The organism is Kitasatospora sp. NPDC004272, from assembly GCF_053603035.1.
Genome location: NZ_JBSGET010000032.1, coordinates 1 through 57671 on the forward strand (window position 1 = coordinate 1; position 57671 = coordinate 57671).

The 57671-nt window shown below is 71.1% G+C and carries 50 protein-coding genes, 4 tRNA genes and 2 pseudogenes (1 of these 56 running past the window's edge); 25 read left to right on the forward strand and 31 right to left on the reverse strand.

Annotated elements, in window-relative coordinates; all coding sequences use genetic code 11:
* The first annotated feature begins 17 nt into the window (after positions 1-17).
* Both ACWEO5_RS12800 and ACWEO5_RS12805 read left to right on the forward strand, forming a co-directional pair.
* On the forward strand, positions 18-152 hold the full coding sequence (locus ACWEO5_RS12800) for a hypothetical protein (RefSeq protein ID WP_452162480.1): 135 nt from the start codon (positions 18-20) through the stop codon (positions 150-152).
* Positions 149-1246 carry an LLM class flavin-dependent oxidoreductase gene (locus ACWEO5_RS12805; RefSeq protein ID WP_452162431.1) on the forward strand — a complete coding sequence of 366 codons (1098 nt, stop codon included), beginning with the start codon at positions 149-151 and terminating at the stop codon, positions 1244-1246. Before ACWEO5_RS12800 ends, ACWEO5_RS12805 begins: the two co-directional genes overlap by 4 nt.
* On the opposite strand, the gene ACWEO5_RS12810 is transcribed toward ACWEO5_RS12805, so the two are convergent.
* The 3 genes from ACWEO5_RS12810 to ACWEO5_RS12820 form a co-directional block, all read right to left on the reverse strand.
* Complete coding sequence (locus tag ACWEO5_RS12810; RefSeq protein WP_452162432.1) at positions 1230-2210, reverse strand: phosphotransferase family protein; 981 nt, start codon at positions 2208-2210, stop codon at positions 1230-1232. The two genes, ACWEO5_RS12805 and ACWEO5_RS12810, sit on opposite strands and share 17 nt — an antisense overlap.
* 35 nt (positions 2211-2245) lie before the next feature.
* Positions 2246-4129, reverse strand: coding sequence for a putative bifunctional diguanylate cyclase/phosphodiesterase (locus ACWEO5_RS12815; RefSeq protein ID WP_452162433.1), 1884 nt, complete (start codon positions 4127-4129; stop codon positions 2246-2248).
* Positions 4130-4508: 379 nt separating this feature from the next.
* The gene (locus ACWEO5_RS12820) at positions 4509-4934 is read right to left on the reverse strand and encodes an OsmC family protein (protein ID WP_452162434.1); all 426 of its coding nucleotides are present in this window, start codon (positions 4932-4934) and stop codon (positions 4509-4511) included.
* A 332-nt stretch (positions 4935-5266) separates the two neighbouring features.
* Between ACWEO5_RS12820 and ACWEO5_RS12825 the strand changes: the two genes are divergently transcribed.
* The 3 genes from ACWEO5_RS12825 to ACWEO5_RS12835 all read left to right on the forward strand — a co-directional run bounded on the left by ACWEO5_RS12825 (position 5267) and on the right by ACWEO5_RS12835 (position 6764).
* Positions 5267-5593, forward strand: coding sequence for a chorismate mutase (locus ACWEO5_RS12825; protein ID WP_452162435.1), 327 nt, complete (start codon positions 5267-5269; stop codon positions 5591-5593).
* A gap of 118 nt (positions 5594-5711) precedes the next feature.
* A complete protein-coding gene (gene lepB / locus ACWEO5_RS12830; protein WP_452162436.1) occupies positions 5712-6398 on the forward strand; it encodes a signal peptidase I in 687 nt (228 codons plus the stop codon).
* 66 nt (positions 6399-6464) lie between these two features.
* A complete protein-coding gene (locus tag ACWEO5_RS12835; protein ID WP_452162437.1) occupies positions 6465-6764 on the forward strand; it encodes a YciI family protein in 300 nt (99 codons plus the stop codon).
* A 30-nt stretch (positions 6765-6794) separates the two neighbouring features.
* On the opposite strand, the gene ACWEO5_RS12840 is transcribed toward ACWEO5_RS12835, so the two are convergent.
* From ACWEO5_RS12840 to nirD, 7 genes are all read right to left on the reverse strand, one after another.
* The gene (locus ACWEO5_RS12840; RefSeq protein WP_452162438.1) at positions 6795-7205 is read right to left on the reverse strand and encodes a hypothetical protein; all 411 of its coding nucleotides are present in this window, start codon (positions 7203-7205) and stop codon (positions 6795-6797) included.
* A gap of 102 nt (positions 7206-7307) precedes the next feature.
* Positions 7308-8291 carry an EamA family transporter gene (locus ACWEO5_RS12845; RefSeq protein WP_452162439.1) on the reverse strand — a complete coding sequence of 328 codons (984 nt, stop codon included), beginning with the start codon at positions 8289-8291 and terminating at the stop codon, positions 7308-7310.
* Between the two features lie 55 nt (positions 8292-8346).
* Complete coding sequence (locus ACWEO5_RS12850; RefSeq protein WP_452162440.1) at positions 8347-10602, reverse strand: transglycosylase domain-containing protein; 2256 nt, start codon at positions 10600-10602, stop codon at positions 8347-8349.
* 244 nt (positions 10603-10846) lie between these two features.
* Positions 10847-10920: transfer RNA gene (locus ACWEO5_RS12855), tRNA-Lys, on the reverse strand.
* Between the two features lie 148 nt (positions 10921-11068).
* Positions 11069-11142, reverse strand: a tRNA-Lys gene (locus ACWEO5_RS12860).
* Between the two features lie 73 nt (positions 11143-11215).
* Positions 11216-11974: a bestrophin-like domain gene (locus ACWEO5_RS12865; protein WP_452162441.1), complete on the reverse strand. Its 759-nt coding sequence runs from the start codon at positions 11972-11974 to the stop codon at positions 11216-11218.
* Positions 11975-12089: 115 nt separating this feature from the next.
* Positions 12090-12452: a nitrite reductase small subunit NirD gene (gene nirD, locus ACWEO5_RS12870; protein ID WP_452162442.1), complete on the reverse strand. Its 363-nt coding sequence runs from the start codon at positions 12450-12452 to the stop codon at positions 12090-12092.
* Positions 12453-13000: 548 nt separating this feature from the next.
* Here nirD and ACWEO5_RS12875 point away from each other — a divergent pair.
* Together ACWEO5_RS12875 and ACWEO5_RS12880 are read left to right on the forward strand one after the other, a co-directional pair.
* A complete protein-coding gene (locus ACWEO5_RS12875; RefSeq protein WP_452162443.1) occupies positions 13001-14170 on the forward strand; it encodes a low temperature requirement protein A in 1170 nt (389 codons plus the stop codon).
* Between the two features lie 2 nt (positions 14171-14172).
* Entirely contained in the window at positions 14173-14808 is a 636-nt protein-coding gene (locus ACWEO5_RS12880) for a pentapeptide repeat-containing protein (protein WP_452162444.1), read from the forward strand.
* Positions 14809-14980: 172 nt separating this feature from the next.
* Here the strand turns inward: ACWEO5_RS12880 and ACWEO5_RS12885 are convergent, their stop codons facing one another.
* Entirely contained in the window at positions 14981-15823 is an 843-nt protein-coding gene (locus ACWEO5_RS12885; RefSeq protein ID WP_452162445.1) for a helix-turn-helix domain-containing protein, read from the reverse strand.
* A 287-nt stretch (positions 15824-16110) separates the two neighbouring features.
* Between ACWEO5_RS12885 and ACWEO5_RS12890 the strand changes: the two genes are divergently transcribed.
* The 4 genes from ACWEO5_RS12890 to ACWEO5_RS12905 all read left to right on the forward strand — a co-directional run bounded on the left by ACWEO5_RS12890 (position 16111) and on the right by ACWEO5_RS12905 (position 19153).
* Positions 16111-16266 (forward strand): hypothetical protein, encoded by a 156-nt coding sequence (locus tag ACWEO5_RS12890; protein ID WP_452162446.1) that lies wholly within the window; start codon positions 16111-16113, stop codon positions 16264-16266.
* Positions 16267-16296: 30 nt separating this feature from the next.
* Positions 16297-16635, forward strand: a complete 339-nt coding sequence (locus tag ACWEO5_RS12895; RefSeq protein ID WP_452162447.1) for a hypothetical protein — start codon at positions 16297-16299, stop codon at positions 16633-16635.
* A complete protein-coding gene (locus tag ACWEO5_RS12900) occupies positions 16632-16919 on the forward strand; it encodes a hypothetical protein (protein ID WP_452162448.1) in 288 nt (95 codons plus the stop codon). Before ACWEO5_RS12895 ends, ACWEO5_RS12900 begins: the two co-directional genes overlap by 4 nt.
* A gap of 176 nt (positions 16920-17095) precedes the next feature.
* Positions 17096-19153, forward strand: coding sequence for a phosphocholine-specific phospholipase C (locus tag ACWEO5_RS12905; RefSeq protein ID WP_452162449.1), 2058 nt, complete (start codon positions 17096-17098; stop codon positions 19151-19153).
* A gap of 22 nt (positions 19154-19175) precedes the next feature.
* On the opposite strand, the gene pflA is transcribed toward ACWEO5_RS12905, so the two are convergent.
* The 3 genes from pflA to adhE are packed head-to-tail and all read right to left on the reverse strand — an operon-like array spanning position 19176 to position 24964.
* Positions 19176-19946, reverse strand: a complete 771-nt coding sequence (gene pflA / locus ACWEO5_RS12910) for a pyruvate formate-lyase-activating protein (RefSeq protein ID WP_452162450.1) — start codon at positions 19944-19946, stop codon at positions 19176-19178.
* Positions 19947-19984: 38 nt separating this feature from the next.
* Entirely contained in the window at positions 19985-22261 is a 2277-nt protein-coding gene (pflB, locus tag ACWEO5_RS12915; protein ID WP_452162451.1) for a formate C-acetyltransferase, read from the reverse strand.
* Between the two features lie 15 nt (positions 22262-22276).
* Entirely contained in the window at positions 22277-24964 is a 2688-nt protein-coding gene (adhE, locus tag ACWEO5_RS12920) for a bifunctional acetaldehyde-CoA/alcohol dehydrogenase (protein WP_452162452.1), read from the reverse strand.
* 253 nt (positions 24965-25217) lie between these two features.
* Between adhE and ACWEO5_RS12925 the strand changes: the two genes are divergently transcribed.
* Entirely contained in the window at positions 25218-25403 is a 186-nt protein-coding gene (locus ACWEO5_RS12925) for a hypothetical protein (RefSeq protein WP_452162453.1), read from the forward strand.
* Between the two features lie 83 nt (positions 25404-25486).
* The gene (locus ACWEO5_RS12930; protein WP_452162454.1) at positions 25487-25696 is read left to right on the forward strand and encodes a hypothetical protein; all 210 of its coding nucleotides are present in this window, start codon (positions 25487-25489) and stop codon (positions 25694-25696) included.
* A 173-nt stretch (positions 25697-25869) separates the two neighbouring features.
* Here ACWEO5_RS12930 and ACWEO5_RS12935 read toward each other — a convergent pair whose 3' ends face one another.
* Entirely contained in the window at positions 25870-29124 is a 3255-nt protein-coding gene (locus tag ACWEO5_RS12935; RefSeq protein ID WP_452162455.1) for a S41 family peptidase, read from the reverse strand.
* Positions 29125-29384: 260 nt separating this feature from the next.
* On the opposite strand from ACWEO5_RS12935, the gene ACWEO5_RS12940 reads away from it, so the two are divergent.
* Both ACWEO5_RS12940 and ACWEO5_RS12945 read left to right on the forward strand, forming a co-directional pair.
* Entirely contained in the window at positions 29385-31067 is a 1683-nt protein-coding gene (locus tag ACWEO5_RS12940) for a chitinase (protein WP_452162456.1), read from the forward strand.
* Positions 31068-31454: 387 nt separating this feature from the next.
* Positions 31455-31835, forward strand: coding sequence for a VOC family protein (locus ACWEO5_RS12945; protein WP_452162457.1), 381 nt, complete (start codon positions 31455-31457; stop codon positions 31833-31835).
* 52 nt (positions 31836-31887) lie between these two features.
* Here the strand turns inward: ACWEO5_RS12945 and ACWEO5_RS12950 are convergent.
* Positions 31888-31961 (reverse strand) — tRNA-Lys (locus ACWEO5_RS12950).
* Between the two features lie 113 nt (positions 31962-32074).
* Between ACWEO5_RS12950 and ACWEO5_RS12955 the strand changes: the two genes are divergently transcribed.
* Both ACWEO5_RS12955 and pgi read left to right on the forward strand, forming a co-directional pair.
* On the forward strand, positions 32075-33655 hold the full coding sequence (locus ACWEO5_RS12955) for a Na+/H+ antiporter (protein ID WP_452162458.1): 1581 nt from the start codon (positions 32075-32077) through the stop codon (positions 33653-33655).
* 175 nt (positions 33656-33830) lie between these two features.
* Positions 33831-35492, forward strand: a complete 1662-nt coding sequence (pgi, locus tag ACWEO5_RS12960) for a glucose-6-phosphate isomerase (protein WP_344558614.1) — start codon at positions 33831-33833, stop codon at positions 35490-35492.
* A gap of 221 nt (positions 35493-35713) precedes the next feature.
* Here the strand turns inward: pgi and ACWEO5_RS12965 are convergent, their stop codons facing one another.
* Positions 35714-36331 (reverse strand): GntR family transcriptional regulator, encoded by a 618-nt coding sequence (locus tag ACWEO5_RS12965; protein WP_452162459.1) that lies wholly within the window; start codon positions 36329-36331, stop codon positions 35714-35716.
* 57 nt (positions 36332-36388) lie between these two features.
* Here ACWEO5_RS12965 and ACWEO5_RS12970 point away from each other — a divergent pair, with 57 nt between their 5' ends.
* The 3 genes from ACWEO5_RS12970 to ACWEO5_RS12980 are packed head-to-tail and all read left to right on the forward strand — an operon-like array spanning position 36389 to position 39221.
* Entirely contained in the window at positions 36389-37183 is a 795-nt protein-coding gene (locus tag ACWEO5_RS12970; RefSeq protein WP_452162460.1) for a (Fe-S)-binding protein, read from the forward strand.
* A complete protein-coding gene (locus ACWEO5_RS12975; protein ID WP_344558608.1) occupies positions 37180-38598 on the forward strand; it encodes a LutB/LldF family L-lactate oxidation iron-sulfur protein in 1419 nt (472 codons plus the stop codon). Before ACWEO5_RS12970 ends, ACWEO5_RS12975 begins: the two co-directional genes overlap by 4 nt.
* Positions 38595-39221 carry a LutC/YkgG family protein gene (locus ACWEO5_RS12980; RefSeq protein ID WP_452162461.1) on the forward strand — a complete coding sequence of 209 codons (627 nt, stop codon included), beginning with the start codon at positions 38595-38597 and terminating at the stop codon, positions 39219-39221. The genes ACWEO5_RS12975 and ACWEO5_RS12980 overlap by 4 nt, the downstream gene beginning before the upstream one ends.
* Positions 39222-39224: 3 nt before the next feature.
* On the opposite strand, the gene ACWEO5_RS12985 is transcribed toward ACWEO5_RS12980, so the two are convergent.
* Positions 39225-39467, reverse strand: a complete 243-nt coding sequence (locus ACWEO5_RS12985) for a hypothetical protein (protein WP_452162462.1) — start codon at positions 39465-39467, stop codon at positions 39225-39227.
* Positions 39468-39582: 115 nt separating this feature from the next.
* The gene (locus tag ACWEO5_RS12990) at positions 39583-40758 is read right to left on the reverse strand and encodes an IS30 family transposase (RefSeq protein WP_452162481.1); all 1176 of its coding nucleotides are present in this window, start codon (positions 40756-40758) and stop codon (positions 39583-39585) included.
* Between the two features lie 322 nt (positions 40759-41080).
* Between ACWEO5_RS12990 and ACWEO5_RS12995 the strand changes: the two are divergent.
* The 5 genes and pseudogenes from ACWEO5_RS12995 to ACWEO5_RS13015 form a co-directional block, all read left to right on the forward strand.
* Positions 41081-41616: pseudogene (locus ACWEO5_RS12995) on the forward strand (transposase); the annotation flags it as partial.
* A gap of 2 nt (positions 41617-41618) precedes the next feature.
* Positions 41619-42401, forward strand: coding sequence for a DUF932 domain-containing protein (locus ACWEO5_RS13000; RefSeq protein WP_452162463.1), 783 nt, complete (start codon positions 41619-41621; stop codon positions 42399-42401).
* Positions 42371-43015: a hypothetical protein gene (locus ACWEO5_RS13005; protein ID WP_452162464.1), complete on the forward strand. Its 645-nt coding sequence runs from the start codon at positions 42371-42373 to the stop codon at positions 43013-43015. The genes ACWEO5_RS13000 and ACWEO5_RS13005 overlap by 31 nt, the downstream gene beginning before the upstream one ends.
* A gap of 110 nt (positions 43016-43125) precedes the next feature.
* Positions 43126-43260 (forward strand): hypothetical protein, encoded by a 135-nt coding sequence (locus tag ACWEO5_RS13010; RefSeq protein ID WP_452162465.1) that lies wholly within the window; start codon positions 43126-43128, stop codon positions 43258-43260.
* Positions 43261-43736: 476 nt separating this feature from the next.
* Entirely contained in the window at positions 43737-43919 is a 183-nt protein-coding gene (locus tag ACWEO5_RS13015) for a hypothetical protein (RefSeq protein ID WP_452162466.1), read from the forward strand.
* Positions 43920-43998: 79 nt separating this feature from the next.
* Here the strand turns inward: ACWEO5_RS13015 and ACWEO5_RS13020 are convergent, their stop codons facing one another.
* The 12 genes and pseudogenes from ACWEO5_RS13020 to ACWEO5_RS13075 form a co-directional block, all read right to left on the reverse strand.
* Positions 43999-44667, reverse strand: a complete 669-nt coding sequence (locus ACWEO5_RS13020; RefSeq protein ID WP_452162467.1) for a hypothetical protein — start codon at positions 44665-44667, stop codon at positions 43999-44001.
* Between the two features lie 60 nt (positions 44668-44727).
* Complete coding sequence (locus ACWEO5_RS13025; RefSeq protein WP_452162468.1) at positions 44728-46260, reverse strand: N-6 DNA methylase; 1533 nt, start codon at positions 46258-46260, stop codon at positions 44728-44730.
* Positions 46257-47753, reverse strand: a complete 1497-nt coding sequence (locus ACWEO5_RS13030; RefSeq protein ID WP_452162469.1) for a restriction endonuclease subunit S — start codon at positions 47751-47753, stop codon at positions 46257-46259. Before ACWEO5_RS13030 ends, ACWEO5_RS13025 begins: the two co-directional genes overlap by 4 nt.
* Positions 47750-51238 carry a type I restriction endonuclease subunit R gene (locus ACWEO5_RS13035; protein WP_452162470.1) on the reverse strand — a complete coding sequence of 1163 codons (3489 nt, stop codon included), beginning with the start codon at positions 51236-51238 and terminating at the stop codon, positions 47750-47752. The genes ACWEO5_RS13030 and ACWEO5_RS13035 overlap by 4 nt, the downstream gene beginning before the upstream one ends.
* Before the next feature lie 221 nt (positions 51239-51459).
* Positions 51460-52020 (reverse strand): ATP-binding protein, encoded by a 561-nt coding sequence (locus ACWEO5_RS13040; RefSeq protein ID WP_452162471.1) that lies wholly within the window; start codon positions 52018-52020, stop codon positions 51460-51462.
* 101 nt (positions 52021-52121) lie between these two features.
* Positions 52122-52544 (reverse strand): annotated as a pseudogene (locus ACWEO5_RS13045) (class I SAM-dependent methyltransferase); the annotation flags it as partial.
* A gap of 43 nt (positions 52545-52587) precedes the next feature.
* A protein-coding gene (locus ACWEO5_RS13050; protein ID WP_452162482.1) for an IS3 family transposase occupies positions 52588-53804 on the reverse strand; the annotation gives its coding sequence in 2 pieces (ribosomal slippage) (positions 52588-53498 and positions 53498-53804; 1218 coding nt in all).
* A 204-nt stretch (positions 53805-54008) separates the two neighbouring features.
* Positions 54009-54082: transfer RNA gene (locus ACWEO5_RS13055), tRNA-Lys, on the reverse strand.
* Positions 54083-54156: 74 nt separating this feature from the next.
* On the reverse strand, positions 54157-54699 hold the full coding sequence (locus ACWEO5_RS13060) for a bifunctional DNA primase/polymerase (RefSeq protein WP_452162472.1): 543 nt from the start codon (positions 54697-54699) through the stop codon (positions 54157-54159).
* 151 nt (positions 54700-54850) lie between these two features.
* The gene (locus tag ACWEO5_RS13065) at positions 54851-55249 is read right to left on the reverse strand and encodes a hypothetical protein (protein WP_344558600.1); all 399 of its coding nucleotides are present in this window, start codon (positions 55247-55249) and stop codon (positions 54851-54853) included.
* Between the two features lie 302 nt (positions 55250-55551).
* Entirely contained in the window at positions 55552-56940 is a 1389-nt protein-coding gene (locus ACWEO5_RS13070) for an AAA family ATPase (protein ID WP_452162473.1), read from the reverse strand.
* Positions 56941-56947: 7 nt separating this feature from the next.
* Positions 56948-57671: the 3' end of a hypothetical protein gene (locus ACWEO5_RS13075; protein WP_452162474.1), read on the reverse strand. The gene runs 875 nt beyond the window's last position; the window shows 724 of its 1599 coding nt (coding positions 876-1599); its start codon lies off the right edge, out of view; its stop codon occupies positions 56948-56950.

A 57671-nucleotide genomic window follows, 5' to 3' on the forward strand; every position in this document is an offset into this window, starting at 1 on the left:
GGGGTGAGATCGTCGAGGTGCGCGGCACCGACGGCGAACCGCCGTACCTGGTCCGCTTCGAACGGGCGGCGGGAACAGGTCGGGCGGCGCGGGGGTTGTGCTCCCACGAACGCCCGGCACCCGGCCGGGCAGCAGGAGGACGCACCGCATGAGCACCGCACCGGAGCCGACCGCCCCCGAAACCGTCCCGGGCAGCGCCCCCGACGCCGTCCGCGGCCGGGCCGCGGGCCGCGCCCCCGCCCCGCTGTCCATCCTGGACCTGGCCACCGTCGGCGCCGGCCACACCGCGGGCGAGGCGCTCGCCGCCACCACCGAGCTGGCCCGGGCCGCCGAGGGCTGGGGCTACCACCGGTTCTGGGTGGCCGAGCACCACGGCATGCCCGGCGTCGCCTCCTCGGTGCCCGCCGTCCTGCTCGCCCACCTCGGCGCGCACACCACGACGCTGCGCCTCGGCTCCGGCGGCGTGATGCTGCCCAACCACGCCCCGCTGGCGATCGCCGAGCAGTTCGGCCTGCTGGAGGCGCTGCACCCGGGCCGGATCGACCTGGGCCTGGGCCGCGCCCCCGGCACCGACCAGGGCACCGCCCGGGCACTGCGCCGCGGCCTGGCCGACGGCGCCGAGGACTTCCCGCGCCAGCTCGCCGAACTGCGGCACTTCCTGGACGGCGACTTCCCGCCCGGCCACCCGTACGCCCGGCTGGAGGCGGTGCCCCGCTCGGCCTCCCGCCCGCCGCTGTGGCTGCTCGGCTCCTCCGGCTTCAGCGCCCAGCTGGCCGCCCGGCTCGGCTACCCGTTCGCGTTCGCGCACCACTTCAGCGCCGCCAACACCGTCCCCGCGCTCGACCTGTACCGGGAGGGCTTCACCCCGTCCGAGGTGCTGGAGGAGCCGTACGCGCTGATCGGGGTCAGCGCGGTGGCGGCCGAGAGCCGGGAGCGGGCGCTGTGGCTGGCCCGGTCAGCGGCCCTGGGCATGCTGCGGCTGCGGCAGGGCCGCCCCGGGCCGATCCCGACGCCGGAGGAGGCCGCCGCGCACGCCTACACGCCCGCCGAGGAGGACTTCCTGGAGTCCTGGCTGGCGAACGTGGTGCTCGGCACCCCGGCGGAGGTCGCCGAGGGCCTGGAGGCGCTGCGGCGGCGCACCGGGGCGGACGAGCTGATGGTCACCTCGCACATCCACGGGCACGAGAACCGGCTGGCGTCCTACGGCCTGATCGCCGAGGCGTACGGCCTCACGGCCGCGGGCTGAGCGCGTCCAGGACGGCGAGCTGCTCGGTGACCCGCTCGGCGGACCAGGTCCGCACCCAGTCGGCGAAGTCGCCGGTGTAGGCCCGGGGTGCGGACTCGATCCGCATGATCAGCGCCAGGTAGGTCCGGTACAGCGCGAGCCGGGCCCGCCCGGCGTCGTCCACCGCGAAGGCCGGGTCGACCGAGCGGTAGCCGGAGACGAAGTCCTCGTCCAGCTCGGCCGCGCCGAGCGGGTCCAGGCCGACCAGCTCGGCCAGCGGGTCGCCGAAGAAGGCCCGCTCGCCGTCGATCACCCCGGTCAGCTCCCAGGCGCCGTCCGGGCCGGGGGTGAGCAGCAGGTTGCCCTCCCAGGCGTCGAAGTGCACCAGGGCGGGGCGGCGGACCTCCGCCAGGGCGGCCGCGAAGCGCTCCGGCAGGGCGCGCAACTCCTCGACGGGGGCGGGCAGTTCGACGCCGTAGCGGTCGGCGTCGGCGAGCAGCGCGCCGAACATCGCGGCGAACGCGGCGGGCCAGTCGCCGGCCGACAGGCCCGGCTCGGCCTGCGGGTAGCCGTAGCGCTCCCCGGTGGCCCGGGCCACCCCGGCGGCCCAGGCGCCCAGCGAGCGGCGCAGCCGGGCCCGGTCGGCGTCGGTGAGCTGCTCGCGCAGGCTGTCCCAGGTGGTGCCCTCCACGTAGCTGAGCAGCAGCCACTCGCGGGTCCCGGCGTCCCCGTCCGGGTCGTGGTGCAGCACCTGCGGCACGGTCAGCCCGGCGTCCGCGGCCAGCGCGTGGAACAGCCGCTCGGTGCCCAGCAGTCCGCGCTCGTGCGCCAGGCCGGGCGTGCCGGGCGGCGGCGCGCACTTGAGCACCAGCCGCCGCCCGTCGGTGAGTTCGAGCATCCGGGCGGCGTTGTACAGGCCGCCCGACATCGAGACCTCGGAGACCACCTTCACCCCGTCGCCGAGCACCGCGCCCACGCGTTCCATCAGTCCTGATCCCCTCCGCACCGGAAAGCCCGCGCCTACCGGCGCGGTTGATCACGGAGTATCGCGGCGATCACCTCGGGGCCGCCAGGGCGGGCGTAGTACCAGCCCTGGGCGGTGTCGCAGCCGGTCTGCCGGAGCCGTTCGGCCTGGGCGGCGTTCTCGATGCCCTCGGCGGTCACGGTCAGGCCCAGGGCGTGCGCCAACTGCACCATCGCGCCGACGATCTGCTCGTCGGCGGCCCGGCGGCGGCCGTCCGCGCCCGGCGCGGACTCGCGGAACGCCTCGATGAAGGTGGCGTCCAGCTTGAGCGCGTGCACCGGCAGCCGGGACAGGTAGGCCAGGTTGGAGTAGCCGGTGCCGAAGTCGTCGATAGCGATCCGCACGCCCGTGTCGGCGAGCGCCTGCAGGGCCTGCAGCGGGCGGCCGCCGGGGCCGAGCAGCGCGCTCTCGGTGATCTCCAGCTGGAGCAGGTGGGCGGGCAGCCCGGTGCGGGCCAGCACGTCCGCGACGTCGGCGACCACGTCGGAGTCCCAGATCTGCCGGGGCGCCAGGTTCACGCTGACCAGCACCGGCTGCCCGGGGAACTCCGCCAGCCACTGCCGGGCCTGCCGGCAGGACTCCTCCAGCACCCACTTGCCCAGCTGGACGATCGCCCCGGACTCCTCGGCGAGCGGGATGAACCGGTTCGGCGGCAGCAGCCCGTACCGGGGGTGCCGCCAGCGCACCAGCGCCTCCGCGCCGCGCACCGCGCCGTCGGCCAGGCCGACCAGCGGCTGGTACTCGACGACGAACTCGCCGCGCTCCACGGCCGGGCGCAGCGCGGTGGCCAGCTCGTGCCGGGCCAGCTGGTCGGCGCCCCGGTCGCGGTCGTACAGCGTCCAGCGGGCGCGGCCGTCGGACTTCGACCAGTACAGCGTGGAGTCGGCGTCGCGGACCAGGTCGGTGGGCGTGGAGCCGCGCACCGGGCGCTCCACCACGCCGATCGACGCGGTGACGGTCAGCCGGTGCCCGGCGACCTCGAAGGGCCGCTCCAGGGCGGCCATCAGGGCGGCGGCCAGCCGGGTTAGCTCCTGGTGCCCGGCGCTGCCGGTGACCAGCACGGCGAACTCGTCGCCGCCCAGCCGGGCCACCAACTGCCGCTGCTCGCGGGCGAAGCCGTGCTCCAGCCGGGCGGCGACGGCCACCAGCAGCTGGTCGCCGACGTGGTGGCCGAGGGTCTCGTTGATGGCCGCGAAGCCGTCCAGGTCGACGTAGCACAGCCCGATCCGGTGCTCGCCGGCCGGCGGCACCGGGCCGTCCGGCCCGGCCGGTTTGAACGCGGCCTCCAGCCGCTCGTAGAACAGCGTCCGGTTGGGCAGCCGGGTCAGCGGGTCGTGGGTGGCCTGGTAGACCAGCCGGTCGCCGAGCTGGCGCCGCTCGGTGACGTCCTCGACCATGACCATCGTGTAGTAGGGGTCGCCGGAGCCGTCGCGGATCAGCGAGACGGTGACCCGGCCCCAGACCTCCCGCCCGCCGCGGTGCTTGAGCCGCTTCTCGGCCCGCATCCGGTCGCGCTCGCCGCGCACCAGCTCGCGGTAGCGGCGGCGGGACGGCTCCTCCGGGTCGATGATCTGGTGGATGTGCATGCCCGGGAGCTCGGCGGGCTCGCGGCCCAGCATCGCCGCGAACGCCGGGTTGCCCTCGATCACCAGGTCGTCGCGGTCGATCAGCGCCATGCCGATCCCGGCGTCGGAGAACGCGGCCCGGAACCGGGACTCGCTGGCCCGCAGGGCGACGGCCAGCCGTTCGGCCTCGGTGTCCGGCGGGGCGCCGCAGACGGCGCACGGGGCGGGGTCGGCGGGTCCGGTTCCCGGGCGCGGCGCTTCGGGCCGCCCACCCCGATGGTGGTGTGCGTCGGCCCCGAGGTTCCGGCCCGGCACGGCACGCTCCCGTCCGCTGCTGCCACTGGTCGCACCGGCCGCCCCTCACGGACGGCGACCGGCCAGGCGGTCCCGCGCCCGCTCGGCGGCCCCGGCCGGTGGCCGGGGAGCAGTCGGCGGCCTCGGGCCACGTCCGCCGATCATAGGCCGCCGGTGTAACTGTCCGCGACCGCCGCCAGGGTGATTGGTGAGGGTGATCCCGATATGCCCGTTACATTCGGTGGGAATTCGCCCGGAAGTTGACCGAAGGGTGGGACGGGAGCCCGGCACGGACGACGAAGCCCCCGGCGGACGCCGTGCGGGCGTCCACCGGGGGAGTGCGCCGCCCCGCACGCAAGGTGACCGACCGTGCGCGCAGGGCTGATGGGCCGACCGGGCGTCAGGCCAGGCTCGCCGACAGCGTGATGGTGGTGCCGGACAGCGCCTGGCTCACCGGGCAGTTCGCCTTCGCGTCCTCGGCGGCCTTCACGAAACCGGCCTCGTCCAGGCCCGGCACCGTCCCGACCACGGTCAGGTGGATGCCGGTGATGCCGGTGCCCGGCTGGAAGGTCACGTCGGCCTTGGTCTCCAGCTTGGTGGGCGGGGTGCCGGCGCCGGACAGGCCGTGCGAGAGCGCCATCGAGAAGCAGGACGAGTGGGCGGCCGCGATCAGCTCCTCCGGGCTGGTCTTGCCGTTCGCCGCCTCGGCCCGGGACGGCCAGGACACCGGGAACTCGCCGACGCCCGAGGAGTCGAGGGTCACCAGGCCCTTGCCGTCGAGCAGGTTGCCCTCCCACTCGGTGTGCGCGGTGCGGGTCGTCGCCACGATCAGGTACCTCCCATGAGAAGCGGACAGCGGTCGAACTGCTGTACCGAAGACCGGACTTCCGGCCCCGGCCCGCCCAGCCTACGGCCCGCGGCGCGCCCCGGTGGGCGAACGCCGCGCGGAGCGCCGCGCTCCGCCCGGGCCGGCCGGGACACTCGTCCGGACACCCGTCCGAACGCCGCCCCGCCCGCCGTCCCACGGCCGTCCCACGCGCCGTCCCACATGCCGGAACGGGCCGGTAATCAGGGCGGACGCGGCCTGCCCGCCCTGTTAGATTGGCCGTTCGCCACGCCCGAGCGACCACCCGTAATCCCGCATCGGAGCCATCCCACATGACGGACCAGCCCACTCCCTCCCCGGCGGGGATCGACGAGGCCGTGCGGGCCGAGCTGACCCGCCTGCGCGAGTCCATCGACAACATCGACGCCGCCGTCGTCCACATGCTCGCCGAGCGCTTCAAGGCCACCCAGCAGGTCGGCCGGCTCAAGGCCGAGCACCAGCTGCCGCCCGCCGACCCGGCCCGCGAGCGCCGCCAGATCGACCGCCTGCGCGAACTCGCCATCAGCGCCCACCTCGACCCGGTGTTCGCCGAGAAGTTCCTCAACTTCATCATCGCCGAGGTGATCAGGCACCACGAGGCCATCGCCAAGGAGGCCTGATCCGCCCGCCCGCCCGGGGGGGCCCGGCCGCCCGGGGCGTCTGCTCCGGGTAAGGACCGGATTTCGCGCTGCCCCCCGCTCGGGTTAGCGTGCTGTCCTTGCCAAGGAGGCGGTGTCGGTGTCGGTGGCGGTGACCGAGGAACCCACCCAGGAACGACGTCCGCGCAGGCGGCGGCCCTGGTACGTGGAACTGCCCGTGATGATCACGATCGGCCTGCTCATCGCCGTGCTGATCAAGACCTGCCTGTTCCAGATGTTCTCCATCCCGTCCGGCTCGATGGAGAACACCCTGCAGGTCGGCGACCGGGTCGCGGTCAACAAGCTCGCCACCCTCACCGGTTGGGAGCCGGAACCCGGCGAACCCGTGGTGTTCAAGGACCCGGGCGGCTGGCTGCCGCCCGCCCCGCAGAGCGGCAACGCCTTCACCCGCACCGTCCACTCCGGCCTCAGCGCCGTCGGCCTGCTGCCCCCCGGCGACGACTACCTGGTCAAGCGGGTCATCGCGGTCGGCGGCCAGACCGTCGCCTGCCACGGCAGCACGCTCACCGTCGACGGCGCGACCGTCGCCGAGCCCTACCTGCACCCCGGCGACGACTCCTGCGCCGGCATCGACTTCGGCCCGCTCACCGTCCCCGCCGACCACGTCTGGGTCGAGGGCGACCACCGCAGCGACTCCGCCGACTCCCGCTACCACCGGGACGGACCCGACGGCGGCGCGGTCCCCGTCGCCGACCTGGTCGGACCCGCCAGCGCCGTGGTCTGGCCGCTCGACCACTTCACCTGGTTCGGCTGGAGCGGGCGCTGAGCCGACGGCCCGGCCGGGCCGCGACGCGGCGGCCGCACCGCGCGACCCGCCGCGTACGATGACCGGGTGTTCATCCTCGAACTGACCTACACCGCCCCGCTGGAGCGCGTCGAAGCGCTGCTGCCCGCCCACCTGGCCTGGCTGGAGCAGCACTACGCGGCCGGCACCTTCCTCGCCTCCGGCCGCAAGGTGCCCCGGGACGGCGGGGTGATCCTCGCGGTGGCCGCCGACCGCGCCGCCGTCGAGGCGGTCGCCGCCGGCGACCCGTTCGTCCCGGGAGGCGTCGCCGACTACCGGATCACCGAGTTCGTCGCCACCACCGTGGCCCCCGCCCTCGCCGCCCACCGCGAGACCCTGCCCTCCTGAGGCCGGTCCCGGGCGGGCGGCGCCGCCCGGTCACTCCGGCTGCACCACCTGCAGGGCCCAGCCGATCGAGTCGTCGGAGGCGTCGACGTACACCGAGAAGGAGCCGGTGACCACGCCCGGCGCCATGGTCACGGACCCCACGCCGACGGTGTCCACCGGGCAGTCCACGGTGAACGCGGCGACCTCGGCCTGCTGGGACTCCATCGTCACCCGCACCGTGCCGCCGCCCTCGCAGGCCACCGTCAGCACGGTCGGCAGGCTCGTCCACGCCCCGCCCGACACCAGGCCGCCGTCCCCGACCCGGCCGTCCACCCAGACCAGGCCGTCCGGTCCGGGGTAGGGCAGCGAGACGCCGTCGGTCGCCGCGGCCGGCCCCGCGCCGAGACCGGTCACCGCGCACACTGCCAGGGCCGCCGCCCCCAGGGTCCTCGCACACCTCATGGCTGTTCCTCCCGTGGTCGCTGTCGGTACCCGACCCATCCTGACCGGGTCCGCCGGGAGGCACCTGAGTACGGGTACTCAACCGGCCGTCCGCCCGACCGGCTACCCCCGGCCCGCCGACTGGGCCGCGAACGCGCCCGCCAGGACGAGCGCGCCGCCGGCCAGTTGCGGGGCGCCGAGGTGCTCGCCGAGCAGGAACCAGGCGAGCACGGTGGCGACCACCGCCTCCAGGTTGGCGACCACGCCCGCGACCGGCGGGGAGAGGTGCCGGACGGCCACCACGCCGGTCAGGTAGGCCAGGACGGTGGCCACCAGCACCATCCACAGGGCGGGGACGAGCGCGGGCAGCCGGTGGCCGTCCATGGTGACGGAGCCGCCGAGCAGCGACCAGTCCGCCTCCCAGGGCCGGGCGAACGCGGTGAGCAGGACCGCGCCGACCAGCAGGCCGTGCGCGGACAGCGCCAGCGGGGCGAGCGGGCGCTCGCCGCGGCGGCCGGCGTCGGCGAGCACGAAGTAGCCGACCTGGCAGCAGGCCGCGCCCAGCGCGAACAGCACGCCCGGGGCGTCGAAGGACAGGCCGTTCCAGACCTCGACCACGCAGGCCAGCCCGGCCACCGCCACGGCCGCCCCGGCCGTCGCCCGCCGGGAGACCGGCCGCCGCTGGACCAGCCGGACGTAGGCGATCAGCAGCGGCGGGCCCAGGTACTCGATCAGGAGGGCGACCCCGACCGGGATCCGCGAGATCGCCGCGAAGTAGCACGCCTGCACGCCCGCCACCGCCAGCAGGCCGAAGCCGAGCAGCACCCCGGGCCGCTGCCGCACCGCGTCCCGGTGCCGCCAGGCCACCGGCAGCAGCACCAGCGCGGCCCCGGCGACCCGCAGCCACACGGTGTGGGCGGGGGAGAGCCCGGCCTCGATCAGCGGCTTGGCGGCCGTGCCCGACCCCCCGAAGGCGACCGCCGACACCAGCGCCAGCCCCAGCCCGAGCGGAGCGGCCCGCCGACCGGCCGCGGCCGGTGCGGGAGCCGGTGCCGCTGCCGGCGGGGCGTCGACGGGAACGGCGGAGGGGTCCGGGCTGCTGCGCATCGCCGCATTGTGCCAGCCCGGACCCCTCCGCCGTAAGGCGCGAACCCGCGGTTCGCTACTGGTCGCCGAGCAGCCCCCCGGCCCCTCCGATGCCCGGCGCGGCACTGCCCGCCGGAGTGCGGCTGGCCCCGCCGCTGGGCCGGGCGGACGGGGTGCGCGAGGGCTGCCGCTCGTCCTCGCCGGTACCGGTGCCGGTGCTGGCGCTGCCGCTGGGCCGGGGGGTGGCCGAACGGGAGGGCCGGACGTCCTCGGCGGACGGGGACGGCGAGGCGCTGGCGCCGTCCGTCGGGGACGGGCTGTCGCTGGGCGACGCGGAGGGGCTCGGCGTGCTGGACGGGGTGCTCGCGGCCGGGGCCCGGGTCGGCCCGGCGAAGTCGCTGACCGGCTGCCCGGCCAGTGCCGCCTTCATGTACGCCGTCCAGATCTGCGCCGGGTACTTGCCGCCCGCCGCGCTGCCGGTGCCGCCGACGCCGTCCAGGCTGACCTGCTTGCCGGTGCTCGGCTCCTGCCCGAACAGGCCGACCACGGTGACCAGTTCGGGGGTGTACCCGGCGAACCAGACCGACCGGGACTCGTCCGTGGTGCCGGTCTTGCCCGCGGCCGGGCGGTTCAGCGCGGCGGCCCGGTAGCCGGTGCCGCCCTGGTCGTCGATGACGCCCTGGAGGATCGCGGTGGTGGACCGGGCGGCGTCCTTGGAGATCGCCTGGGTCGCCTTGTGCTCGGGCAGCGCGACCTGCTCGCCGCCCAGCTCCAGGCCCTTCACCAGCCACGGGGTGATCTGCTGCCCGTCGTTGTCCAGGGTGGCGTACACCCCGGCCAGGTCCAGCGCGCTCGGCGTGGACGTGCCCAGCGGGATCGAGGCGAGCGCCTTGAGGTCCGGCGTGTCCTCGGGCAGGCCGAGCGCCACCGCGGTGGCGCGGACCTTCTCCAGCCCGGTGTCCTGGGCGAGCTGCGCGAACACCGAGTTCACCGACCAGTCGGTGGCCTGCTGCAGGGTGATCTGCCCGTACGAGTGCTCGCCCTCGTTCGGCGGCGCGTACGGGGTGCCCTTCGCGCCGCGCACCGGCCGCCGGTTGGTGCCGTCGTACACGGTGCCGGCGGTGATCCGCTCGCCGGACTGGGTGCGCGCCCCGGAGTCCAGGGCGGCCGCCAGCGCGATCGCCTTGAAGGTGGAGCCCGCCTGGTAGTCGGTGCGGGTGGCGTTGTCGATCCAGTGCTTGGTGGCGTCCGAGCCGCCGTACAGCGCCAGCACCTGCCCGGTCTTCGGGTCCACCGACACCGCGCCGGCCTGCGCCGCCGCGTCGACCTTGCGGCTGTCCGGCTTGAGGTTGGCGGTCAGCTGGGCCTGCACCGCGTCCTGCAGCTGCTGCTGCTTCTTCGAGTCGACGGTCAGCGTGATGGTGTAGCCGCCCTGGGCGAGCTGCGCGTCCGAGACGATGCCCCGGTCGGTGAGGTACGAGGTCGCCGCGGCCACCAGGTACCCGGCCTGCCCGGACAGGCCGGGCGCGGACTTCGGCGCCAGCACCTCCGGGAAGGCGGTCTGCTGCCGCTCCTCGGCGCCCAGCCACTTCTTGGCGACCATGCCGTCCAGCACGTAGTTCCAGCGCGCCATCGCCCGCTGCTTGCCGGCCTCGCTCGCCGAGGACACGTCGAAGGCGCTCGGCGCGTTCAGCAGCGTCGCCAGGTAGGCGCCCTGCGCGGCGGTCAGCTGGCTCGCGTCCACCCCGAAGTACGCCTGCGCGGCGGCCTGGATGCCGTACGCGCCGCGCCCGTAGTACGAGGTGTTCAGGTAGGAGGAGAGGATCTCGTCCTTGCTCAGGGTCGCGTCGACCTTGATCGCGATGAAGACCTCCTTCACCTTCCGGCTGACCGTCTGCTTCTGGTTGAGGTAGGCGTTCTTCACGTACTGCTGGGTGATCGTCGAGCCGCCCTGGGTGCTGCCGCCGGACGCGGTGTTGAACGCGGCCCGGGCCATGCCCTTGAGGTTGACCGCGCCCTCCGAGTAGAAGTTGCGGTCCTCGGCGGCCAGCGCGGCGTGCTGCGCCTCGGGGGAGACCTTGTCCAGGGCGACGTTCTGCCGGTTGGTCTGGCCGGTGCGGGCCAGCACCGAGCCGTCCGAGTACAGCCAGGTGTTGGACTGGGCGGTGGCGGTGGCGTGCGCGTCCGGCACCTTCACCAGGGCGATGCCCAGGGCGAACAGCCCGACCCCCAGCAGCAGGGACGCGGCCAGCCCGAGCAGCGTGATGCGCCAGGTGGGTATCAGCCGGCGCCAGCCGGTTCGCTTCTTCCGTTCACGGGGCTTTCGAGGCAACGGAAGCCTTCCCGCAGGCCCCGGACGGGCTGCTCGCTCGGGCGACGGCGTGAACCTCGCCAGCCTGACTGATCGACTTGTCAGATGTTAGGGACCTATGTCCCATTTCTCCTAAGACGATCTTTAAATACCGCTTAGCTTCACATCCTCCCCTCTGCTCAACGAGCGTGCCGCGCAAGGGACATGGCGACCGGGCCGGGAAACGCGAAAGGCCCCCCGGTGAAGGGGGGCCTTTCGCTGTCGGTGCGCCGCCAGGGACTCGAACCCCGGACCCGCTGATTAAGAGTCAGCTGCTCTAACCAACTGAGCTAGCGGCGCCTGTCTGACGAGGAGAACACTACACGCTCCCCGACCTGCGGTGAAACCGGCTTCTCCGGATCGAAACCCGGAACCCGGAACCCGGAACCCCGGAGAAAATCACGGGAAACGCCGAGAGCCTCCCCGGAGGGAGGCTCTCGACCGTCGGTGCGCCGCCAGGGACTCGAACCCCGGACCCGCTGATTAAGAGTCAGCTGCTCTAACCAACTGAGCTAGCGGCGCCTGCTGACCCGGGAAACACTACACGCCCCGGCCCGTCCGCCGAAATCGTGACGGGCCGGACACGCAGGGTCGCTCAGCGCGGCGGCGGCAGCCGGTTCAGGAACACCTGGAACGCGGTCGGCTTCACCGCGTTCGCCCCGTCGAACGGGTAGTTCATCTCCTTGATCGCGATCAGCGACAGCGCGATCAGCCCGGCCAGGCTGAGCACCATCACCAGGTGCGCCCAGGTGTTGGAGAGGCCGAACAGGAAGGTGAAGGCGATCGTGACGATCGCGCCGGCCACCAGCGACGCCCACAGCAGCGGCGGCACGCAGTCGGCGATCAGGTTCAGCCGGGCCCGGCGCTTGCTGGCCAGGCCGTCCACGTGCTGGATCACGTTCTGGTAGATCGCCGACTGCTGGTCGCCCTGCGGGTCGAAGGCGAGCGCGCTCTCGCGGATCTTGTACATCAGCGCGGTCGCCGTCGGGTCGCTGTGGTGGTCGGCCATCTCCGCCCACTCGGTGTTCACCACGGCGTGCGCGTAGTCCAGCGTCAGCCCCTCCAGCACCGCGCCCTGCGGCAGCGGCATCTGCCGGGCCATCCAGTACACCCCGGCCAGCTCGTCCGCCTCGTCGAAGGTGGTGGCCTTCGCGGTCGAGGTGTTCTCCCAGACCGCGATCACCACGAACGCCACCAGCACCGCGTAGAACGCGCCCACCGCGGCGAAGATGAACCCGGCCACGTCGTTGCAGTTCTCCCGGGCCGGAACGGAGGCGTACTTCTGCACCAGCAGCATCCCCGCCGCGGTGCACACCAGCGTGCCGACCAAGATCACGACGTCGACCCAGTTCACGTCCGCCCCCGCTGCCCTCGGTGCACGACTGTACGCATGCGGTCATCACACCGTGCGGGGGCGGGCGGCGGCGAGCCGGGCTAGCCCGACCGGCCGTGCGAATGTCGTGGCCCCGTCAGTCGGCGGGGCGCAGCCGGACCGGCCACACCGGCAGCGCCCGGGACGGGTCGTCCAGGCAGGTGCCGGTGCGCAGGTCGAACAGGCGCTGGTGCAGGGGCGAGGAGACGGTGGGCGCGCCGTCCACGCTGCCGGTGATGCCGTCGGCGATCACCCAGGCGTCGGCGAACGGGTCCCGGTTGCCGACCGCGAGCAGTTCGCCGGACGCGGTGCGGAAGACCGCGGCCTGGTCGCCGCCGGGCAGCAGTACGGCGGTGCCGGTGTCAGGCTCCAGTTCCAGTTCGCGGGCGTCGCAGACGGCGATCCAGCGGCCGTCCGGCGTGCCCAGTTCGACGGTGCGGGCCGGGTCGGTGCGGTGCATGGCGGCGGCGCTCCCCTCAGCGTGGGCGAGTGGGCTCTCCTTGTCCGAACGGTACGCCCGGGGTCCGGGCGCGGGGCAGGGCGGGAAGGACCCGATCCGGCAGGACGTTCGTCCCGCCGGCCGGACCGTCCGTGGTGCGGGGCGCCAACCGGACGCCGGGCGGCGCTGTCGGGCAGCGCGGTGATCACGAGGAGTTCGGGTCCTGCGGTCCACGGGAGCCGGTCCCGTGTCCACCCTCGTCCTTGACCTTCCGCGTTGCCCGCGAAGCGCCCTCGTCGTCCGTCCATCCGGGAAGGAATCTATCGGTCGAATTCGGACAGACGGGACAATCAACGCAACACGCGCCGAAGTAGCCCAAGTTGTCACCCGGATCGCGCACTGCGGCGTCAACTCTGCCTGACGATTAATCAAATCGGATGGAACCGGGACAATCGGCGTGCCGTAGCCGGTCCGTGCGCGGCCCGCCCCCGGCTGCCAGGATCCCCGGTGACCAACTCCCCGCCCGCGCCCGCCCCCTCCCGCGCGCGGCCCGCCCCGAAGGCAGAGTGATGAGCGCCGCCCCCGACCCCTACCGCCCGGTCCGCCGGATGCTGGCCCGCGACCGGGACGAGTCCCACCGGGTCTCCACCCCGCTGGAGTTGTTCTTCGACCTGTGCTTCGTGGTCGCCATCTCCCAGGCGGGCCGGGAGTTGGCCCACGCCCTGGCCGAGGGACGGATCGCCCACGCACTGACCGGCTACGGCATGGCCTTCTTCGCCGTCTGGTGGGCCTGGATGAACTTCACCTGGTTCGCCTCCGCGTACGACGTCGACGACGTCCCCTACCGGCTCACCACCCTGGTGCAGATCACCGGCGTGCTGGTGCTCGCGGCCGGCGTCCCGCGGATCTTCGAGGACCAGGACTTCACCCTCGCCGTCGCCGGGTACGTGCTGATGCGGCTGGCCATGGTCACCCAGTGGCTGCGCGCCGCCCGCGGCGAGAGCGGCCCGGCCCGGACCTGCGCGCTGCGGTACGCCGCCGGGATCACCGTCGTGCAGGTGTTCTGGGTGGTGCTGCTGTTCCTCCCGCACGACGTGCAGAGCCCGCTGTTCCCGGTCGGGGTGCTGGCCGAACTGGCCGTCCCGGCCTGGGCCGAGAAGGACGAGCGGACGCCCTGGCACCGGCACCACATCGTCGAGCGCTACGGCCTGTTCACCATCATCGTGCTGGGCGAGACGGTCGCCGCCGCCACCGTCGCCATCCAGACCGCCCTGGACGAGCACGAGGCCGTGGCCGAACTGCTGCCCATCGCCGGCGGCGGCCTGCTGATCTGCTTCGGCGCCTGGTGGATCTACTTCGCCGGCGACGGCCACGACCACCTGCGGAGCAACCGGCAGGCGCTGCCCTGGGGTTACGGCCACTACGTGGTCTTCGCCTCGGCCGCCGCGATCGGCGCCGGCCTGGAGGTCGCCGTCGAACACGCGATCGGCGCCGCGCACGTCTCCGCCCGGGCCGCCACCGCCGCCGTGACCGTCCCCACCGCGCTGTTCCTGTTCACCGTCTGGGCCCTGCACTCCCGGCACCACAAGCGCGGCGCCGCCGCCCAGCTGATCCTGCCGCTGGCCGCGCTGTCGGTGCTGGCTGCGACCCTGGCCGGGGAGGCCGGTGTGCTGATCGCCGGGCTCCTGGTGGCGCTCGCCGTCGCCGCCGGCCTCACCCTGTCCGCGAAACGGAGCTGACCGTGCGCCTCGAAGACCTCCCCTACGCCCACCTGCTGCAGCGGCACACCGGGCCGCTGCGGCCCGACGGGCGGTACGACACCGTGCACTTCGACGACCTGGCGCTGACCGGCCAGTTCGGCGGCGCGCACTTCCTGGAGTGCGCGTTCACCGGGGTGCGGATCGAGGAGGCGAAGCTGCGGCGGGCCGGGTTCAACGAGGTCTGGGTGCAGGGGGCCCGGCTGGTCGGCGTCGACCTGGCGGAGAGCGAGTGGCAGGACACCGAGGTCGAGGGCAGCGTGTTCGCGGGCATCTCGGCGTACGGCTCGGCGATCCGGCGCACGGTCTTCCGCCAGTGCAAGCTGGAGGCGGTCAACCTGCGCGGCGCGGTGCTGCGCGACGTGGTCTTCGAGGACTGCCTGCTGCGGGACGTCGACCTGTCGGACGCCAAGCTCACCGACGTCTCCTTCCCCGGCAGCACCCTGGACGAGACCCGCCTGCGCGGCGCCACCCTGAAGAACGCCGACCTGCGCGGCGCGGCGGCCCTCGGCCTCCCCGACGGGCACCTCGGGCTGCGCGGCGCGCTCATCTCGACGGCGCAGCTGCTGGACCTCGCCCCGCAGTTCGCCCAGGCGTTGGGGATCACGGTGAAGGACTGAACACGAGAGCCCGGGCCCTCACGGGGGAAGGGCCCGGGCTTCGTGCGGCGGGGTGCGGTCAGACGGCGCCGAAGTCGCCCGCCAGGACGCTGGAGAGGAAGGCGTGGGAGCACCCCAGGCGGGGGGAACCGGCAGTGGTCTCCGTGCCGGTGCGGCTGTAGCCGGACTTGAACTACTGGGCGGCGGTCGCCAGTAGTTCCTCTCGCACCTTCCGGATGAACGCTCGGGATGCCTCCTGGCTCAGTGCTTCCACCTGGAGGTGGTAGTAAGCGGTGAGCAGGGGCCGGATGGCCGCGGGGTCGCGTTCGAACAGCCTCTCGTGGGCGGCCTCGCTGTACGCGGCCACGGAGCGGTCCGGGAGTTGGAGCAGGTAGGCCGGCAGGTTCAAGCCCCGGTTGGCACCCAGGGAGTACGGCGCGACCTGGAGCGTCACGTGCGGCAAGGCGGAGACTTCGAGCAGGTGGTCGAGTTGGGCCGCCATGCCTTCGGGCCCGCCGATCGGACGCCGGATGCAGCTCTCGTCGATGATCACGTAGAGATTCGGGGGTGACTCGCGGGTGAGCAGCTTCTTGCGTTGAGCCATGACCCGGAGCCAATCGTTGGACGCGGCTTCGGTGGCGGCTCCCCGGGCGATGGAGGCGGCGACCAGTTCGGCGGTGTACGCGTCGGTCTGGAGCAGGCCCGGGATGGTGCCGATCTCGAACACTCGGATTTCGATGGCCTTCGCCTCGAAGGGCACGTAGTGACTGAACCCCCGGAGCATGCTGTTCGCGCGCACGCCCTGGGCGAGGTTCACGAACTTCGTTCCGGCGCCGAGTGCTTGGTCAACTTTTCGTGCAAGAGGCAAAGTCGGCGGCTTGCGGCCGGTTTCCACGGAGGAGATGTGCCCCGGCGAGTAGCCGGTCCGCATGGCCAACTCGTCCTGCGAGATTCCCAACTCATCACGTGCACTTCGGAGTTCAGCACCGAAGGCGTCCCGTGGGGAAGCTTCGGGCGTCAGTGGCTTGAGGTTCAACGAGCCTCCATCCTTGCGGTTTTGCAAACTTGAAGACTAGGCAAGCCTACGGGACAGTCGGTGCCCCTGGTAGCGAAACCGCTACGGAGCGGAGTGGGCGCCGCGTTGCGCGCCGGTTCCGCAACTCCTTCGGTGGCTGATGCAGCTATCTGCGATCGGCCCACGGCGAACCACCCACCCGTCCCACCGGGACCTGTAGCGAGGCCAGGAGCCAAGTGTCGGAAACCGAGCAGTCTTTGGAGCACTCCGGCGCCTCTCGCGCCCAATACCCCACCCCGGCAGCGAAGTTGACCATCCGGGTCTACCGGGTGCGGCCCGACGGGGTCCGGGTGCAGGTCTCCTCCTGCACCTCCGGCGAGGACCTGCACCTGCCGCTGGTCTCGGCGCTGAGCTGGCCGGCCTGCGCCTGCCCGCGTTGCGCCGCCGTGGCCGAAGTGGCCTGAACGCCCTGCACCATCAAAGAGAGGAAGCACGTGCTGTACACCGGACAACCGCTGGTGGCCGTCGACGTCCTGCAGCGGTTCCTGCGCGGCGGGTTCACCGACTCCGAGCGGGCCGCCGACTCGCTGGAACGGGCGTTCCTGGCGGCTAGGTTGGACCCGCCGGCCGGCCTCTCGCCGGTCTACCGCGACGACGTCCCGCCGGAGCTGGCCGGCCTCGCGCTGGGGTGCGTCGGACTGCCCTGGGCGCAGCGGCTGGCCGAGGCGCTGCTCGAACTGGCGGTGCTGCGCGGTGAGTTCCCCGCCCCCGTCCGGCTCGCGGCCCCGGAGCTGGGCACCGAGGCACGTTCCGCGCTGGGGGTGGCCTCGTGAGCGGTGACGTGTTGCGGCAACGTGCCTGGGAGATCGCCGAGCAGCTCGCCGAGGCGGGTGGCGGGGAGGCCAGGCTGACCGTCATCCCGGACGGCTACCGGGTCGAGCTGCGCATCTTCCGCCCCGAGGACGGCTCACCCAGCCCCGAGGACCACATGGCGGTGCTCAAGGCCCTCGCCCTGGGCGACCGCTGGGGCCACCGCTACTCCCCGCCCTCCCGCAACAACGGCACCGCCCGCGAAACCGTCTGGAGCGAGGTCCACCACGACGCACCCGGGAAGTGAAGGACCGGACCCCGGCCGTTCATCCTCCGGCCGACGTTTCCGGGCCCGGTGAACAGTCCGCCAACCCTTGCTCCAGGGTCATGACCCGCTGGCCCGTCCTGCGTGAGGATGCTCGGCGTTCGACACGAAGGTGTCTGGACAACATCACCGGCAGCCGATGGGACGGGCGGGTCGAAATGGCAGGGCTGAGTCGCAGGAAATTCATGGCGTGGTCGGCGAGCGCGGCGGCCGGGGCGGCCGTCGCGGGCACCGCGACGGCGGGTGCGGCGGGTGCGGCGCCCGCGGCAGCGGCCGTCGCGGGGGCGACGGGGACGCTCGCGGACGCCAAGCACATCGTGGTCCTGATGCAGGAGAACCGCAGCTTCGACCACTACTTCGGGATGCTGAAGGGCGTGCGCGGCTTCGCGGACCGGGCGACCATCCAACTGTCCGGCGGGTACAGCGTGTTCAACCAGCCGAACCTGCTGGGCCGGCAGTACCCGTGGCAGTTCTCGGCGACCAAGCCGGCCGGCGGCGCCGACCCGGAGCGGCTGGCGCAATGTAATGGCGATCTTGCTCATGGTTGGAGCGACCAGCACAAGGCGTGGAACAGCGGCAAGTTGGACTCCTGGGTGGTGGCCAAGGGGAACGTCCGGACCCTGGGCTACCTGACCCGGGCCGACATCCCGTTCCACTACGCGCTGGCCGACAACTGGACGGTCAACGACGCCTACCACTGCTCGGTGCTCTCGGCGACCGGCCCGAACCGGACCTACCACTGGTCGGGCCAGATCGACCCGGCGGGCGCGGCGGGCGGCCCGGCGTACGACGGCGGGGACGAGTCGGGGCTGAAGTGGCAGACGTACGCGGAGGCGCTGGAGGCCGCCGGGGTCAGCTGGAAGGTCTACCAGAACGCGTCCGACAACTACGGCGACAACGCGCTGGCGTACTTCACCCAGTTCTCCGGGGCCCCGGCGGGCAGCGCGCTGGCGGTCAAGGGCATGGGCTCGGTGCCCAAGGTGACGGGGAAGACCCCGGACGACATCGTCGCCGCGATCAAGGCGGACGTGCTGGCCGGGACGCTGCCGCAGGTGTCCTGGATCGTGCCGGACCAGGCGTCCTCGGAGCACCCGTACGCGACCCCGGCCGACGGCGCGCACTTCGTGCACAACGTGCTGGACGCGCTGAACGCCGACCCGGCGGTGTTCGACTCCACGATCCTGTTCCTGAACTACGACGAGAACGACGGCTTCTTCGACCACGTCCCGCCGCCGGCCGCCCCGGCCGGGACGGCGGGGGAGTTCTACAACGGCGTCAACATCGGTCTCGGCTTTCGCGTCCCGATGATCGCCGTCTCGCCGTGGAGCCGGGGCGGCTGGGTCTCCTCGGAGACCTCCGACCACACCTCGGTGCTGCGCTTCCTGGAGAAGTGGACGGCCGCCATCGGCAAGCCCGCCACCACCCCGAACATCTCGGCCTGGCGGCGGAAGGTCACCGGCGACCTGACCGGCATGTTCGACTTCGCCCACCCGGTGTACGGGATGCCCGCGCTGCCGGACACCTCGCAGACCATCGGCCTGGCCGCCTGCGGGCCGCTGCCCAACCCGGCGCCGGTGAACAACCAGCTGCCGGTGCAGGAGCCGGGCACCCGTCCGGCCCGCGCGCTGCCGTACCAGCCGGTGGCCAACCTGGACCGCCTGGAGTTCGGCTCCGGCGGGGTGATGAAGGTGTGGATCGCGATGGCCAACCAGGGCAGCGCGGCCGGCCACTTCGCCGCGTACGCCAACGCCTACCGCTCCGGCGGGCCCTGGCAGTACACGGTGGACCCGGCGGGCGCGACCAGCGACTTTTTCAACTGCGGCACCGGCTACGGCGCGGGCAAGTACGACCTGACGGTGGTCGGCCCGAACCGCTTCCTGCGCCGCTTCACCGGCGACGCCACCGCGTCCGGCAAGAACGCCGCCGTCACCACCAGCTACGCGGCCGCGCCGGACACCGGCAGGCTCGCGCTCTGGTTCAAGCTGGCCAACAGCGGCAGCTCGGCGGTGACCTTCACCGTCACTTCGAACAACTACCGCACCGACGGCCCGTGGACGTACACCGTCGCGGCCGGGGGCAGCACTAGCGACTACTTCAACGCGGTGGCGTACACCGGCGGCTGGTACGACTTCACGGTGACGGTCAGCGGCGACGCGAGCTGGTCGCAGCGGTTCACCGGCCACCTGGAGACCGGCGCGGCGTCGATCTCGGGCTGACCGGGCCGACGGAGGCGGCGGATCAGACGGCGTGCAGGCCGTGCGCGGCGAAGATCCCGCGTGCGGCCCGCACCTGGTCGGCGGTGGGGACGGGGGTGTCGGCGAGGGTGAACTCCCGTCCCAGAGCGGCCCACTTGGCCGCGCCGAGCTTGTGGAAGGGCAGCACGTCGACCCGGGAGACGTTGCCCAGCTCGGCGGCGAACGCGGCCACCCCGGCCACGTTCTCCGGCCGGTCGGTCAGGCCGGGCACCAGCACGAAGCGCAGCCAGACCTCCTTGCCGAGGTCGGCCAGCCGGCGGGCGAAGTCCAGCGTCGGGCCGAGCCGCTGCCCGGTGACCTTCCGGTACAGCGCCCGGTCCCAGGACTTGATGTCCAGCAGGACGAGGTCGACGTCGGCGAGCAGGCCGTCGCCGGCCCGGGCGCCGAGGAAGCCGGAGGTGTCCAGCGCGGTGTGTAGGCCCAGTTCGTGCTTGAAGCGGTGGAACAGCTCGCCGCTGAAGCCGGGTTGGAGCAGCGGTTCGCCGCCGCTGACGGTGGCGCCGCCGCCCGCCGCGTGGATGAACGGGGCGCACTTGGCCGCCTCCGCCAGCACCTCGTCCGCGCCGGTGCGCTTCCCGTTGCGCATCCGCATGGTGTCGGGGTTGTGGCAGTACAGGCAGTTCAGCGGGCACCCGGCGAGGAACACCACGAACCGGGTGCCCGGCCCGTCCACGCCGGTCGACAGGTCCCAGGAGTGCACCGAGCCGCCGGCGGCCGGTCCCACCGGCAGTTCGGCGGGGAGCGTGACGGTCATGCGGGGTGCCTCCTGGGAGCTGTCGGGCCGGTGCGGGCTCAGAGCGAGCCGTGGAAGGTGCGGTTGACGACGTCGAGCTGCTGTTCCCTGGTCAGCCGGACGAAGTTGACCGCGTAGCCGCTGACCCGGATGGTCAGCTGCGGGTACTTCTCGGGGTGCTCCATCGCGTCGAGCAGGGTCTCCCGGTCCAGCACGTTGACGTTCATGTGGAACCCGCCGACGGCCGTGTACCCGTCCAGCACGCCCGCCAGGTTGCGCACCCGCTCCTCGGGGGTGCGGCCCAGCGCGTCGGGCGTGACGGTGTTGGTCAGCGAGATGCCGTCCTCGGCCGCCGCGTACGGCAGCTTGGCGACCGACAGCGCGCTGGCCACGTAGCCGCGGGTGTCGCGCCCGTTCATCGGGTTGGCGCCGGGGGAGAACGGCTCGCCGGCCCGGCGGCCGTCCGGGGTGGCGCCGGTCTTCTTGCCGTACACCACGTTCGAGGTGATGGTCAGCACCGACTGGGTGTGCTCGGCGCCCCGGTAGGTGGGGTGCTTGCGCACCTTGCGCATGAACTCCTCGACCAGCCACACCGCCAGTTCGTCGGCCCGGTCGTCGTTGTTGCCGTACGCCGGGTACTCGCCCTCCACCTGGTAGTCGACCGCGAGGCCGGTCTCGTCGCGCACCGGCCGCACCTTGGCGTACTTGATCGCGGAGAGCGAGTCCGCGGCGACCGACAGGCCGGCGATGCCGCAGGCCATGGTCCGGCGCACCGCCCGGTCGTGCAGGGCCATCTCCAGGCGCTCGTAGGCGTACTTGTCGTGCATGTAGTGGATGACGTTCAGCGCGTGCACGTACGTCTCGGCCAGCCACTCCAGCTGCTGGTCGAAGCGGGCCAGCACCTCGTCGTAGTCCAGCACCTCGGACTCGATCGCCCCGGTGGCCGGGCCGACCTGGGCGCCGGACCTCTCGTCCCGGCCCCCGTTGATCGCGTACAGCAGCGTCTTGGCGAGGTTGACCCGGGCGCCGAAGAACTGCATCTGCTTGCCGACCTCCATCGCGGAGACGCAGCAGGCGATCGCGGTGTCGTCGCCGGAGCGCGGGCGCATCAGCTCGTCCGACTCGTACTGCACGCTGGAGGTGTCGATCGACACCCGGGCGCAGAACTCCTTGAAGCCCCGCGGGAGCTTCGGCGACCAGAACACCGTCATGTTCGGCTCCGGCGCCGGGCCCAGGTTGTACAGGGTCTGCAGGTAGCGGAACGAGGTGCGGGTGACCAGCGGGCGGCCGTCCGCGCCGATGCCGCCGATCGACTCGGTGACCCAGGTCGGGTCGCCGGAGAACAGCTCGTCGTACTCGGGGGTGCGCAGGAAGCGGACGATCCGCAGCTTGATGACGAAGTCGTCGACCAGCTCCTGGGCCTGACTTTCGGTCAGCCGGCCCTCGACCAGGTCCCGCTCCAGGTAGACGTCGAGGAAGGTGGAGGTCCGGCCGAGCGACATCGCCGCGCCGTTCTGCTCCTTCACCGCCGCCAGGTACGCGAAGTACAGCCACTGGACCGCCTGCCGGGCGTCCCGGGCCGGGCCGGAGACGTCGTGGCCGTAGGACGCGGCCATCGCCTTCAGCTCCTCCAGGGCGCGGACCTGCTCGGCCAGCTCCTCGCGCTCGCGGATGGTCTCCTCCAGCACCCGCGGGTCGCTCGGCGCCGCGTCCAGCGACGCCTTCTCCTCCCGCTTGGCGGCGATCAGCCGGTCCACCCCGTACAGCGCGACCCGCCGGTAGTCGCCGATGATCCGGCCGCGCCCGTACGCGTCCGGCAGGCCGGTGACGACGCCGGCCTTGCGGGCGGCCCGGATGTCGGGGGTGTAGGCGTCGAAGACGCCCGCGTTGTGGGTCTTGCGGTACTGCGTGAAGACCTTCGCCAGCTCCGGGTCGACCGGGTACCCGTAGGTCTCCAGTGCCCCCGCGACCATCCGCCAGCCGCCGTTGGGCATGATCGCCCGCTTCAGCGGGGCGTCGGTCTGCAGGCCGACGATCAGCTCGTTCTCCCGGTCGATGTACCCGGGCGCGTGCGCCGTGACGGTCGAGGGCGTGTCGTACGAGACGTCCAGGACGCCCTTGGCGCGCTCCGCCGGGAACAGCGCGGTGATCTTCGCCCAGACGCCCGAGGTCCGTTCGGTCGGGCCGGCCAGGAAGGCGCCGTCGCCCTCGTACGGGGTGTAGTTCTGCTGGATGAAGTCGCGGACGTCGATCGCGTCCCGCCACAGGCCGCCCTTGAAACCGTCCCAGGCACCGGTCGGGGCGGACGCGGTGGTGTGCTGCTGCGAGGTGGTCATCTCGGTGTCCCCTTCTCAGTTCTGGTTGCCGTAGTAGGCCCGGGTCATCAGCCGCCGCATGTCCGCGAGCATCGGCATCCGGGGGTTGGCGGGCGCGCACTGGTCCTCGTAGGCGTTCATCGCCTGCTGCGGCAGCGCCGCCAGGAAGGCCGCCTCGTCCACCCCGGCCTCCTTGAACGAGCGCGGGATGCCCACCTTGTCGCGCAGCTCCTCCACCGCCGCCGCCAGCGACTCCACGCCCTGCTCGGGGGTGTCCGCGGGCAGCCCGAGCGTCCGGGCGATCCGCTGGTAGCGCTCCGGGGCCACGTAGCTGCGGTACTTCGGCCAGCTGGTCACCTTGCCCGGCGCCGAGCCGTTGTAGCGGATCACGTGCGGCAGCAGCAGCGCGTTCGTCCGCCCGTGCGCCACGTGGAAGGTCGCGCCCAGGGTGTGCGCCATCGCGTGCACCACGCCCAGGAAGGACGAGCCGAACGCCATGCCCGCGATCGTCCCCGCGTTGTGCATCTTCTCCCGGGCCACCGGGTCGTCCGGCCCGTCGGCGACGGCCCGCTCCAGGTGCTCGAAGACCAGCCGGATCCCTTGCAGGGCCAGGCCGTCGGTGAAGTCGTTGGCGTACACCGACACGTACGTCTCGATGCAGTGCGTCAGCGCGTCGAAGCCGGAGTCGGCGGTGACGTCCTTCGGCAGGCGGGTGGTCAGCGCCGGGTCGACGATCGCCACGCTGGGGGTGAGCGCGTAGTCGGCGAGCGGGTACTTCTGGCCGGTGGCGGTGTCGGTGATCACCGCGAACGGGGTGACCTCGCTGCCGGTGCCCGACGTGGTCGGGACGCACACCAGCTTGGCCTTATCGCCCAGGTCCGGGAAGGTGAAGGCGCGCTTGCGGATGTCGAAGAACTTCTCCTTCAGGTCCGCGAACTCGACCTCCGGGTGCTCGTACATCAGCCACATCACCTTCGCCGCGTCCATCGGCGAACCGCCGCCCAGCGCCACGATGGTGTCGGGCTCGAACGCCCGCATCAGCTCCGCGCCCCGGCGCACCGTGTCGATGCTCGGGTTCGGCTCGACGTCGTCGACCACCCGCACCTCGACCGGCTCGCGGCGCCGGTCCAGCACGGTGCGGATCCGCTCCAGGTGGCCGATCTCCACCATGGTCCGGTCCGTGACCACCACGACCCGGCGGGCGTTCGGCATGCTGGCCAGGTACTTGATCGAGTGGCGCTCGAAGTAGATCTTCGGCGGGACCTTGAACCACTGCATGTTGGTGTTGCGCCGCCCGATCCGCTTGATGTTGACCAGGTTCAGCGCCGAGACGTTCCCCGACACCGAGTTGTGCCCGTAACTGCCGCAGCCCAGCGTCAGCGAGGGCGTGAACGCGTTGTAGACGTCACCGATGCCGCCCTGCGAGCTCGGCGCGTTCCAGATGATCCGGCACGCCTTGACCGCCGTGCCGAACTCCTCGGCGAACGCCGCGTCCTCGGTGTGCACCGCCGCCGAGTGGCCCAGGCCGTTGAACTCCACCATCCGCTGCGCCAGTTCCACCCCCTGCGCCCGGCCGTCCGCCCGCAGCACCGCCAGCACCGGGCAGAGCTTCTCCCGGGTCAGCGGCTCGGCCTCGCCGACCCCGCCGACCTCCGCCAGGATGATCGAGGTGTCCTCCGGCACCTCGAAGCCCGCCGCCCGCGCGATCTCCGGCGCCGACCGCCCGACCACGTCGGCGTTCAGCTTCGCCCCCGCGCAGTCGGTGCCCGCGCCGACCCCGAAGAGGTGCCGCTCCAGCAGGGCCTTCTCCTCCGGCGTCGCCAGGTGCGCTTTCAGCTTGCGGAACTCGGCGAGCGCCGCGTCGTGGATCTCCGCGTCCAGGATCACCGCCTGCTCGGAGGCGCAGATCATGCCGTTGTCGAAGGACTTCGACAGCACGATGTCGTTCACCGCGCGCTGGACGTACGCGCTCTTCTCCACGTACGCCGGGACGTTGCCCGCGCCCACGCCCAGCGCCGGCTTCCCGCACGAGTACGCGGCCCTGACCATCGCGTTGCCGCCGGTGGCCAGGATCGTCGCCACGCCGGGGTGGTTCATCAGCGCGCCGGTCGCCGCCATCGACGGCCGCTCGATCCACTGCACGCAGTGCGCCGGGGCACCCGCCGCCACCGCCGCGTCCCGGACGATCCGGGCCGCCTCCGCCGAACAGCGCTGCGCCGCCGGGTGGAAGGCGAACACGATCGGGTTGCGGGTCTTGAGCGCGAGCAGCGCCTTGAAGATCGTGGTCGAGGTCGGGTTGGTCACCGGGGTGACGCCCGCGACCACGCCCACCGGTTCGGCGATCTCCACGATCCCGTCGATCTCGTCCCGGCGCACCACCCCCACCGTCTTCGTCCGGCCCATCACGTGGGTGACGTTCTCGCAGGCGAAGACGTTCTTCACCGCCTTGTCCTCGAACAGGCCGCGGCCGGTCTCCTCGACCGCGAGGACGGCCAGGCCGGTGTGCCGGGCCAGCGCGGCCAGCGACGCCTTCTTGACGATGTGGTCGACCTGCTCCTGGGTGAAGGAGGCGTACTCCTCCAGGGCCCGGTGGCCGTTGCGGACCAGCGCGTCGACGGCGGCCTCGACGGCCACGGCTTCTGCGGCTTCCGGGGCTCCTGGGGCTTCTGCGGGTTCCGGGGCTTCCGGGGCCTTCGTGGCGGGGGACTGGGCACGGGACGGCATGGCGCGCTCACCTCTTGGGGTGCGGCTGCGGGACGCCCCGGCGGCGCTGCCGGGACCGGCTTGACCACCCCACTCTCCGTCAGGGCCGCGTAGGGCGGATACGGCCGTTGGGCGCGGCCCGCCCGGGACCAACGGCCCCCGTCGGCGGGCCGCACTGGGCCGAACGGGTGGGCCCGGACCGCCCGGATGCGACCCGTCCGCGCCGGTGCGAGGGTGGACGGAGCCCGTTGTCGCGACACCCCGAGGAGGAGACATGGGTCTGAGTGACCAGTTCAAGGACAAGGCGAACGAACTCGCCGACCAGGCCAAGTCGGCGCTCGGCGACCACGGTTCCAAGACCGAGGACGCCGAGCAGAAGGCCCGCGAGAAGGCCGAGGGCATGATGCCCGGCGGCCAGGAGTCCGCGGACGACCAGCAGCAGGAGGACGAGTCCTCCTGACCGCACCCCCGCGTGGGACGGACCCGGACCGGGCCCGTCCCACCGGCGTACCGTGGCAAGGGGGGCCCACCCGAGGAGGAGACATGGGCATCTTCGACAGGTTCCGCCACCACGCGGCCCAGCCCGCCACCGCACCGCCCGAACGCGCCGCCCTCGCCCACGACGAGGCCGCCGACGCCTCCGGCGACCAGGTCGAACGCGCCCGCGACGACGCGGACAGCCGGATCCGGCAGGAACGCGAGGACCGCGAGGCCGCCGCGAACATGACCGCCGAGGGCGACCCCTGGGGCTGAGCCCCGCGCACACGGAGCACCGGCCCCCGCCGCGGGAACGCCGGTGCTCCGCGCACGCCCGGAACCGGAGGAGCCGCGCCCGCGCGCGGCGGCCGCTCAGAACCGGGGGGCGTCGCGGGGTCGGGGCTCGGGTGCTTCCTTCTCGTCCCCTGCCGGCTCCGCGCAGCGGCTCCTCAGGGCCGGGGCGGTAGCGGCGGTCGGCGCAGGTCGGGGCGGGGGGTGTCGCGGGGCGGGGGAGTGGCGGCGGGGGTCGCGGTGAGCAGGGTGAGGGCGAGGTCGACGGCGGCGGCGAGGTCGGTGTGGTCGCCGCGGGCCCAGTCGTGGGGGGTGCGGACGACCTCGACGTCGGGGTCGACGCCGCGGTTCTCGATCGAGAAGCCGATGCCGTCGGTGAACCAGCTCGCGTTCTTGGGGACGGAGATCTGGGTGCCGTCGCCGAGCGCGTGCCGTCCGGTCATGCCGACCACGCCGCCCCAGGTGCGGGTGCCGACGACGGGGCCGAGCGCGAGGGCCTTGATGGCGGCGATGATGACGTCGCCGTCGGAGCTGGTGGCGTGGTCGGCGAGGGCGACGACCGGGCCGCGCGGGGCGTCCCGGGGCCAGCGGACGGGCTGCCGGCCGCGGGTGAAGTCCCAGGCCAGGACGCGGCGGTGGAGCTTCTCCAGGACGAGTTCGGAGACGTTGCCGCCCGCGTTGCCCCGGACGTCCAGGACGAGCGCGGGGCGGGCGAGTTCGGAGCGCAGGTCGCGGTTGAACTGGGCCCAGCCGGAGCCGCCGAGGTCGGGGATGTGCAGGTAGCCGCAGACGCCGTCGCTGAACTCCCGTACCAGGTGCCGCCGTTTGGCCACCCAGTCCTGGTAGCGGATGGGCCGTTCGTCGGTGAGCGGGGTGACCGCGATCCGCCGCACCCGGCCGTCGTGCCGGACGGTCAGTTCGACGGTGGTGCCGCCGGTGCCGGCCAGCAGCGGGGTGGGGCCGCGGACCGGGTCGGGCGGGCGGCCGTCGACGGCGAGCAGTTCGTCGCCGTCGTGCAGGCCGTGGCCGGCCAGCGGGGCGCGGGCCTTGGGGTCGGAGGACTCGCCGGGCAGGATCCGGTCGACCAGCCAGCGGCCCTCCGCGTCGCGGTGGGCGTTGGCACCGAGCAGGCCGAGCGGCTGCTGGGCGATGGCGGGGCCCTCGCCGCGCCGGGACGGGGTGACGTAGGCGTGCGAGGTGCCGAGTTCGCCGAGCAGTTCGCGCAGCAGGTCGGCGAAGTCGTCGGGGGAGGCGATCCGTTCCAGCAGCGGGGCGTACTGCTCGGTGAGGGCGGGCCAGTCCAGGCCGCACATGCCCTCGTCCCAGAACTGGTCGGCGACGATCCGGGCCGCCTCCGCGTAGGACTGCCGCCACTCGGCGGCCGGGTGCACGGTGTGGGTGATCCGGCGCAGGTCGACGGGGAGCGGGGCGCCCGGGGCGGCCAGCGGGTACAGCTTGAGCGCGCCCGCCGAGAACACCGAGACCGCCGAGCCGTCCGCGGAGACCGCGAAGCCGTCGAGCTGCTCGACCAGGGTGCTGCGGCGGCCCCGGGCCAGGTCGAAGTGCTCCAGGGCGGGGCGTCCCGAGGTGTCCTCCGGGTTGGCGAAGGTCTGGCCCAGCGCCCCGGAGATCGGCCAGCGCAGCCACACCACGCCGCCGCGCACCGCCGCGGTCGCCGAGTACTTGGAGGCGATCACCGGGAACGGCACCAGCCGCTTGCTCAGCCCCTCCTCGTCGACGTGCACGGTGCCGTCGCCGGTGGCCTCCTCCGGGTCCAGGCCGACCGGCGGGCGGCCCTCGGCGGGCGAGGCGAACGGGGACGGGGTGCCGGCGGCCAGCGGGACGAGGTACGGGCGGCAGCCGAGCGGGAAGGACAGGTCGCCGGTGTGCACGTCGTGCACCGGGTCGAAGCCCCGCCAGGACAGGAACACCAGGAAGCGGCCGTCCCGGGTGAACACCGGGTGCTCGTCCTCGAACCGGCCGCCGGTGACCGCGACCTTGTGCTCCGGCCGGTCGGTGCGGGCCAGCCGGATCGCCCGCAGCGAGCGGCCCGCGACCGGCTCGGACCAGGTCAGCCAGCGCGAGTCGGGGGAGAACGCCGGGCTGGAGACCGGGCCGAACCGGGACGCGGCGACCTCGGTGACCGCGCCGTCCGCGGTGTCCACCAGCAGCAGCCGCCCGTCCGAGCAGGCCACCGCCAGGCGCCCGCCGTCCGGGGCGGCGGCCAGCTCCTGCACCCGGCCGATCCGGCCGCCGGCGATCCGCCGGTGCGGGGGGTGCTCGTCCGCGGCGTCCTGGCCGGACAGCGCGTCCTTCCCGGGCGGCGCGTCCTTGCCGGGCAGCGCGGCCAGCTCGATCGCGTCCGCGCCGTCGGCGTCGGTCACCCAGGCGGCCCGGTTGCCGTAGCCGAGCACCAGCGGCAGCCGGCAGCGCACGCCCGGGGTGTCGGCGAGCACCCGGGCCGGGCCGTCGCGGTGGGTCAGCCAGTACAGCGAGCCGCGCACGTTCAGCACCCCGGCCCGGCCGGTGGCGTCGCAGGCCAGGTCCTTGACGTTGTTGGCGGCGCTGACCTGGTACGGCCGCCGCCCGGCCCGGGCGCCGCCCAGCGGGACGTCCAGCCGGCGCGGGGCGGGGGCGTCCAGCGAGTCGAGCAGCCAGAGGTCCCCGGCGTGCTGGTAGACCACCCGGACGCCGTCGCTCGCCGCCTCCCGGGCGTAGTACGAGGCGTGGTCGGTGTGCCGGCGCAGGCCGGTGCCGTCCGGGCGGACCGAGTACAGGTTGCCGACGCCCTCGTGGTCGGAGAGGAACGCGATCCGGGTGCCCTCGGCGCAGACCACCGGCATCGGCGAGGCCAGGTGCCCGGGCAGGCCGGGCAGCAGCAGGTCGTGGTCCACCCAGAGCCGGCCGGTCGCGCCGCCCCGGTAGCGCTTCCAGAACGCGGGCTCGTGCGGCGCCGCGTCGGTCAGCAGCACCGTGTGGCCCGCGCCGACCTGGGCGTCCGCGACCGGCCCCCACGGCATCCGCCGCCCCGGCGCGCCGTCCGCCGGCAGCTCCCACGCCCAGGCGTAGTGCGCGAACGGCTCGTGGTACGAGGTCACCGCCAGCACCTCGCCGTTCGGCAGCCAGCCGCGCACCCGGGTGTCCTGGCTGCCCCAGTACGTCAGCCGGACCGCCTCCCCGCCGTCCACCGGCGCGGTGAACACCTCGGGCACCAGCGCGAACCAGCTGGTCCAGGCCAGTGCGGTGCCGTCCGGCGACAGCCGGGGGTGGCTCACCCGGGTCCGGTCCGCGCTCACCCGCCAGGCCCGCCCCACCGAGCCGTCCGCCGCCAGCGGCGCGGCCCAGACGTCGTCCTCGGCGGTGAAGGCGAGCAGACCGCCGCGCAGATGGGGGTACCGCAGGTATCCGGACACCCCTCCATGGTTCGATCAGCCGCCGGGGCCCGCAAACGCGGCCGCGCCGCCCGGGCGCCGGCGGGCCGGTCGGAGCGGCTGACAGCGGGTCACCGAACCGTGCTCTCCGGTCCATTGACAGGGGGGAGTCACAGCCGCTTCAGTGGTCTAGTCCAACTCCCTTGGTGGGTGCCGGTGCGGCGGCACGCCCCGGCCGGGAACCCCACAGCCCGGCGGGACGGAGGAGGGCGTCCCCCACACAGAGGCAGGAGCATCCCCACATGCGTACTCCCCGTAAGAAGCGGCTGCTCGCCGCCGGAACGGCCTGGGCGGTGGCCGCCGCGGGCGCCGTCGCGCTCAGCTTCGGCCTGGCCGGGTCGGCATCGGCCGGAGAGTTCCTGGTCAACGGCGGTTTCGAGACCAACTCGCTGAACCCCTGGACCTGCACCGGCTCGACCGGCTCCGTGGTCACCGGCCACGCCCACGGCGGCACCTACGCGCTCGCGGCCGCCGCGTCCGCGTCCGACACCGCCCAGTGCACCCAGACCGTCGCGGTTGCCCCCAACACCACGTACACGCTCAGCGCGTACGTCAACGGCGCCTACGTCTACCTCGGCGTCAACGGCGGCACCTCGACCTGGACGCCGAGCACCGGCGGCGCCTACCAGAAGCTCTCGGTCAGCTTCACCACCACCGCCACCCAGACCTCCGCCACCGTGTTCACCCACGGCTGGTACGGCCAGGGCACCTACTACGCGGACGACGTCTCGCTGGACGGCCCCGGCGCGCCCGCCTCGCCCTCCGCCAGCGCGAGCCCCTCCAAGTCGGCCTCGCCGTCCCCCTCCGCGTCGGCCTCCGCCTCGGCCTCGCCGTCGACCTCGGCCTCCGCGTCGCCGTCCACCTCGGCCAGCCCGTCCACCTCGGTGCCGCCCACCAGCCCGCCGCCCCCCACCGGCCACGCGCTGGTCGGCTACCTGCACGCCAGCTTCGCCAACGGCGCCGGGTACATGAAGATGGCCGACGTCCCCGACAGCTGGGACATCATCGACCTGGCCTTCGGCGAGCCGGACTCCATCACCGGCGGCACCATCCACTTCAACCGCTGCCCGGTCACCGAGTGCCCCGGCGTCGAGTCCGACGCCGACTTCAAGGCGGCCATCGCCGCCAAGCAGGCCAAGGGCAAGAAGGTCCTGCTGTCGATCGGCGGCCAGAACGGCGAGGTGCAGCTGACCACCACCGCCGCCCGCGACAACTTCGTCAACTCGGTCTCCGGGATCATCGACAAGTGGGGCCTCGACGGCCTCGACATCGACTTCGAGGGCCACTCGCTGTCGCTGAACACCGGCGACAACGACTTCAAGAACCCGACCACCCCGGTGATCACCAACCTGATCTCCGCGGTCAAGACCCTCAAGGCCAAGTACGGCGCGAAGTTCCAGCTGACCATGGCGCCGGAGACCTTCTTCGTCCAGCTCGGCTACCAGTACTACGGCTCGGGCCCCTGGGGCGGCCAGGACCCGCGGGCCGGCGCCTTCCTGCCGGTCATCTACGGCCTGCGCGACGACCTGACCCTGCTGCACGTCCAGGACTACAACTCGGGCTCGATCATGGGCCTCGACAACCAGTACCACAACATGGGCAGCGCGGACTTCCACATCGCGATGACCGACATGCTGCTCACCGGCTTCCCGGTGGCCGGCAACACCAACAACATGTTCCCGGCGCTCAAGCCCTCGCAGGTCGCGATCGGCATGCCCGCCAACACCTACGCGGGCAACGGCTACGTCGCCCCGTCCGTGGTCAACCAGGCGCTCGACTGCCTCACCAAGGGCACCAGCTGCGGCTCCTACACCCCGCGGGCCGGCAAGCAGCCGAACCTGCGCGGCCTGATGACCTGGTCGATCAACTGGGACAACTACAACAACAACGAGTTCTCGAAGAACTTCCACAGCTACTTCGGCTGAGAGTCGCCGCGGCGGCGGTGACGGAGCCGGTCGTCCCTGCGGGGGTGGTCGGCTCCGGTCGTTAGGCGGGGGAGCGGGGAGGGGGGCGGCTGGCGCCGGGCTGCGGGGTGGGGGAGAGGGCTGGGAGCCGCCGTGGCGGCGGTGACGGAGCCGGTCGTCCCTGCGGGGGTGGTCGGCTCCGGCCGTTAGGCGGGGGAGCGGGGAGGGGGCGGCTGGCGCCGGGCTGCGGGGTGGGGGAGAGGGCTGAGGCCGGTCGTGGCGGCGGTGACGGAGCCGGTCGCCCCCGCGGGGTGGCCGGCTCCGGTCGTCTGCCGGGCGGGCCGTCGGAACGCCGCTGGTCGACCGGGGTGGCGGGCGCGCCTAGCCTGGGGTGAGGAGGTGGTGGCGATGCTGGCAGACGCTCCCCTGCTCGCGGTGATCCCGGTGACCGACCTCGAACGGGCCAAGCGGTACTACCACGACACGCTCGGGCTCACCCTGGCCCGGGAAGGCGCCGAAGAGGTGGTGTTCCGCTGCGGAAGCACCGAGTTCGGCATGTACGAGACCCCGTACGGCGGACAGGCCGGTCACACGCTGGCCAGCTGGAAGGTCGCCGACCTCGACACCGAGATGGCCGAACTGCGCGGCCGCGGCGTGGTGTTCGAGGAGTACGACCAGCCCGGGCTGAAGACCCTCGACGGAGTCGCCGAGGCGGACGGCATGCGGGCCGCCTGGTTCAAGGACCCGGACGGCAACGTGCTGTGCGTCAACGAACTGCACCGGGAGTGAAAGGGCTGGAAACGCCGAAGACCTCCCCGGAGGGAGGTCTTCGCGCTGTCTGTGCGCCGCCAGGGACTCGAACCCCGGACCCGCTGATTAAGAGTCAGCTGCTCTAACCAACTGAGCTAGCGGCGCCTGCTGACGGAGAGAACATTACCTGGTCAGCGCCCGAAACACACAATCGGCCCGGCCGGGGCCCGGACGTATGCTGAAGCCGGCGCACCCCGCACCTGCCGAGAGGAACCACCGTGGGCCAGCTGACCCTGCTCTTCCTGGTCCTGCTCGCCTCGGTGGTCACGATGCCACTGGCCCGCCGGAGCAGGATCCCGCAGCCGGTGCTGATGACCATGGTCGGACTGGTCTTCGCGATCGTCCCGCAGATCCCCAACGTGCAGATCAACCCCGAGTTCATCCTGCCGCTGGTGCTGCCCCCGCTGATCTTCGCGGTGGCCCGGCGCTCCTCGGTCCGCTACTTCAAGGCCAACATCCGCTCCATCCTGCTGCTGGCCGTGGCCCTGGTGGTGGTCACCACCACCGCGGTGGCCGGCGTCTTCAGCTGGCTGGTGCCCGCCGCCCCGCTGGCCGCCGCGGTCGCGCTGGGCGCGCTGGTCTCCCCGCCCGACCCGGTCGCCGCCGTCGCGGTGGCCGGCGAGGTCGGGCTGCCCCGCCGGCTGACCGCGGTGCTGGAGAGCGAGGGCCTGTTCAACGACGTCACCGCGATCGTCATCTACTCGCTGGCCGTCGAGGCCGTCGTCGACGGCGACCTGTCGGTGGGCCGGGCGGTGGAGCGCTTCCTGCTCTCCGCGGTGGTCGCGGTCGCCGTCGGCGTCGGACTCGGCTGGCTGAACGCCAAGATCGCCGGTTTCCTGGACGACCCCACCCAGCAGGTCGCGCTCAACCTGCTCGTCCCGTTCGCCGCCTACGCGCTCGCCGAGGAGGCGCACGGCTCCGGCGTGCTGGCCGTCGTGGTCTGCGCGCTCTACCTCGCCGACCGGGCCTCCGACGCCGACGAGGTCTCCTACCGGCTGGTCGGCAACGCGTTCTGGGAGATCGTCGAGACCCTGATCACCGGCGTCGCGTTCGGCCTGATCGGCCTGGAGCTGTCCACCGTCCTGCAGGACGTCAAGGACACCTGGCACACCATGCTCGGCGACACCGCGATCGTCGTCGGCGTGGTCGTGCTGCTGCGCCTGCTCTGGCTGCTGCCCGCCGCCTGGCTCTCCCGGCGGGTCACCCACGGCGAGGAGGACACCCCGATCAGCTGGCGGGAGACCGTCGTGCTCTGGTGGTCCGGCATGCGAGGGGTGGCCACCGTCGCCCTCGCCCTCGGCATCCCGCTCGCCCTGCACGACGGGCTGCCGTTCCCGGCCCGCAGCGAGATCGTCTTCATCGCCTTCAGCGTCGTGCTGTTCACCCTGGTCGTCCAGGGCCTCACCCTGCCGTACGTGGTCAAGCTGCTCGGCCTGGACGACGCCCACGACGAGCACGAGCGGGCCGTCCGCGAACTGTGGTGGCGCGCCGCCAAGGCCGGACTGCACCGGCTCGCCGAGCTGGAGGAGGAGGACCAGCTCCCGCCCGAGATCACCGAACGGCTGCGCGAGCGCCAGCACGACCGGCTCGCCCGGCTCTGCCCCGAGAAGTACGAGGAGGAGGAGGCGCTGGAGGCCAAGCGCCGCGGCAAGCAGTGGCGGCAGGGGTTCGCCGTCGAGCAGGAGATGATCGCCGCCTCCCGCCGCGAGGTCCTGGTCGCCCGCGGCGAGGCCGGCGCCGACCCCGAGGTCGCCGACCGGGTGCTACGCGCGCTCGACCTCCAGTCGGCGCGGAAGTGACGTCCCGTCGACCTCCCGTGGTGGACCACCGGCCCGCCGCCCCCAGGGCATAGGGTTGGGGCGGGCAAGGCCGTCGACGGAGCCGGCACACGCACGCTTACCCGCCGGACCAGCGCAACCCTCCCGCCGGAACCTGCCGGTACCTGCACCCCCGTATGACCCTAGGAGCACACCGATGTCGGAGACCCCTGCCAACGGCCGGACCCCGTTGGACCGCACCCCGCAGTGGGCCGCGCTGGGGAAGCACCGGGCGGACCTGGGCGAACAGCACCTGCGCGGGCTGTTCGCCGCCGACCCCGACCGCGGCACGCGCTACACCCTGCGGGTCGGCGACCTCTTCGTCGACTACTCGAAGCACCTGGTCACCGACCGCACCCTGGAGCTGCTGCGCGAACTCGCCGCCGCCACCGGCGTCGCCGAACTGCGCGACGCCATGTTCCGCGGCGAGAAGATCAACAACACCGAGGACCGTGCCGTCCTGCACACCGCGCTGCGCGCCCCCCGGGACGCCGTCATCGAGGTCGACGGCGAGAACGTGGTGCCCGCCGTGCACGCCGTGCTCGACAAGATGGCCGTCTTCTCCGAGAAGGTGCGCTCCGGCGCCTGGACCGGCCACACCGGCAAGCGGATCCGCAACGTCGTCAACATCGGCATCGGCGGCTCCGACCTCGGCCCCGCGATGGCCTACGAGGTGCTGCGCTCCTACACCGACCGCGACCTGACGGTCCGCTTTGTCTCCAACGTCGACGGCGCAGACCTGCACGAGGCCGTCCGCGACCTGGACGCCGCCGAGACGCTGTTCATCGTCGCCTCCAAGACCTTCACCACCATCGAGACCGTCACCAACGCGGTCGTCGCCCGCGGCTGGCTGCTGGAGCAGCTCGGCGCCGGCGACGAGGCCGTCGCCAAGCACTTCGTGGCGCTGTCCACCAACGCGCAGGGCGTCGCCGACTTCGGCATCGACACCGCCAACATGTTCGAGTTCTGGGACTGGGTGGGCGGCCGCTACTCCTACGACTCGGCCATCGGCCTCTCGCTGATGATCGCGATCGGCGCCGAGCGCTTCCAGGAGATGCTGGCCGGCTTCCGCCTGGTCGACGAGCACTTCCGCACCGCCCCCGCCGAGGAGAACGTGCCGCTGCTGCTCGGCCTGCTCGGCGTCTGGTACGGCGCGTTCTTCGACGCCCAGGCGCACGCGGTGCTCCCGTACTCGCACTACCTGTCGAAGTTCACCGCGTACCTGCAGCAGCTCGACATGGAGTCCAACGGCAAGTCGGTCGACCGCGACGGCAACCCCGTCGACTGGCAGACCGGCCCCGTGGTCTGGGGCACCCCCGGCACCAACGGCCAGCACGCCTACTACCAGCTGCTGCACCAGGGCACCAAGCTGATCCCCGCCGACTTCCTCGGCTTCGCGAAGCCGGTCGCCGACCTGCAGCCCGCCCTGGTCGCCCAGCACGACCTGCTGATGGCCAACTTCTTCGCCCAGACCCAGGCGCTCGCCTTCGGCAAGACCGCCGAGGAGGTCGCCGCGGAGGGCGTGCCCGCCGAACTCGTCCCGCACAAGACCTTCCGCGGCAACCACCCCACCACGACCGTCCTGGCCACCGAACTGACCCCGCACGTCCTCGGCCAGCTGATCGCCCTCTACGAGCACAAGGTGTTCGTCCAGGGCGCGGTCTGGAACATCGACTCCTTCGACCAGTGGGGCGTCGAGCTCGGCAAGGTGCTCGCCAAGAAGATCGAGCCGGTCCTGCTCACCGGCGAGGGCGCCGAAGCGCTGGACGCCTCGACCGCCAACCTGGTCGACCGCTACCGGGAGCTGCGCGGCCGGTAGGAGCAGGGGAGAGCGCCGACAGGGAGTCCCGACAGGGGCTCGGTAAGAACGGCGGGATCCACAACAGGGGCTCGGGGAACGGCGAGTCCGTGCTGCTGATGGTCGGAGCCCATCGGAGGTTCGTGCTGCTGCGTGCAGTAAACGGAACCGGAAGCCGATGCGCGCTCCGGCAGTGCACCGTCAGCAGACACGGGCTCGCCGTTCCCCGAGCCCCTGATGCCTCAGGCGATGCGCGCCAGCAGGGACTCGGCGTGCGCGGTGACCAGTTCGCGGGCCAGGGCGGGGTCGGGGACGGCGAGGGCGCGGGCCAGGGCGAGGTGTTCGGCGTGGTCCCGCTCGGCGCGGGCTGGGGTCGCGGTCGCGGCGGCCGAGACCCGGACCTGCCGGTCCCAGAGGGTCTCGTAGAGGGCGGTCAGGACCGGGTTGCCGGCGGCCCGCAGCAGGGTGAGGTGGAAGTGGCGGCCGGCCTCGACGGGGTGCGGGTCGCGGTGCTCGCAGGCGGCGACCAGCTCCGCGGCGGCGGCCGTCAGCGCCTCGGGGCCGCGGGCGGCGAGGCTGTCGACCGCCGCGTGCTCGAACTGGACCCGGGCGGCCAGGACGTCGCGGGCCTCGCCCGGGGCGATCGGGACGACCTGGGCGCCGCGCTTGGGGTACAGGCGCAGGAAGCCCTCGGACTGCAGGCGCAGGAAGGCTTCGCGGACGGGGGTGCGGGACAGGCCCAGCTCGGTGGCGACCACGCCCTCGGAGAGCAGCGTGCCGCCCGGCCAGGTGCCGTCCAGCAGACGGGTGCGGACGTGCTGGTAGGCCCGGTCGGCGGTGGGCAGGGCTTCGGTCGTCACCCGGTCATTCTGCCACGCCTCCTGGCTTGCATCTAAGCTTGCATCTATGATGCGGGCATGCCCCCGAACGCCCCGCGCTCCCGCACCGCCCTGTTCGTCACCTGCCTGAACGACACCCTCTTCCCCGGCACCGGCCGGGCCACCGTCACCCTGCTGCGCCGCCTCGGCGTCGAGGTCGACTTCCCGGCCGCCCAGAGCTGCTGCGGCCAGATGCACTTCAACACCGGCTACCGCAAGGAGACCGCGAAGCTCGCCCGGCACTTCGTGGACACCTTCGCCGGGTACGAGGAGATCGTCGTCCCGTCCGCGTCCTGCGCCGGGATGCCCGCCGAGGCGTACCCGCTCGCCGCCGAAGCCGCGGGCGATCCCGGGCTGGCCCGCGCGGTGGCCGAACTCGCGCCCAGGGTCGTCGAGTTGACCGAGTACCTGACCGACCGGCTGGGAGTCGAGGAGGTCGGGGCGTACTTCCCGCACCGGGTCACCTACCACCCCACCTGCCACAGCCTGCGGGCCACCGGGCTGGCGGAGCGGCCCTACCGGCTGCTGCGCGCGGTCCGGGGCATCGACTTCGTCGAACTGCCCGCGCAGGAGGAGTGCTGCGGCTTCGGCGGCACCTTCTCGGTGAAGAACCCGGCGGTGTCCGGCGCGATGAACGGCGACAAGGCCCGGCACGTGCGGGAGACCGGGGCGTCCGTGCTGGCCGCCGTCGACAACTCCTGCCTGATGAACATCGGCGGCCGGCTCACCAAGGACGGCCACCCGGTGCGCACCCTGCACCTCGCCGAGATCCTCGCCCGCACCGAACGGGACGGGCCGCTGCCCGGCCTCCCCGTCGTGGAGGCCGTCCGATGAGCAGGTCGTTCCTGGGCTGGCCCGCCTTCCCCGAGGCCGCCGCCCGCGAGGTCGGCAACCGGCAGCTGCGCGAGAACGTCCGCCGCGCCACCCACACCATCCGCGGCAAGCGGGCCGTGCTCGCCGCCGAACGCCCCGACTGGGAGCAGCTGCGCGACAGCGCCGCCGCGATCAAGGACCGGGTGCTGGCCGGCCTGGAGGGGTACCTGCTGCAGGTCGAGGAGAAGGTCACCGCGGCCGGCGGCACCGTCCACTGGGCCCGGGACGCCGCCGAGGCCAACCGGATCGTCACCGACCTGGTCCGGGCCACCGGCGAACGCGAGATCGTCAAGGTCAAGTCGATGCTCACCGAGGAGATCGGCCTCGACGCCGCCCTCGAAGCCGCCGGGATCAGCGCCCGCGAGACCGACCTCGCCGCCACCATCGTCCAGCTCGGCGACGACCTGCCCTCGCACGTCGTCGTCCCCGCGCTGCACCGCAACCGCAGCGAGATCCGCGAGATCTTCGCCCGCGAGATGGGCCGGCACGGCCGCCCCGCCCCCGAAGGGCTCACCGACGACCCCGCCGAACTCGCCGAAGCCGCCCGGCTGCACCTGCGGGAGAAGTTCCTCGGCGCCAAGGTCGCCGTCTCCGGCGCCAACTTCGTGGTCGCCGAGACCGGCACCCTGGTCGTCGTCGAGTCCGAGGGCAACGGCCGGATGTGCCTCACCCTCGCCGACACCCTGATCTCCGTCGTCGGCATCGAGAAGACCGTCCCCGACTGGCAGGACCTCGAAGTCTTCCTGCAACTGCTGGCCCGCAACGCCACCGGCGAACGGATGGCCCCCTACACCAGCACCTGGACCGGCACCACCGCCGACGACGGCCCGCGCGACTTCCACCTCGTCCTGGTCGACAACGGCCGCACCCGCGCCCTCGCCGACCCGGTCGGCCGCCAGGCCCTGCGCTGCATCCGCTGCGGCGCCTGCATGAACACCTGCCCCGTCTACGAGCGCACCGGCGGCCACGCCTACGGCTCGGTCTACCCCGGGCCGATCGGCGCGATCCTCAACCCGCTGCTCAAGGGGACCGACGACCCGCAGACCGCCTCGCTGCCCTACGCCTCCACGCTGTGCGGCGCCTGCAACGAGGTCTGCCCCGTCCGGATCCGGTTCACCGACGTGCTGCTCGACCTGCGCGCCCAGGTCGCCGACGGCGGCCGGCACCCCGTCGAACGGGCCGCGCTGAACACCGTCGGCGCCGTGATGGAACGCCCGGCGGCGTGGAAGGCCGCCGTCAAGGCCGCCGGACTCGTCGGACCGCTGCTGCCCGCCCGCACCCCCGTCCCCGGCTGGACCGACAACCGGGCGCTGCCCGACGTCCCCAAGGAGTCCTTCCGCAGCTGGTGGAAGCAGAACGAAGGAGAACGGGCATGACCGACACCGCCCGCGCGGAGATCCTCCGCCGGATCCGCGCCGCCGCCGTCCCGCCCGCCCCCGAACCGCCCCGGCACTACCTCCGGCACGCCCCCGGCCTCGACCCCGACGACCGGGAGGCGGTGCTCGCGCTGTTCGCCGAACGGCTGGAGGAGTACGGCGCCCGCGTGCTGCGCGCCCCGCGCCCCGCGGCGGCCGTCGCCCGGGCGCTCACCGAGGAGGGCGCCCGCAGCCTGGTCGTCCCCGACGGACTGCCCGCCGACTGGACCGCCGGATGGGACGGCCGGGTACGGGTCGACCGCCCGCCGCTCGACAAGGCCGAACTCGACGCCACCGACGCCGTCCTGACCGGCTGCGCGGCCGCCGTCGCCGACTCCGGCACGCTCGTCCTCGACGGCGGACCCGCCCAGGGGCGCCGCGCCGCGACCCTGCTGCCCGACCTGCACGTCTGCGTGGTCCGCGCCGAACAGGTGCACTCCGCGCTGCCCGGCGCGCTCGCCCGGCTCGACCCGGCCCGGCCGCTCACCTTCGTCAGCGGGCCGTCCGCCACCGCCGACATCGAGATGATCCGGGTCAAGGGCGTCCACGGCCCGCGCCGGCTCGCGGTCGTCCTGCTGGACTAGGCCCTAACCGCCCGGCGTGGGCGAGGCCGTCACCGCCGGGCGCGGGGCCGGGCCGTGCTGCGCCGTGTACACCAGGCCGAAGCCGAGGCCGGCCGCCAGCACCACCGCACCCGTCCAGGCCAGCACCCGCAGCAGCAGCCGCCGGTGCCGCTCCCGCCGGTGCGCGCGCAGGGCGGCCGCCTCGGCCCCGGCGAGCTCCGCGTCGAGCCAGGCGGCCCAGTCGGAATGGAGATCGTCGGACGCCATGGAGCGGACATTAGCAGTCCTTTACGCACGCTCCGGGGGAGCGCGGCACGAACGGCGCAACGCGAAAGGCCCCCCGGTGAGGCGGATTCTTGAGGTCCTCGCAACACCTGATGGCTTATGTGGTCGTCAGTAGATCACGCAGGCGCTCGGCTGGGGTTCTCCAGCCGAGCGTTTTGCGTGGTCGGCCGTTGAGCTTCTGAGCGACGTGTTCGAGGTCTTCGGGGCTGTGCGCGGACAAGTCGGTGCCCTTGGGGAAGTACTGCCGCAGCAACCCGTTGGTGTTCTCGTTCGATCCGCGTTGCCAGGGCGAGTGCGGATCGCAGAAGTAGACCGGCACTCCCGTGGCCACGGTGAACTGTTTGTGCGCGGCCATCTCGCAGCCCTGGTCCCAGGTCAGCGAGCCGCGCAGGTGCTCGGGCAGGGTCTGGACCAGTGGCACCAGCACGTCGCGGACCTCCGCGGCGGTGTGCCCGCCGGGCAGATGCCCGAGCAGGACGTAGCGGGTGGAACGCTCGACCAGGGTCACGATCGCGCTCTCGCTGCGGGCACCGACGATCAGATCGCCTTCCCAGTGGCCGGGCACCGCCCGGTCCTCGACCTCGGCAGGGCGATCGGAGATCATCACCATCTCGTCGACGAACCGCGGGGTGCGCTGCCGTGGACCGCGGTGCGGCTTGCGGCGGGTGCGTCCGGTGCGCAGTGCGAGCGCGACCTCGCGACGCAGAGCGCCACGGGCCTGGACGTAGATCGCCTGACAGACGGTCTCCGGACTCACCCGCATGCTGTCGTCGTCGGGGAACTCCATGACCAGAGCGTGACAGATCTGCTCGGGCGACCACTGTTCCCGCAGCTTGCCCGCGACGAACTCGCGCAGCGGACCGTCCTGGGCGAGCTTGGAGTCCTTGGGGCGCGAGCGGCTCTTCGCCCACGCCTGCTGGGCCCGATGCGGCTGATAGACGCCATCGACCGCCCGGGCATCGATCTCGCGCTTGACGGTTGACGCGGGCCGGCCGAGCGCCCGTCCGATCGCCCGCAGCGACCGGCCCCCACGACGCATGTCCGCGATCAACTCCCGCTCGGTCACCGTCAGATACCGCGGGTGCAGCCCGGCCTCGACCGCCGCAAGGGACGGCCGGGCATCAACAACAAGGGTGGTCACACCCGTCTTGTAGTCGACGCGGCGCCCGTCGGGGTGCAGACGCGCGTCGCCGACCTTCCGGATTCCGCGATCCCAGTCCCGGGCGGTTCGATCGTGGACGCCCACCTGCGCGGCGGCATCCCGTCGTCGCACCCCGGACGCACGAAGCCGGTCGTACTCCACCCGCCCCGGGTGCTCCCTCGCGCCGGGTTTCCCACGACTGCGGACACCGGCCCTGCGCGCCCACCCGGCCGCCGTGTGCCGATTCACCCCGACCGCCCGGGCAGCCCCCGCAACGCTGCCGTTCTCCCGGCCCAACGCCTCGAAGAACCTCGCCTTCAAACCCTCAAAACCCACGGTCCTCGCAACTCCCTGAACTCAGGGTGTTGCGAGGAGCGTTAGGGCGCGTATCTGGTTGTGATCAATTTGCGGGTTCTGCCCTCGTGGTGGGCTCTGGTCCGGTAGATCGTGTTGTGTGACGCGAGTGCAACTGACGGATGTTGAGTGGGAGTTCATCGAGCCGTACCTGCCGATCGGTGAGTACGGCCCGTATCCCGAGCGGCTGCGTCGGCAGTTCGAGGGTGTGATCTGGCGGTTTCGGACGGGCGGGCAGTGGCGGGAGGTGCCGGGCGAGTTCGGGGCCTGGTCGACGGTCCACAACCGCTTCCGGCAGTGGCGGGACGCCGGGGTGTTCGAGGCACTGCTGGAGGGCGCGATCGAAGAAGCCGCGAGGCGTGGCGAGGTGGACCTGTCGCTGGTCAGTGTCGACTCGACCACTGTTCGGGCCCACCAGGACGCCGCCGGGATGCACCTGGACCCCGATACGCTCGCCATCTTGGAGAAGGCCGCCGAGGAGGCGGAGAAGGCCCGGCAAAAGGGGGCGGCCCGGAGGGACAAGACGGGCATGGCGCCGAAGACGACCCGGAGCGGGACGAGCGGCGACGCGTCCGACGTCGGCGCAAGCTCCGGCTGAAGGCCGCCCTGCTCGGACGCCCCAGGGGCGGACAGACCAGGTGCTGCTGAACGAGCCGATCCAACTGCCCGGCGACGACTCGCTCACCCTGCCGTTCCTCGCCGTCACCAACCGGTTCGGTCTGGCCGGCGGCTGCACCCTGCGGGCCACCGCGGTCCGCATCGTCTGCGGCAACACCTTCCGAGCCGCCGAGTTGGAAGGCGAGCGCACCGGCACCGCCTACTCCTTCATCCACAAGCGCAACTGGCGCGAGCACCTCGAAGAAGCCCGGGAAGCCATCATCGGCGCACGGCGCGAGTTCAAGGAGTACGAGGAGCTGGCCACCGAGCTGCTCGGCATCCACGTCACCGCCAAGCAGCGTGAGCTGTTCCTCCGAGAGTTCATCCCGATGCCGCCCGAGGGGCTGGTGACCGACCGGGTCGCCAGGAACGTCGACGAAGCCCGTAAGGCCGTCCGGGACATTCTGGCGTCTCCGACTACCGCCCCGATCGCTGAAAGCGCCTACGGCCTCGTACAGGCCGCAGGCGAGTACCTGATCCGGTGGAACGGCAAGCAGTATCCCGGTAACCACGAGCCGCTCATCTCGGTGGAGCTGTTCGAGAAGGTGCAGCGCGTGCTGTCACGCAGCGCTGACAAGATCCAGCGGTACCGAACACACCACCCGCTGTTCCAAGGGCTTGTGACTTGCTCGGCCTGCCAGGGCTTGCTCGCCTGGAGCACCAGAAGGGCTACTGGTACGGCAAATGCCCGAAGCCGCGGGCCTGCAGCCGGCAGCGCTTCGTCCGCGAGGAGGTGGTCGAGCAGCAAGCCGCCAGTGCCATGAGTCGACTCCGGGCTCCACGGCCGCTGCTGGCTGCGTGGCTCAAGGGCGAGATCGAGGCCGATCTCCGGGCGCAGCTGTCGCTCCAGGAGGTGGCTCAGGAGGGGCTGAAGCAGGAAGCCGAGCGGGTCAGGGGCAAGCTGGCCGTCTTGTACGACGACCGCCTGGATGGTCGGATCAGCGCTGGCGACTACGACCTCAAAGCCGTCTCGCTCCATGCTCAGCAGGCCGACCTGTCACGGCAGCTGAGGGCGATGGAGGCCGAGGACACGTCCTACCTCGATAAGGCGTTCAGCTTCGTGGCCATGACCCAGCAGGCGGCGGAGGAGTTCCAGCAGTCGCAAGACCGTGACCGCAAGCGGGAGCTGATTGGCGAGCTCTTCGACAAGCTCACCCTCGATGGCGAGCGGCTGGAGCCGACCTACAACCCGCGTGCGAGGTGGCTGCTGACCGAAGTCCTGCCCTTGAGCGGGCCCGGAAATGACAAATTCGAACCAGGCGATTTTGGCTCTGGAGGCACGAAAAAAAGCCTCTACTGGGACTCTTCATTTCTCTTGGCGGGCAGCCACAATCGCTATTCGAGCCCTATTCGACCAGTGACGTCAATAGCTAGTTAGCCTTCGGCGGGTCGCTTCTCTCCATGTTTTCCTGTGTGGAAGAGGTGCGGCCCGCAACTTTGCGCCGAGCGGACGTATTCGTCGTTGTCCGCCTTTTAAGATATCCTGATTTGGAATTCATTGCAATCACCGAGGAGCCGGGCAACCCCCTGGTCGTACCAACCAGCACCCCGCGCGCCAGCACCAGCTTGGCCACCGGCCCCGAGCTCTGGGACTCGATGAAGACCACGGCCGCAGTCTCCTAGATCAGCTGGCAGACCGCCTTTCCATACCGCGAGCGGGCAGTACTAAAGCCAGGCGAGCGCATCGAGACAGCCCGCTCGGATGTGACCGGCTCGCTGTCGCTGTGGGGCTTCTTCACCCGAAACGGCCTCGATTCGAGGCCGAGACGGCCGAGTGGGCAAGCTTCCTTGACGGCTGGATCAGCAGCTATAGCACAGGCAGACCAGCTGAGCTATAGACGGCAGGGTCGACCACCAGCTTCCAGCCATTCCTTCTCAGCTACATGCCGTGGCAGCCTGGCACCCTTCAAACCTCGGCATACGAAGAACCCAGTAGTTGCTTCGGATCACCGTGACGAAGCTGTGGCTGGTTCCTTTCGGGAACACCGGGCCGCGCTTGGAAACGAGACGACACCTGGCGCTATCGTCCATTTCAGGACGCGGGGCCCAGCTCAGGTAGCTGAGCCCCTAGCACAGACAGCTTTATGGGGAGGAAGTCCGTGGCCGGCATCTTCAATGCCTACTGCGCCGCACGAAACTGGCGGAACCGTGTGGCCAGATCGTGCGAACAGAAGATGGGGGTCTGGTGGCAGCGATTCAATCGCTGGTGCCGCCCGAATCTTCCGGGGCTGACGGTGGTGATTGGGGTCATGGCTATTGTCGTGGCCGTACTGCTCGCCTAGTGCGCAAACACCGCAGCACTCGAAGAAGCGCATACCAATACCGTCGAGCCTTGGCGCGAGGGTATTGGTATGGCGCCAATCAGTTCAAGACCGCTCTGATTGCCATGGCGAGATTCTCGATCCAATCAATGGTTGCACTCGTCTCGGGCGCCGTGATCGACTGGCGGGTGCCGGTCGAACGATCGATGTCGGCTTCGTGCGCAATCGCGTTGCGGCGGTCCGCAATCTGTACTTGCTGCAGCTTCACCTGATCCACTGTCTGGCCTGCGCCCAGGATCTGGGTAACTTCCTTCCAGATGTCACCTTGCTTCTTTTGGGTGACGTACTGGAGGCCCTCCGCGATACGGTCCGGCTTCTGGTAAGAGTCCCGGCCAAGGCGCTCGGTCAGGTGTTCGGTCATGACCTCGTCGACCGGTCGACGGAAGCGAATGTCCTCGACCGTCTGCCAGGACACCGTGTAGTTCTTGAGCCGATCGGGCCGGGGAGCTGGCCGGTCGCTGATGATCGCGACGGCGCGGCTGATGATCTCGCGGTGAAGCCAATGATCAAGCGCGGACACCGCTTGGACCCAAGCGGCCCGGTACAGGTCCGTATACTCCACCTGGGACAGGTCGCCCAGGTTGAGCTGGCTTGCGGCAGCACTCTCCAGCGCCGCCCCGCTGTGCACCATGCGACGACAAAAGTTGATGTTGGTCTTGAACTGCTCCCACCGCTCGTCATGAGCCGGCTGGAAGGTGCCAATAGTCACGTGCGTTCCGCCCCGAAGATTCTGATAGTCACTCAGTTGATCTCGGGGCGGAGCGTAGCACTACTCGACGGTGTTCACCGACAGATTTTCGGGGTCGGCCTCCAGCTCGTCCGGCATCAGTCCCAGCCCTTCTCCGATTGCCTGGAACTCGGCAAGGGCGGCCTGAAGGTCATCGATGATCTCCTGGATCAGGATCTCAGGGGTCGGCAACGAGTCTGCATCAGCCAGCGACTCGTCCTCGATGAACTTCAAGTCCAGGTTGACCTTGTCGCGTTCGATGAGCTCGGCGTAGTCATAGGCCTTGAACCTCGCGGTCTCAACTCGCTCAGTCTGTGGCCTGCCCGGCATATAGCAGTCCACGAAATCCTGCAGATGCTCTCGCCTCAGCGGGTTCTGCCTCATTGTGAAGTGCTGGTTCGTCCGGAAGTCATACACCCACAGCCTGGTTGTCGCGGGGGTCGCGTCCGGCTTCGGCTTACGCTTTTCAAAGAACAGAACGTTGGCCATGACGCCGTTAGCGTAAAAGATGCCCTTAGGCAGGCGAAGTAGGGTGTGAACGTCACAAGTCTGGAGAAGCTTCCGGCGGATATTCTCACCGGCTCCCGTCTCGAACAAGACGTTATCCGGCAGAACGACTGCGGCACGCCCCGTCTCCTCTAGCAAAGAGAAGATGTGCTGAACGAAATTGAGTTGCTTATTAGTGGTACTGGTCCAGAAGTCAGTGCGGGTTTCACCGTAGTTGGCGCCACTGATCGTGCCGACGCCGAACGGGGGATTCGCAAGAACGATCGTGGCATGCCGCGAGGGTTCGTTGGCAAGCGCGTCCCCTACGTCGATGAGGGGCTTGCCGTTCGGCAGGCCAACCCCGTGGAGCAGCATATTCATAGAGGCGAGGCGCGCCGTCTCTTCTACAAGCTCGACACCCGTGATGCCCTTGTTCTGAAGCTGGCGTCGCTGGTCGCTGGTCATGCTGTTGCCATGGCGCCTCTCGATGTACGCCGCAGCAGCGATCAGAAAACCACCCGTGCCGCAGGCCGGGTCCATGATGACGTCCGTCGGCTCCGGCTGAATGCAGTCCACCATGGCATCGATGATCGGCCGCGGCGTGAAGTACTGCCCAGCGCCGGTCTTACGGTCCTCGGCGCCGCGCTGGAGCAGTCCCTCGTAAGCGTCACCCTTAACGTCGACGGTCGTGCGACTCCAGTTGTGCTTACGAATCAGGTCCTTGATCAGCTTTTCAAGGGTTGCCGAGGATTGGATCTTGGATCGAGCACCCTTAAAGATGGCCCCAATCATACCCGGCTTCTTGCCCAGCTCCGTAAGGACATATTGATACTGGTCGTTCAGTGCGTCACCGCTCTTCGCGACCAGGCTCGGCCAATCCAGGCCCGCAGGGACAACTTCGACCTTGTTAAGAGGTCGCTCCTTCATCTCCTGGGCCATCTTGAGAAACAGCAGATAGGTAAGCTGCTCAACATAATCGAGAGTCGACACTCCTGAGTGACGAAGCAGCTCGCAGTACGACCACAAGCGGTTGACCAGGACCCCGGTGTCCTCCGTCTCCGTGGACGAGGAAGTGGTAAGCGTGGTCATAGTGGCAGCTCTTCCTTGACATATGTTGAGGGCGTGCTTGAGCTTTGGTCAGAAATTCGCCGGGACCGGCGCCTAGGCGATCCGAAGCTTGCCGACTTAATCTTCTCCAGTAGTGCAGACGCCGGCTCATCGTTGGCGTCCTGCGGCACTAGCTTCCCACTGAAAGCCGCTTCCATGATCGCCCGGCGCAGCGCCAGGCGGCGCGAAGCAGCAGCATTCGTCAGAACTCGAACCCTTGCGAGCCGGTCTTGCTGAAGTGCCAGTTCGGCGAGAATTTCTTTCTGCTCAGCGGTCGGCGGCAACGGAATCGGCATTGCCGCAAGTTTCGTCCCATTTACGTTCGCCTGGCCAACCTGCTGGCTCGCAACGGACGCCACATACTTACGACCATACGGGCTATTGATGACGAGATTGACCCATTCGGGCTCAATTCCGGCAAGGAACTGGCACCGGATAAGGTATGACGCAAACGTCATTGGCCCTAGCTTGCCATGGTAGACGGCTGACTTTCCCACCAGCTCGGCGCTGTTGGTCCGATTGAACAGCAGGTCACCATCTTCGAGCATAAGCTTTTTTACATCGTCGTGATCACTCGGCAGAAACTTCAGATTTCCCGGATCAATTACGCCTGACTGAAGATTCCCCATCCTCAGTACGGGAATGTCGCTTGCATCTCGCATTTCGGCGGTTTTTGCTGAAGTGCCGTACTCAATCGCCGAAGTGAGCTGATCGACCGAGGCGACAGCCCAATGCTTCGGGAGCTCTACAGGAAACGTAGCGCCGGGCCCGCTCGGATTCGCGCGCCGGCGAGCAACAACCGTTTTCCGCTCGGCAAGTACATCCTTAAGAAGCGCATCTCCCGAGTCGCCGCTGCCGCTGAATTCCATAAGGCGCCCCGAAACAGCCTGCGCTGCCAAGCTGGCAACAAGAGTGCGGTCGCGCCGACCAGCCGCCTCAATGTTGGATGTTGCAATATCAAGGCGAGTTAGCTGGGCATCAAGCACGGCCGCGATTCGCACCTGCTCGGCCAGAGGAGGCAACAGAACCTGCGTATCACCAAAACCCTTAGCTGAAATTTCCTTGAAAGTTGTTCCGCTCGCTCGGTTCTGAATCTCCGGCGTGACATACTGGAGATACCAGTAGAGGTAGTTTGGATCGAGGGCTGGGGATGGCAATGCACTCTTGCAGCCCTGGTTCGTGCAGAGTTCCGTACCAGCGATGGCGACATAGCCGATCGGTGCCCTGGAACTAAAAATTACCGACCCGGCCGGAATCAGTCGGGCGGAGCATGAGTCGTACCCCTCATGAGACAACCCGCGGCGGCCACGGCGGATTACCTGGGAGCGGTCCTTAGCCATGTCATCCGGCGTGATCCAGACAACGTCCTCGCTCCAGTAGCGATCAACCCCAGTCTTGGGTGTCGCACCAGAAGCGATTTCACACAGATCTCTGAGTGGCGCGCGCACCCACCCAGCGGGCAGCTCTGAGGTCACGCGCTCAACTCCTTATCTAGCTCGTTGATGTATCGCACGGCAGCTTCTTCGCCGAAGTCGGCGAGGTAGCCGTCGGTGCCGCCCCGCTGCGTGAACGGCGGGTGGTCCAGGTCGGCAGTGTCGAAGCGTACATTCTTCGCAACTGCCTCAGCGATCTGCTCCAGCCACCACTGCTGCTTCTCGGTCAGTGCCACGCCTGCCTGCTGCTGGCGCAGCATCCAGGCAGCGAAGCGCTCCTCGATCACCTCCCGGTACGGGCGAAGTTCCTGATCAAGGCCAAGCTCGAACCGGATGATCGAGACCAGGTCAGCCGGCCCATGCTTCACGCCCCGCTTGCCAGCAGCCAGGTCCAGCGCCTCGTACGCGCGCCACAAGCCTTCAGGGGTCCACCGATGCGGTGGCCGCTCCAACCGGCGGGCAATCTCCTTGAGCTGGTCGAAGACCTCTCGCGGGGTGACTGAGCGGTTGGCGTAGGCCAGTTGGAAGGCCGTGATCTCGTCCTGGTGTTCTTGGACGTACTTGCGCCACGACGTGATGATGCCTTCCGCATCCTCCCGGCTTATCACCACCGCACCGGCGTGTAGCAGTTTGTCGGCCGTGACCTCGTCCACGACTACGTCGGCTGCCCGACGGATCTCCAAGATCCGCTCACGCAGCTTGTTGCTGCGGGCCAGCGGAGCCACCGACTGCCGAGCAAGCTCGTAAACGGCCTTCTCGCCACCGCGCGCCTTAGCGGCCTCCTGGGCGTCGACCGAGACGGCGTCGACCATGGTTCGGGTGATCTGGCGCAGCGGCTGGCCGGCCAGCTTCTCGAGCTCCAGCCGGTCGTCCTCCGAGATCTGCTTGTCGAGCCGGGCTAGGCGGGCGGCCAGCGTGGAGACTTCGTCCGGCGTGATGCTGCCGTTGCCAGCGTTGCGCAGCAGCTTCTCCAGCGACTGGCGTTGCACCGGGTCGCGGTCGAGCGGCGCGGCGTCGACCTTGGGGTTCTCAGTCACGCCGACGGCGTCGACGATGACGAAGCGGGCCTTGTCACCCACGTCGGGGGTGACCTTGGCGAAGTCGGCCCGAGAGATGGTGCGGGCGCCGCGCCCCTTCATCTGCTCGAAGTAGGCCCACGACCGTACGTCGCGCAGGAACACCAAGCACTCGAGCGGCTTGATGTCGGTACCGGTAGCGATCATGTCGACGGTCACGGCGATTCGGAGCTCGGCGGAGTTTCGGAAGTCACTGATTAGGTTGTGAGCCTTGCCCGCTTTGTGTGTGATCTTCTTGCAGAAGTCGTTCCCGCGGCCAAACTCCTCGCGGATTATCTGGACGATCTCATCAGCGTGAAGGTCGTTGCGGGCGAACACCAGGGTCTTGGGAACCATCCGCTTGTCAGCCGGGATCTTAGCGCGCTCCGGAAAGATCTCGGTGTAGAGCTTATCCCGAAAGGTCTTGATGACCAGGCGCATCTGGTCTTTGGGCATGACCGAGGCACCGACCTGGGTCGCCCGATAAGTCATGTCCTCGTCGAGCTCCTCGTACTTCTGTCGACGGGTTCGCCGATCCACCACCGGGACCGTGACGCCCGACGGGATAGTCGAGCCCTGCGCGGTCACCTCCGTGTGAATGCGGTAGACATCGAAGTCGACGTTCACGTTGTCAGCGACAGCCTGTTCGAAGGTGTACTCCGAGACAAGGTTCCGGTCGAAGAAGCCGAAGGTCTGGGCAACCGGCGTGGCTGTCAATCCCACCAGGTGGGCGTCGAAATACTCCAGCACATTGCGCCATTTGCCATAGATGGACCGATGGCACTCGTCAACGATGATCAGGTCGAAGGTCTCGGGCGGAACCTTCTTGTTGTACTGAACTTCGATCGGCTGGTCGGACTCGCCGACCTCGGGCTCATCACTGTCGAGCGAGGGCATTGGCTTGCCAGCCAGCGCCAACCACAAGCGCTGAATCGTCGAGACGACGACCTTCGTGGAGTCCTCAAGTTCAGCGCCGCTGGACAGGCGCTGGACGTTGTACTCCTCCGGGAACTTTCGTCGGGTGCCCGGAATCACGTAGTTGTCGAACTCACCCTTGGCCTGCGCACCCAGGTTGTTGCGGTCGACCAGAAAGAGGATCTTCCGAGCATTGGCGTACTTGGCCAGGCGATGACTGAACGTCACCGCCGTGTAGGTCTTGCCCGCACCAGTCGCCATCTGGATCAGGGCGCGCGGCTTGTCCAGCGCCAGGGACTGCTCCAGCCCCGTCACCGCCTCAATCTGCGCCGGCCGCAGGGTGCTGGTGTCGAGCGCTGGCATACGCCACCGCATCTTGGCGCGGAATGTTGGGGCCTGGGGATCTTCCTCCGCCTCGCGCATCCAGAGTGACAGCGTGTCCGGCCGGTGGAAGGAGAACACTCGGCGCGACCGCGAATCAGGGTCAAGCGTGTTGCGGAACCAGGTGGTTCCGCCGTCGCTGGCGTAGCGGAACGGCAGGTCCTGGCGCCAGGCCGAGAATCGCTGCGCCGAGGTCAGGTTCTGAACGTAGCCATCAGCTTGGGACTCGGCTGCTGCAAGGTCGGCGCCCTCCCGCTTCGCCTCGATCACACCGACCAACTTCTCGTCGACGTACAGCAGATAGTCCGCCCGGCCCGCTCCCACAGTTACTTCGCGCAGGGCAACGCCCCGCTTGGCAGCGAGGTTCACCTCAACCGCGGTGTTGTTCTGTACGGCCCAGCCGGCGTCCGCAAGCATCTGGTCCAAGGCGACGCGGACCTGGGCTTCGGTCAACGGTTCCCGAGCGGCTGGCTCGGCGTTGCGCAGCCACTGGTCGCGCTCGGCGGTGTCGGGCTTCGCCGGTGTGCGCGCGCCCAGGGCATCGGCCACCGGCTGCTCGGCGACGTCACCAAGTGAGGCGAGCAACTCAGTGAGGCGCGCTTGTTCGGCCTGCGCCTTCGCTAGGGCCGCCTCGGCTTGCTTGCGGGCGGAACGCTCGGCGTCGAGCCGACTCTCGGTACTCCGGAAGCTCAGGTTAGTGTCGGTGAGCTTCTGAACGACCTGCCCGTATTCGCGGTGAAGCTGCTCCTGCTCCCGACGCTCAGCAGCACTAGTCGCTGCCTCCTGAGCGGGCGGCGTCGGTGGCACCCAGGCTCGGTGTTCACGCGTGCCGGTGAGCAGACGGTCGAACCAGACCCCAAGCCGGAAGCAGGTTTTTACGGCTTCGAACGCGGCGCGCTGCTCGGCGTAGCCGTGATGAGCCGCACGGTTGCCGAGTAGTCTTAGCTGGTCAAAGGCCTGGTTAACGTCGCCATGCAGGACACCTTCGCGCGCCAGCGCCCGCAGAAGGTCAACTTGGCGGCCGCCTTCAGGGCGAAGCCGGAACCGACGTACGAGGTCAACAGCCAGAGCCTCACCGAACTGCCGCGACTTGAACAGCGCGACGTTGGGGTCCTCGAAGATGGAGGCTTCCGCTCCTGCGCCGTACAGGACGAGCAAATCCAGGTGCTGGAGCAAGAAACCAAAGTTCACCGAGGCTGCTGCCAGCCTCAAGATCCTCGGGTCTTGACTACCCGCCGCCCGTGCCCCCACAGCTGCCCCCATCCTCTTGATCGCGTCACACCAGGATGCCTGATCTATGGATGACCAGGCTTCGATTCGCAACATCCAGAGCTGGGAGGTTGCACAAGTCCGACTTTCTCCTCTGACCGACCCAGCCCAACCAAGCAGCACTCACCTCATAGTTCCCGGAGCCCGACCAGTACCCGGCCCATAAGGAGGGGGCCGTCAAGCCGTAGCTGCTCCTTGGTGAGGGGCTGGAGGGGCTTGGCTCGACCCGTACGGTTCGAGGCCGGCCTCGGAGCTGGTGTCGAGGGCTCGGCCGGTGGCTTCTGTGCGCTGGGCGTCAGCTCGGCCCACACCACCTTGCCGCCGGTCGGCGGGTAGTAGAAGCCCCATTGGCTGCTCATCTGCTCGACCAGGAAGATGCCGCGCCCGCTCTGGGCATCTTCGCTGACGTGCTGAAGCACGGGTGGGCGTGGGTCGCGGTCAGCGATCTGCACCACGGTGGCCTGGCCGTGCAACTGAAGGTCCAGCGCGAAGGTGTGCGCCTTGGACAGCTCGGCCGAAGTCAGCCGCTCCTGCTGCTGCGAGTCGGGGTGTTGAATCGCGTTGGTGGCCAGCTCCGACACCACCAGCAGCACCTTGTCGATCAAGTCGGGCGGCACTCGCCAGCGGCTCAGCACATCGCGAGTGTGGCGCCTGGCCCAGCCGATGGCGTTGGGGGTGTCGGCCAGCAACAGGTAGCTTCGGGGCGCAGCGGGGACTTGCGGCATTGCAGACGCCTCCCGGCGAGGCGGTGGCCCGGTGCACCCAGGCCACTGCGCTGGTTGGGGCGGAGCTACTTCGTGGCGACGACGTAGACGCTGGCCCACTCGCGCTTCGGGCTGGCCAGGGTGGGATCGAAGGACCAGCGCTTCACGCTGGTGAAGCCGGCCTCGGCGAAGAGCTGGGCCAGCTTCTCGAAGTCGTACGCCCAGAGGTGCGGGGTGTAGTTCGGGGCGTCGTCCTGGTCGCGGAAGACGTAGTTGATCAGGTCGAGGTAGGTGTTGATATCCCCGACGCAGCTGCGCTTCGAGTACCAGCGCTCGATCATCTCGGTGGCCATCTCGGGGCGCACCGGATACTGCGCGAGCACGAACGCGGTATCCGGCACGCCGGTGATGATCTGTCCGCCGGGGCTGAGCACGCGGTAGGCCTCGCTGGCGAAGCCCTTGGCCGAGTGCGGGTAGTCGATGTGCTCCAGGAAGTGCTCGTTGAACAGCAGCTCGGGGCTTCGCCTGTGAAGGTGGACACGCGGTTGGTTGTCACGCGGCGAGCGTGAGCTTAGCGGCGTGGTGTCGGCGTTCGTAGTCGTTGGGACTGAGGTGGGCGTTGGTGGAGTGTCGGCGGCGGGTGTTGTAGCGGGTCAGCCAGGCGAAGACGGTCCTGCGGCAGGTGGCGGGTTCGCTGTAGTCGTGGGCGCCCTTGAGGGTTTCGCGTTTGAGGGAGGCGTGGAAGCTCTCGCAGGCCGCGTTGTCCGCGCTGCTGCCGACCGCGCCCATCGACCGGGTGACGCCCAGCTCCGAGCACAGGCCGGCGAAGGCCCGTGACCCGTACTGCGCCCCGTGGTCGGAGTGGAAGACCGCCCCGTCCAGGTTGCCGCGGACCTGGGCCGCCATTTGCAGCGCGTCGGCGACCAGGTCGGTGCGCATGTGGTCGGCGATGGACCAGCCCACGACCTTGCGGCTGAAGCAGTCCAGCACGGTCGCCAGGTAGAGGAACTCCCCGCCCGCCAGCGGTAGATAGGTGATGTCGCCCATGTACTTGCGTCCCGGTTCCGGGGCGGTGAAGTCCCTCTCGAACAGGTCCGTGACGACCAGCGCGGCCGGGTCAGGGACGGTGGTGCGGACCCTTCTGCGCAGGCGGACGCCGGCGATGGAGTGGGTCCGCATGACCCGGGCGACCCGCTTGTGGTTGACCCGCGTCCCGGTCCCACGCAGTTCGGCAGTCGCCCTCGGCGAGCCGTAGGCGCCCCCGGAATCGGCGTGGATGCGGCGGATCCGTTCGGCCAGGACCTCGTCCTCGCGTCGGCGGACGGCCCTGGCGCCGGCGCCGCCGAGCCACTTGTAGTAGCTGGAGCGGTTGACGTCCAGGACCTGGCACAGCCGCTTCACCTCGTAGGCGTCCCGGTGGTCGTGGACGAACTGGAAGCGGCTCACCAGTTCGTCTCGCCGGCGAAATACTTGGCCGCCCTGCGCAGGATGTCCCGCTCGGTGGCCAGCTTCCGCTTGCTCGCCTCAAGCTCGGCCACGCGGGCCTCCAACTGCCGGATCCGCTCGTCCGGATCGGCGGACGCGGCCGGCTGTCCTGCCCGAGGCGGCGTCGTGCCGCCCCGCCGGGCATCTGCGGGCGCGATGCCGCGGCGGTCCCGGTCCCTCAGCGCCCACTCGCGCAGCGTCGCCCGGTTGATGCCCAGGTCAGCGGCGATGTCCTTGTAGGTCGCCTCGGGCGTGATCTCGGCCATGCTCAGGCATTCGTCCATCCAGATCACGGCGGACACCTACATGTCGGTCCTGCCGGAGATCGCTCACGCCAACGCTGAAGCGGCCGTGGCGCTCGTGCCGCAGCCCAGGCCCGTGCGGGCCGACGACGGCGTGGTTAGCCCCTCGCTAGCATCGAAGCCCAGAAACGCCAATGGGCGTCCTTCCCGAAGGAAGAACGCCCAGGTCAGGCGATTGCCTCGCTGTGCGCCGCCAGGGACTCGAACCCCGGACCCGCTGATTAAGAGTCAGCTGCTCTAACCAACTGAGCTAGCGGCGCCTGCTGACGTGGAAGACTCTAGCAGCGGCCGGGCCGGAGCCAAAATCGATTCCCGCCGGGACGGCACCTCCCGTTCAGCACCCGTTCGGCACCGGGTCGCCGCCCTCCCGCACCCGCCCGCGGGCCGCCCGGACGCACGCCCACAGCACCACCGACGCCCCCGGCAGCCAGGGCTCGCTGGTGTCCGGCGCCACGATCCACCGGCTGGACGAAGCCTCCGGCGCGTCGATCGCCCGCTGCACCGGCGGCACCGTCACCGCGTCCCCCGCGCCGTGGCACAGCAGCGGCGGCACGTCCCGGGCCCACTCCTCCCAGGCGAGCAGCGTCCGCAGTCGGGACGCCGCCCCCGGCTGCACGAACAGCAGCGTCCGGCCCCGGTAGGTCGCCACCGGGCCGCAGCCCGGGCCCGAGGTCCACAGCTCGTCCAGCACCCGGCGGCCGAACACGGCCGGCAGGCTGATCACGTCGAACGCCCGGCCGCAGGGCAGGACCGCGGGCGCCCACGGCCGGGCCTCCCACAGGGCGCGCATGCTGCTCGGGTACTCGCTGGCGGAGGCGAGCCACGCCTCCCCGGCGACGCTGACGTACTCCACGGATTGATAGGTCCAGATGTCCACCTGGTCAGGGTGGACCGGTGGCGCGGGCGGCCGGGGAGAAAACGGCGTTCGCCGGACAGCGGGGGGTGCGGGGGCGTACCATCGCCCGCCGCATATGCCAGTGGCCTGGCGGACCCCAGGCGAGGGCCCCCGGCGAGGGCCCCGGCGGGACCTACTCCTCCGGGCCGCGGCGCTGCAGCGAACGGCCGTACTCGACCATCTTCACCGCGTAGTCCGCCGTCCAGTCGGCCCGCTCGGCGACCTGCTCCGGCGAGAGCGCGTCGAACCGGCGCGGATCCGCGAGCTGCGCGGCGGCGAGCGCCTGGAAGTCGGTGGCCCGCTCCGCCGCGGCCCGGAACGCCAGGGCCAACTCGGTGGAGCGCGACAGCAGTTCGGACGGATCGTCGATCGACTCCAGGTCGAAGAAACGCTCCGGCTCCGGCTCCGGACCGGGCGGCTCGAAGATCAATTCAACCGGCCGGATCCGCCGGGCCGGGCCCGGCACCGACGGAACGGCCGCCGGAACCGGCGAACCGCCCTGGTCGGACGCCTGCGGATGCGAGTCGGGCATGACGGGGCACCTCCGGGAGTGCGAGGGAAAGACGGCCGCCGTCCATTGTCGCGCGCGAACCGCCAGAACCGGAACGGTGCGCCCACGAGCGCTATTCCCTGCCGGGGGGCGCGCGAGCCGCTCCGCGCGCCGGCTGGGGAACGGCGAGCCCGTGCTGCTGGTGGCCGGAGCCCGTCGGAGTGTCCGTGCTGCCGCGTGCCGTGACAGAACCGGAAGCCGACGCGCGCTCCGGCAGTGCACCGGCAGCAGACCCGGGCTCGCCGTTCCCCGAGCCCCTGACGGTGCGCTCCCGCCGTCCTCGCCTACAGGCGGACGCGGTGTTCGGCGAGGTGGGCGAGGACCGCGTGGTTGGCCTCCCAGCCGTCGGGGAACTTGACGGCGACACCCAGTTGGACGGGTTCGGTGGCGGGGTGGTTGTCGAGGAGCTCGGGGATGCCGGCCCGGGCGACCACGATGCAGGCGTGCCGGTGGCGGGAGGCCAGCACGCAGAGGCGGCCGGTCTCCAGGTGGAAGGCGGTGGCGTCGGGGCGGCCGGAGAGCGGGTGCAGCACGACGGTGACGTCGTACTCGCGGCCCTGCAGGCGGTTCGCGGTGTCGACCGTGACGCACTCGCCGGCCGCCGGGTCGACCGGCACGCCCAGCCGGGCCAGCTCGGCGCGGACCGCGGCGGCCTGGTCCCGGTGCGCGGTGCCGACCGCGACCCGGCCGGGGGTGAGCGGGGTGCTGCCCTGCTCGGAGTGCGCCGTCAGCCCGCGCTCCAGCAGGCGGCGGACGGTGGCCGCGACGGCGGCGACCGCCTGGGCGTCGGTGCGGACGGTGTGCCGGGCGGGCAGTTCCAGCAGCGCCCAGCCGCTGGCCGCGGCCTCGTCGATCGCCGCGTCCACCGCCGAGCCGTCGCCGCGCAGGCCGGGCCGCAGGGTGCGGTCGTCCGGGCCGGTGCCGGAGCGGAACGGGGTGTAGGGGTAGAAGGCGGCGGAGACCAGCGGCGCCGCCGAGGCGGGCAGCCGCCAGGAGACCGGGAGGCGGTGCGGACGGATCGCCGGGTTGTGGGCGAGCAGGGTGACCACCGCGGAGGAGGACGGGTCGTAGGACAGGCCCGCCCACTGGTCGGTGCCGACCACCGTGAACGGGTCGAGCTGGCCCGGGTCGCCGACGAACAGCGCCCGTTCGAAGAGCCGGGCGACGGCCAGCAGCGCGTCCGAGCGCATCTGGTACGCCTCGTCGACGATGGCCTGCCGCCAGGGCTGCTCGGTCCGCACCCACTGCCACTTGGCCGCGGTGGAGATCACCACGTCCTGTTCGAGCAGGTCGGCGACCTTGTCCTTGGCGGTGACGTTGGCGTGCCGCAGGGCCTCCGGGGCGGGCCTGGCGTCGCTCGCGTGCAGCCGGCCGATGCTCATCTCCGGGGCCTTGACCGCCAACCGGTCGACCAGGTCGTCGACCTGGCTGTTGGTCTGGGCGACGATCATCAGGCGCTCGCCCGCGCCGACCAGTTCGCGGGCCGCCCGCACCACCAGCGTCGACTTGCCCGCGCCCGGCGGGGAGTCGACCACGACGCCGCGCGGCGCGCCCGGCGCGGGGCGCACCACCGCGTCGAGGATGCCCGCGACGGCCCGGTCGGCGGCCTCGCCGGGGGCCGGTTCCGGGTGCCGGCCGCCGGTGGGCGCGCCCTGGGGTTCGGTGAGGTTCATTCGGTGATCATTCCCACTCGTCCGCGCCGACCGGCGCATCCTCGACGGCCACCGGCGGGCCGCCGTGCGTCCACGGGGTGTCGGCGGGCTCCGGCAGCGGCGCGGACTGCCGGGGCGCCAGCTCGAACAGGGTGAACACCACGGTCGAGCCCGGCTCCGGGACGCTGCCCGGCTCCGGGTCCTTGCGGCGGCCCATGCCGGACAGCAGCCGCACCACCACCTCGCCCGGCCCGGACGAGACGATCTCGGCCCGCTGGGCGGGCTCCGCGTGCGCCCGGTGCACCTCGCGGCCCGGGTCGGCGTGCGGCCGGTCGCCGGTGCGCAGCACCAGCAGCGGGCGCGGCTTGGGGGAGCGGCCCTGCGACCACTCCGGGACGACGTCCACCACCTCGCCCACGAACGCCTCGCCCGCGAGCCGGCGCTCGGCCATCGCCAGCGGGTCGTCCAGCGCCTCCTGGATGTCCAACTTCGCCTGCTCGCGCTCGCGCTGGGCCAGCTTGCGGGCCGCCGTCACCGCGTCGTCCCGGCGCGGCTGCGGGGGCTCGCCCGCCGCGACCCGCTCCCGGTGCATGGTGAACGACCAGCGGTCGCCCTCCCAGCGGTCCGGCAGGTGGCCGGCGGCCGGGAGGGCGCGCAGCAGGTCGATGCCGTTCCAGACGTCGTGCCAGGCGGGCAGCGCGGCCGCGTGCAGCACCCGGGCCAGTTCGGCGCGCGCCCGCTCGACCAGGACG

What these genes read in the sequence shown, in the direction of transcription:
- ACWEO5_RS13070 (WP_452162473.1), bottom strand. Translation starts at nt 56,940, where the DNA reads ATGAACCTCACCGAACCCCAGGGCGCGCCCACCGGCGGCCGGCACCCG.
- ACWEO5_RS12975 (WP_344558608.1), top strand. Translation starts at nt 37,180, where the DNA reads ATGAGCAGGTCGTTCCTGGGCTGGCCCGCCTTCCCCGAGGCCGCCGCC.
- ACWEO5_RS12985 (WP_452162462.1), bottom strand. Translation starts at nt 39,467, where the DNA reads ATGGCGTCCGACGATCTCCATTCCGACTGGGCCGCCTGGCTCGACGCG.
- ACWEO5_RS12845 (WP_452162439.1), bottom strand. Translation starts at nt 8,291, where the DNA reads ATGCGCAGCAGCCCGGACCCCTCCGCCGTTCCCGTCGACGCCCCGCCG.
- ACWEO5_RS12940 (WP_452162456.1), top strand. Translation starts at nt 29,385, where the DNA reads ATGCGTACTCCCCGTAAGAAGCGGCTGCTCGCCGCCGGAACGGCCTGG.
- ACWEO5_RS12930 (WP_452162454.1), top strand. Translation starts at nt 25,487, where the DNA reads ATGGGCATCTTCGACAGGTTCCGCCACCACGCGGCCCAGCCCGCCACC.
- ACWEO5_RS13065 (WP_344558600.1), bottom strand. Translation starts at nt 55,249, where the DNA reads ATGCCCGACTCGCATCCGCAGGCGTCCGACCAGGGCGGTTCGCCGGTT.
- ACWEO5_RS12825 (WP_452162435.1), top strand. Translation starts at nt 5,267, where the DNA reads ATGACGGACCAGCCCACTCCCTCCCCGGCGGGGATCGACGAGGCCGTG.
- pflB (WP_452162451.1), bottom strand. Translation starts at nt 22,261, where the DNA reads ATGACCACCTCGCAGCAGCACACCACCGCGTCCGCCCCGACCGGTGCC.
- pflA (WP_452162450.1), bottom strand. Translation starts at nt 19,946, where the DNA reads ATGACCGTCACGCTCCCCGCCGAACTGCCGGTGGGACCGGCCGCCGGC.
- pgi (WP_344558614.1), top strand. Translation starts at nt 33,831, where the DNA reads ATGTCGGAGACCCCTGCCAACGGCCGGACCCCGTTGGACCGCACCCCG.
- nirD (WP_452162442.1), bottom strand. Translation starts at nt 12,452, where the DNA reads ATGCACCGCACCGACCCGGCCCGCACCGTCGAACTGGGCACGCCGGAC.
- ACWEO5_RS12925 (WP_452162453.1), top strand. Translation starts at nt 25,218, where the DNA reads ATGGGTCTGAGTGACCAGTTCAAGGACAAGGCGAACGAACTCGCCGAC.
- ACWEO5_RS12810 (WP_452162432.1), bottom strand. Translation starts at nt 2,210, where the DNA reads ATGGAACGCGTGGGCGCGGTGCTCGGCGACGGGGTGAAGGTGGTCTCC.
- ACWEO5_RS12840 (WP_452162438.1), bottom strand. Translation starts at nt 7,205, where the DNA reads ATGAGGTGTGCGAGGACCCTGGGGGCGGCGGCCCTGGCAGTGTGCGCG.
- ACWEO5_RS12875 (WP_452162443.1), top strand. Translation starts at nt 13,001, where the DNA reads ATGAGCGCCGCCCCCGACCCCTACCGCCCGGTCCGCCGGATGCTGGCC.
- ACWEO5_RS12905 (WP_452162449.1), top strand. Translation starts at nt 17,096, where the DNA reads ATGGCAGGGCTGAGTCGCAGGAAATTCATGGCGTGGTCGGCGAGCGCG.
- adhE (WP_452162452.1), bottom strand. Translation starts at nt 24,964, where the DNA reads ATGCCGTCCCGTGCCCAGTCCCCCGCCACGAAGGCCCCGGAAGCCCCG.
- ACWEO5_RS12970 (WP_452162460.1), top strand. Translation starts at nt 36,389, where the DNA reads ATGCCCCCGAACGCCCCGCGCTCCCGCACCGCCCTGTTCGTCACCTGC.
- ACWEO5_RS13025 (WP_452162468.1), bottom strand. Translation starts at nt 46,260, where the DNA reads ATGACCACGCTTACCACTTCCTCGTCCACGGAGACGGAGGACACCGGG.
- ACWEO5_RS12980 (WP_452162461.1), top strand. Translation starts at nt 38,595, where the DNA reads ATGACCGACACCGCCCGCGCGGAGATCCTCCGCCGGATCCGCGCCGCC.
- ACWEO5_RS12945 (WP_452162457.1), top strand. Translation starts at nt 31,455, where the DNA reads ATGCTGGCAGACGCTCCCCTGCTCGCGGTGATCCCGGTGACCGACCTC.
- ACWEO5_RS12805 (WP_452162431.1), top strand. Translation starts at nt 149, where the DNA reads ATGAGCACCGCACCGGAGCCGACCGCCCCCGAAACCGTCCCGGGCAGC.